The sequence below is a fragment of the Herbaspirillum hiltneri N3 genome (assembly GCF_001267925.1).
Taxonomy (GTDB): domain Bacteria; phylum Pseudomonadota; class Gammaproteobacteria; order Burkholderiales; family Burkholderiaceae_D; genus Herbaspirillum; species Herbaspirillum hiltneri.
In genome coordinates this window covers 1,147,340-1,205,010 of sequence record NZ_CP011409.1, presented here as the reverse complement: position 1 = coordinate 1,205,010, position 57,671 = coordinate 1,147,340, and the positions used below count along the sequence as shown (strand labels likewise).

Annotated in this window: 49 protein-coding genes, 1 other RNA gene and 2 pseudogenes (2 of these 52 running past the window's edge); 24 read left to right on the top strand and 28 right to left on the bottom strand. The window is 61.9% G+C overall.

All coding sequences use genetic code 11. The features are described from left to right. On the top strand, positions 1 to 54 hold the 3' portion of the coding sequence (gene ribD, locus F506_RS05415; RefSeq protein WP_053195684.1) for a bifunctional diaminohydroxyphosphoribosylaminopyrimidine deaminase/5-amino-6-(5-phosphoribosylamino)uracil reductase RibD. Its footprint begins 1,053 nt before the window's first position; the window shows 54 of its 1,107 coding nt (coding positions 1,054-1,107); its start codon lies beyond the left edge, outside the window; it ends in the stop codon at positions 52 to 54. A 33-nt stretch (positions 55 to 87) separates the two neighbouring features. Then, positions 88 to 705 (top strand): riboflavin synthase, encoded by a 618-nt coding sequence (locus F506_RS05410; RefSeq protein WP_053201281.1) that lies wholly within the window; start codon positions 88 to 90, stop codon positions 703 to 705. Positions 706 to 761: 56 nt separating this feature from the next. On the opposite strand, the gene F506_RS05405 is transcribed toward F506_RS05410, so the two are convergent. Together F506_RS05405 and F506_RS05400 are read right to left on the bottom strand one after the other, a co-directional pair. Further along, positions 762 to 1,826: an aldose epimerase family protein gene (locus F506_RS05405; protein ID WP_053195683.1), complete on the bottom strand. Its 1,065-nt coding sequence runs from the start codon at positions 1,824 to 1,826 to the stop codon at positions 762 to 764. A 22-nt stretch (positions 1,827 to 1,848) separates the two neighbouring features. Beyond that, the gene (locus tag F506_RS05400; RefSeq protein ID WP_053195682.1) at positions 1,849 to 3,093 is read right to left on the bottom strand and encodes a XylR family transcriptional regulator; all 1,245 of its coding nucleotides are present in this window, start codon (positions 3,091 to 3,093) and stop codon (positions 1,849 to 1,851) included. Positions 3,094 to 3,470: 377 nt separating this feature from the next. Between F506_RS05400 and xylF the strand changes: the two genes are divergently transcribed. From xylF to F506_RS05365, 7 genes are all read left to right on the top strand, one after another. After that, entirely contained in the window at positions 3,471 to 4,487 is a 1,017-nt protein-coding gene (gene xylF, locus F506_RS05395; RefSeq protein WP_053195681.1) for a D-xylose ABC transporter substrate-binding protein, read from the top strand. Positions 4,488 to 4,596: 109 nt separating this feature from the next. After that, a complete protein-coding gene (gene xylG, locus F506_RS05390; protein ID WP_053195680.1) occupies positions 4,597 to 6,147 on the top strand; it encodes a D-xylose ABC transporter ATP-binding protein in 1,551 nt (516 codons plus the stop codon). A 19-nt stretch (positions 6,148 to 6,166) separates the two neighbouring features. After that, the gene (locus F506_RS05385) at positions 6,167 to 7,339 is read left to right on the top strand and encodes a sugar ABC transporter permease (RefSeq protein ID WP_053195679.1); all 1,173 of its coding nucleotides are present in this window, start codon (positions 6,167 to 6,169) and stop codon (positions 7,337 to 7,339) included. Positions 7,340 to 7,377: 38 nt separating this feature from the next. Then, a complete protein-coding gene (locus F506_RS05380; RefSeq protein ID WP_407638222.1) occupies positions 7,378 to 8,598 on the top strand; it encodes a fumarylacetoacetate hydrolase family protein in 1,221 nt (406 codons plus the stop codon). Beyond that, positions 8,595 to 9,425 carry an SDR family NAD(P)-dependent oxidoreductase gene (locus F506_RS05375; protein WP_083457610.1) on the top strand — a complete coding sequence of 277 codons (831 nt, stop codon included), beginning with the start codon at positions 8,595 to 8,597 and terminating at the stop codon, positions 9,423 to 9,425. Before F506_RS05380 ends, F506_RS05375 begins: the two co-directional genes overlap by 4 nt. Beyond that, complete coding sequence (locus F506_RS05370; protein ID WP_053195678.1) at positions 9,422 to 10,297, top strand: SMP-30/gluconolactonase/LRE family protein; 876 nt, start codon at positions 9,422 to 9,424, stop codon at positions 10,295 to 10,297. The genes F506_RS05375 and F506_RS05370 overlap by 4 nt, the downstream gene beginning before the upstream one ends. A 2-nt stretch (positions 10,298 to 10,299) precedes the next feature. Then, a complete protein-coding gene (locus F506_RS05365) occupies positions 10,300 to 12,084 on the top strand; it encodes an IlvD/Edd family dehydratase (protein WP_053195677.1) in 1,785 nt (594 codons plus the stop codon). A gap of 61 nt (positions 12,085 to 12,145) precedes the next feature. Here the strand turns inward: F506_RS05365 and F506_RS23020 are convergent, their stop codons facing one another. Then, positions 12,146 to 12,370, bottom strand: a complete 225-nt coding sequence (locus tag F506_RS23020; protein WP_144424002.1) for a hypothetical protein — start codon at positions 12,368 to 12,370, stop codon at positions 12,146 to 12,148. A gap of 12 nt (positions 12,371 to 12,382) precedes the next feature. Between F506_RS23020 and F506_RS05360 the strand changes: the two genes are divergently transcribed. After that, complete coding sequence (locus F506_RS05360) at positions 12,383 to 13,474, top strand: alkene reductase (protein WP_053195676.1); 1,092 nt, start codon at positions 12,383 to 12,385, stop codon at positions 13,472 to 13,474. Between the two features lie 72 nt (positions 13,475 to 13,546). On the opposite strand, the gene F506_RS05355 is transcribed toward F506_RS05360, so the two are convergent. Then, positions 13,547 to 14,461 (bottom strand): LysR family transcriptional regulator, encoded by a 915-nt coding sequence (locus tag F506_RS05355; protein WP_053195675.1) that lies wholly within the window; start codon positions 14,459 to 14,461, stop codon positions 13,547 to 13,549. A gap of 309 nt (positions 14,462 to 14,770) precedes the next feature. On the opposite strand from F506_RS05355, the gene F506_RS05350 reads away from it, so the two are divergent. From F506_RS05350 to F506_RS05340, 3 genes are read left to right on the top strand one after another with little or no spacing between them, the layout of a single operon-like run. After that, positions 14,771 to 15,100 carry a DUF485 domain-containing protein gene (locus F506_RS05350; protein ID WP_053195674.1) on the top strand — a complete coding sequence of 110 codons (330 nt, stop codon included), beginning with the start codon at positions 14,771 to 14,773 and terminating at the stop codon, positions 15,098 to 15,100. Next, a complete protein-coding gene (locus F506_RS05345; protein ID WP_053195673.1) occupies positions 15,097 to 16,995 on the top strand; it encodes a solute symporter family protein in 1,899 nt (632 codons plus the stop codon). The genes F506_RS05350 and F506_RS05345 overlap by 4 nt, the downstream gene beginning before the upstream one ends. A gap of 33 nt (positions 16,996 to 17,028) precedes the next feature. After that, positions 17,029 to 18,075 carry a carbon-nitrogen hydrolase family protein gene (locus tag F506_RS05340; protein ID WP_053195672.1) on the top strand — a complete coding sequence of 349 codons (1,047 nt, stop codon included), beginning with the start codon at positions 17,029 to 17,031 and terminating at the stop codon, positions 18,073 to 18,075. A 219-nt stretch (positions 18,076 to 18,294) separates the two neighbouring features. On the opposite strand, the gene F506_RS05335 is transcribed toward F506_RS05340, so the two are convergent. The 5 genes from F506_RS05335 to F506_RS05320 form a co-directional block, all read right to left on the bottom strand. Further along, positions 18,295 to 19,332, bottom strand: a complete 1,038-nt coding sequence (locus F506_RS05335) for an L-idonate 5-dehydrogenase (protein WP_053195671.1) — start codon at positions 19,330 to 19,332, stop codon at positions 18,295 to 18,297. Positions 19,333 to 19,350: 18 nt separating this feature from the next. After that, positions 19,351 to 20,136, bottom strand: a complete 786-nt coding sequence (locus F506_RS05330; protein ID WP_053195670.1) for an SDR family NAD(P)-dependent oxidoreductase — start codon at positions 20,134 to 20,136, stop codon at positions 19,351 to 19,353. Between the two features lie 48 nt (positions 20,137 to 20,184). Continuing rightward, a complete protein-coding gene (gntK, locus tag F506_RS05325) occupies positions 20,185 to 21,723 on the bottom strand; it encodes a gluconokinase (protein ID WP_053195669.1) in 1,539 nt (512 codons plus the stop codon). Between the two features lie 31 nt (positions 21,724 to 21,754). Beyond that, positions 21,755 to 21,829: non-coding RNA, sX9 sRNA (locus F506_RS22580), on the bottom strand. A 59-nt stretch (positions 21,830 to 21,888) separates the two neighbouring features. Continuing rightward, positions 21,889 to 23,241 (bottom strand): GntP family permease, encoded by a 1,353-nt coding sequence (locus F506_RS05320; RefSeq protein WP_053195668.1) that lies wholly within the window; start codon positions 23,239 to 23,241, stop codon positions 21,889 to 21,891. 422 nt (positions 23,242 to 23,663) lie between these two features. Here F506_RS05320 and gntR point away from each other — a divergent pair, with 422 nt between their 5' ends. Both gntR and ggt read left to right on the top strand, forming a co-directional pair. Then, positions 23,664 to 24,731, top strand: coding sequence for an HTH-type transcriptional regulator GntR (gene gntR / locus F506_RS05315; protein WP_053195667.1), 1,068 nt, complete (start codon positions 23,664 to 23,666; stop codon positions 24,729 to 24,731). A gap of 202 nt (positions 24,732 to 24,933) precedes the next feature. Continuing rightward, positions 24,934 to 26,697 (top strand): gamma-glutamyltransferase, encoded by a 1,764-nt coding sequence (gene ggt, locus F506_RS05310; protein WP_053195666.1) that lies wholly within the window; start codon positions 24,934 to 24,936, stop codon positions 26,695 to 26,697. 780 nt (positions 26,698 to 27,477) lie between these two features. Here the strand turns inward: ggt and kdpC are convergent. From kdpC to F506_RS05265, 9 genes are all read right to left on the bottom strand, one after another. Continuing rightward, entirely contained in the window at positions 27,478 to 28,056 is a 579-nt protein-coding gene (kdpC, locus tag F506_RS05305; protein ID WP_053195665.1) for a potassium-transporting ATPase subunit KdpC, read from the bottom strand. A 20-nt stretch (positions 28,057 to 28,076) separates the two neighbouring features. After that, the gene (kdpB, locus tag F506_RS05300; protein ID WP_053195664.1) at positions 28,077 to 30,140 is read right to left on the bottom strand and encodes a potassium-transporting ATPase subunit KdpB; all 2,064 of its coding nucleotides are present in this window, start codon (positions 30,138 to 30,140) and stop codon (positions 28,077 to 28,079) included. Between the two features lie 140 nt (positions 30,141 to 30,280). Next, positions 30,281 to 32,065 (bottom strand): potassium-transporting ATPase subunit KdpA, encoded by a 1,785-nt coding sequence (kdpA, locus tag F506_RS05295; protein ID WP_053195663.1) that lies wholly within the window; start codon positions 32,063 to 32,065, stop codon positions 30,281 to 30,283. A 1-nt stretch (position 32,066) separates the two neighbouring features. Beyond that, entirely contained in the window at positions 32,067 to 32,156 is a 90-nt protein-coding gene (gene kdpF / locus F506_RS05290) for a K(+)-transporting ATPase subunit F (protein WP_053195662.1), read from the bottom strand. 291 nt (positions 32,157 to 32,447) lie between these two features. Continuing rightward, positions 32,448 to 34,595, bottom strand: a complete 2,148-nt coding sequence (locus F506_RS05285) for a diguanylate cyclase domain-containing protein (RefSeq protein WP_235471391.1) — start codon at positions 34,593 to 34,595, stop codon at positions 32,448 to 32,450. 307 nt (positions 34,596 to 34,902) lie between these two features. After that, positions 34,903 to 36,492, bottom strand: a complete 1,590-nt coding sequence (locus tag F506_RS05280) for a gamma-glutamyltransferase family protein (protein WP_053195660.1) — start codon at positions 36,490 to 36,492, stop codon at positions 34,903 to 34,905. 279 nt (positions 36,493 to 36,771) lie between these two features. Further along, on the bottom strand, positions 36,772 to 37,788 hold the full coding sequence (locus tag F506_RS05275) for an LLM class flavin-dependent oxidoreductase (RefSeq protein ID WP_053195659.1): 1,017 nt from the start codon (positions 37,786 to 37,788) through the stop codon (positions 36,772 to 36,774). Positions 37,789 to 37,842: 54 nt separating this feature from the next. Further along, on the bottom strand, positions 37,843 to 38,871 hold the full coding sequence (locus F506_RS05270) for an NADP-dependent oxidoreductase (protein WP_053195658.1): 1,029 nt from the start codon (positions 38,869 to 38,871) through the stop codon (positions 37,843 to 37,845). An 81-nt stretch (positions 38,872 to 38,952) separates the two neighbouring features. After that, positions 38,953 to 39,552, bottom strand: a complete 600-nt coding sequence (locus tag F506_RS05265) for a TetR/AcrR family transcriptional regulator (protein WP_053195657.1) — start codon at positions 39,550 to 39,552, stop codon at positions 38,953 to 38,955. Between the two features lie 168 nt (positions 39,553 to 39,720). On the opposite strand from F506_RS05265, the gene F506_RS05260 reads away from it, so the two are divergent. Together F506_RS05260 and F506_RS05255 are read left to right on the top strand one after the other, a co-directional pair. Further along, positions 39,721 to 40,284: an ester cyclase gene (locus F506_RS05260; RefSeq protein ID WP_053195656.1), complete on the top strand. Its 564-nt coding sequence runs from the start codon at positions 39,721 to 39,723 to the stop codon at positions 40,282 to 40,284. Between the two features lie 27 nt (positions 40,285 to 40,311). Further along, complete coding sequence (locus F506_RS05255; RefSeq protein WP_053195655.1) at positions 40,312 to 41,016, top strand: SDR family oxidoreductase; 705 nt, start codon at positions 40,312 to 40,314, stop codon at positions 41,014 to 41,016. Positions 41,017 to 41,064: 48 nt separating this feature from the next. Here F506_RS05255 and F506_RS05250 read toward each other — a convergent pair whose 3' ends face one another. Both F506_RS05250 and F506_RS05245 read right to left on the bottom strand, forming a co-directional pair. Beyond that, positions 41,065 to 41,970 carry a LysR family transcriptional regulator gene (locus tag F506_RS05250; protein ID WP_327063295.1) on the bottom strand — a complete coding sequence of 302 codons (906 nt, stop codon included), beginning with the start codon at positions 41,968 to 41,970 and terminating at the stop codon, positions 41,065 to 41,067. A gap of 57 nt (positions 41,971 to 42,027) precedes the next feature. After that, the gene (locus F506_RS05245) at positions 42,028 to 43,293 is read right to left on the bottom strand and encodes an MFS transporter (RefSeq protein WP_053195653.1); all 1,266 of its coding nucleotides are present in this window, start codon (positions 43,291 to 43,293) and stop codon (positions 42,028 to 42,030) included. A gap of 111 nt (positions 43,294 to 43,404) precedes the next feature. Between F506_RS05245 and F506_RS05240 the strand changes: the two genes are divergently transcribed. The 7 genes from F506_RS05240 to F506_RS05205 all read left to right on the top strand — a co-directional run bounded on the left by F506_RS05240 (position 43,405) and on the right by F506_RS05205 (position 51,168). After that, positions 43,405 to 44,376, top strand: coding sequence for a GlxA family transcriptional regulator (locus tag F506_RS05240; protein ID WP_053195652.1), 972 nt, complete (start codon positions 43,405 to 43,407; stop codon positions 44,374 to 44,376). A 452-nt stretch (positions 44,377 to 44,828) separates the two neighbouring features. After that, a complete protein-coding gene (locus tag F506_RS05230; RefSeq protein WP_053195650.1) occupies positions 44,829 to 46,187 on the top strand; it encodes an 8-oxoguanine deaminase in 1,359 nt (452 codons plus the stop codon). A gap of 237 nt (positions 46,188 to 46,424) precedes the next feature. Continuing rightward, on the top strand, positions 46,425 to 48,152 hold the full coding sequence (locus F506_RS05225) for a methyl-accepting chemotaxis protein (protein WP_053195649.1): 1,728 nt from the start codon (positions 46,425 to 46,427) through the stop codon (positions 48,150 to 48,152). 125 nt (positions 48,153 to 48,277) lie between these two features. Further along, on the top strand, positions 48,278 to 48,652 hold the full coding sequence (locus tag F506_RS05220) for an MmcQ/YjbR family DNA-binding protein (protein WP_053195648.1): 375 nt from the start codon (positions 48,278 to 48,280) through the stop codon (positions 48,650 to 48,652). A gap of 351 nt (positions 48,653 to 49,003) precedes the next feature. Further along, complete coding sequence (locus F506_RS05215; protein ID WP_053195647.1) at positions 49,004 to 49,534, top strand: hypothetical protein; 531 nt, start codon at positions 49,004 to 49,006, stop codon at positions 49,532 to 49,534. An 83-nt stretch (positions 49,535 to 49,617) separates the two neighbouring features. Next, positions 49,618 to 50,142 carry a hypothetical protein gene (locus F506_RS05210; RefSeq protein ID WP_144424001.1) on the top strand — a complete coding sequence of 175 codons (525 nt, stop codon included), beginning with the start codon at positions 49,618 to 49,620 and terminating at the stop codon, positions 50,140 to 50,142. A gap of 141 nt (positions 50,143 to 50,283) precedes the next feature. Continuing rightward, complete coding sequence (locus tag F506_RS05205; protein WP_053195645.1) at positions 50,284 to 51,168, top strand: hypothetical protein; 885 nt, start codon at positions 50,284 to 50,286, stop codon at positions 51,166 to 51,168. 15 nt (positions 51,169 to 51,183) lie between these two features. Here F506_RS05205 and F506_RS05200 read toward each other — a convergent pair. From F506_RS05200 to F506_RS05165, 8 genes and pseudogenes are all read right to left on the bottom strand, one after another. Continuing rightward, positions 51,184 to 51,804, bottom strand: a pseudogene (locus tag F506_RS05200) (pyruvate kinase); the annotation flags it as partial. A gap of 81 nt (positions 51,805 to 51,885) precedes the next feature. Further along, complete coding sequence (locus F506_RS05195) at positions 51,886 to 52,200, bottom strand: (2Fe-2S)-binding protein (protein ID WP_053195644.1); 315 nt, start codon at positions 52,198 to 52,200, stop codon at positions 51,886 to 51,888. After that, complete coding sequence (locus F506_RS05190) at positions 52,197 to 52,994, bottom strand: ABC transporter permease (protein WP_053195643.1); 798 nt, start codon at positions 52,992 to 52,994, stop codon at positions 52,197 to 52,199. The genes F506_RS05195 and F506_RS05190 overlap by 4 nt, the downstream gene beginning before the upstream one ends. 15 nt (positions 52,995 to 53,009) lie before the next feature. After that, positions 53,010 to 53,885: an ABC transporter permease gene (locus F506_RS05185; protein ID WP_053195642.1), complete on the bottom strand. Its 876-nt coding sequence runs from the start codon at positions 53,883 to 53,885 to the stop codon at positions 53,010 to 53,012. Next, a complete protein-coding gene (locus F506_RS05180; protein WP_053195641.1) occupies positions 53,878 to 54,966 on the bottom strand; it encodes an ABC transporter ATP-binding protein in 1,089 nt (362 codons plus the stop codon). The genes F506_RS05185 and F506_RS05180 overlap by 8 nt, the downstream gene beginning before the upstream one ends. Before the next feature lie 82 nt (positions 54,967 to 55,048). Next, on the bottom strand, positions 55,049 to 56,560 hold the full coding sequence (gene amaB / locus F506_RS05175; RefSeq protein ID WP_053195640.1) for an L-piperidine-6-carboxylate dehydrogenase: 1,512 nt from the start codon (positions 56,558 to 56,560) through the stop codon (positions 55,049 to 55,051). Positions 56,561 to 56,932: 372 nt separating this feature from the next. After that, positions 56,933 to 57,478, bottom strand: coding sequence for a LysR substrate-binding domain-containing protein (locus F506_RS05170; RefSeq protein ID WP_235471512.1), 546 nt, complete (start codon positions 57,476 to 57,478; stop codon positions 56,933 to 56,935). Further along, positions 57,459 to 57,671 (bottom strand): annotated as a pseudogene (locus tag F506_RS05165) (patatin-like phospholipase family protein) (its annotated part continues 633 nt past the right edge of the window); the annotation flags it as partial. The pseudogene F506_RS05165 and the gene F506_RS05170, both read right to left, overlap by 20 nt.

Sequence of the window (57,671 nt, the reverse complement as noted above, 5' to 3'; positions counted from 1 at the left end):
CATGAGATCAAGCAGATCGGCGAGGATTTGCGTATCCTTGCGCGGTTCAGCTAGTCTCCCTGTTCAGTCACTTATTTGGATCCCATCATGTTCACAGGTATCGTAGCCGCCGTCGGCAACATCACTTCCGTTCAACCGCTGGGCAACTCCGCCGACGCCGGCGTGCGCCTCGACATCGACGCCGGTGCGCTGGCGATGGACGACGTCGCGCTGGGCGACTCGATCGCGCTCAACGGCGCCTGCATGACGGTGGTGGAAAAAACCGCCCGCGGATTCACCGTCGACGTATCGCGCGAGAGTCTCAACCTCACTGCCGGCCTCGATGCACCGGGCGAAGTGAACCTGGAAAAAGCCCTGACCCTGGCCGAACGCCTCGGCGGCCACCTGGTCTCCGGCCACGTCGACGGCCTCGGCGTGGTCAACAAGTTCGAACCGGTGGGCGAATCGTGGGAGCTGATCGTCGAAGCACCCAAGTCGCTCGCCAAATATCTCGCCTACAAAGGCTCGATCGTCGTCAATGGCGTCTCGCTGACCGTCAACCGCGTGGAAGATGTCGCCAACGGCTGCCGCTTCTCGATCAACCTGATCCCGCACACGATCCAGGTCACCACGCTCAAGCACCTGAAAGTCGGGGGCAAGGTCAATCTGGAGATCGACCTGATTGCGCGCTACGTCGAGCGCATGCTTTCGACCACGAATAAATAAACACTCGCGCGTACCGCTGGTGCAAGCGTGAAGCGCGCTGACCGGAACTCATTCCATCAGGCGCGCACGCTCAGCCGGTAAGCCGTAGTCTGGCGATAGACCTGGCCCGGACGCAGGATCACGTCTTCGCGGTCGGGGCCGTTGACCTGGTCCGGATATGCCTGCGCTTCGAGACAGAAGCCGTCATGCGCGGCATAGGCCTGTGCGCCGCGCCCAGCGATTCCTTCCAGAAAATTACCGCTGTAAAACTGCAGGCCGTTCTCGGTGGTGGCGACCGTCAGTTCACGCCCCGAACCGGGATCGTAGACCGTCGCCACATCGCGCAACGCCTGCACGTTGCGGCTGCGTGACGTGGTTGCGGGATCTCCCGGACGCAGGCAATAGCAGTGATCGAAACCGCCGGCGATGCCGAGCTGAGCGTCGGGCCAGGCGAGGCGCGCACCGATCGGCGCCGGCTGGCGAAAATCGAAAGCACTGCCGGCCACCTCCGCCGCCTTGTTGGGGATCAACGCGCGGTCGACCTGCAGATAGCGATCCGCATCGATGGACAGAATGTGATCGCAGATATCGTCGACACCGCCGTTCAGGTTGAAGTAGCCATGCGAAGTCAGGTTGAGCGGCGTCGGGGCGTCGCTGGTGGCGGTGTAATCGATGCTCAGCCACCCTTCGTCGTCAAGCCGGTACAGTACCGACGCCAGTACATTGCCGGGGAAGCCGGCGGCGCCGTGCGGCGAGGCCAGCGTCATGCGCAAGCCTTCCGGATCGGCTTGCACCTGCCACGGCAGCAAGTGGAATCCGCCGGAGCCGCCGTGCAGATGATTGTCGCCTTCATTGCGGTCGAGCTGGTAGTCGACGCCGTCGAGCACAAAACGGCCGGCGGCGATGCGATTGCCCCAGCGTCCGATCACGCCGCCGAAGTATGGCGTGTTGGCGAGATAGCCCTGCTGGTCCGGATAGCCGAGCAGAACGTCGGCTTCGCGACCGTAGCGGTCCTGCGCCCACCAAGAAATCAGCGTGGCGCCGCGATTGCTGATGACGACGCGCATGTCGTGTGCATTGCGCAGGGTGTACAAGGTAACGCCATGGCCGGCGGACGTGCTGGAGAGGGTGAAATGTGTCATGTCGTCAAAATGCAGCGGCGGATCAATCGCCGTGGATGGGTTCTTGCTGTAAAGGGAGAGAGGACGACTGACTTGACGCCGCGCCCTGCATCAGCTGTTCCTGATATTCGCGCGGCGTGCAGCCGAGCTCGCGCTTGAACACCGCGTGCATGTATTGCACCGAAGTGAAACCGCAGCTGACGGCGATCTCGGCGACGTTGCCATGCGCCTGTTGCAACAGGCGTTTGGCGGCGTCGAGCTTGAAGCGCAGGATTTCGTCATGCACGCTGCGGCCGAGTTCGCGCCGGAAATACCAGTCCAGCGATGAGCGCGACACGCCGACGTAATCGGCGACCTGTTCGGTCTTGATACCCTGGCAGGCATACTGGCGGATGAAGTGCATCGCCTGCATCACGTGCGGATGGTTGCGCGCCTCGTGCCGGCTCGACGCCAGCACATTGATGCCGGCCGGTGGCACCAGGATGCGCTTGTCGGAAAACTGCGCGCCGTGGCCGTGCAGCATCTGATGCAGCAAATGCGCCGCCGTGCGGCCCATTTCCAGCGTGCCCTGAATCACGGAACTGAGCGGCACGCGCGTCAGGATGCGCGCCAGCGGATCATTGTCGATGCCGATCAGTGCGACCTGCTCCGGCACCGCGATGCCGGCGAACAGGCAGGCTTGCAACAATTGCCGCGCACGCGCATCGGTGACGGCGATGATGCCGATCGGCTTGGGCAGGCTGCGCACCCAGGCAATCTGCTGCTCCACGGCGGTGTCCCAGGACTGTGCGCTGGTGCCGACGCCACGGTAGACATGGCCTTGAATGCCGTCGCGCTGCATCAGCGATTCGAACGCCTTTTCGCGCTCTTGCGCCCAACGGTTGACGTCGGCTTGCGGCAGGCTGAAGCAGGCGAAATTCTGCAATCCGGCTTCGATCAGATGGTCGTAGGCCAGCTTGACCAGCTTGAAATTGTCGGTCGCGACATACGGCAGGTCTTTGGGATAGTCGGCCTCGTCGGCATAGGAGCCGCCGACGGCGACCACCGGTAATTGCACACGCGACAAGGCTTCCTGCATGGTCGGATCGTCGAAGTCGGCGATGATGCCGTGGCCCTGCCAGCGCTCGATGCCCTGGGGCCGGCAACGGAAATCTTCCTCCAGATACAAGTCCCACGACGCACGCGTGCTGCTCAGGTATTCACCGATGCCGGCAATGATGTCGCGGTCGAATATCTTGTTGCCGTTGAATAGCAGCGCAATGCGATGCACGGTCGGTACTTTTGTCACGCTGAATTCTCCGATGCCCGGCCGGCTGCAACCGTGATTGCGCCGGTGGGCGGTCTCCTGACGTCGTGGAACATCTCGCCGATGATGTCAGATCATCATCTTTTTGTTCCGTTCTTTTCTGATTTTTCGATTGTACCGAGACGCCGTCGCCGCGTCAGTCCAAATAGCCGTTTGTGCAAGTGCAATAGAAAGAATCGCACTGCCGGTTGGCGGATTTCGTAATTGTGGTGGCCGGTGCCCGGTTGCTAGTATGGCCGCACATCCAGCCTCGGCAAGGCGGCGATGGGCAGGAGCGGACTGGAGTCAGTATAAAAATGTCCGCCGACGCAGGAGCAGACCCCCTTAAAAATCATAATGAACACACTGGAGACAAGGCAATGAACGCAATCCTGAAAAAGAGTGTATTGGCCCTGATGGCGGCGACCACGATGTCGCTGGTCGCAGGCGGCGCGATGGCCGACGCCAAGAATCCCAAGATCGGTTTTTCCATCGATGACCTGCGCGTCGAACGCTGGGCGCGCGACCGCGACTTCTTCACCGCGGCGGCGGAAAAACTCGGCGCCAAGGTGTTCGTGCAATCCGCCGACGCCAGCGAAGCACGCCAGATTTCGCAAATTGAAAATCTCATCTCGCGCGGCGTTGACGTGATCGTGATCGTGCCGTTCAACGCAACGGTGCTGACCAACACCATCAAGGAAGCCAAGAAGGCCGGCATCAAAGTGCTGTCCTACGACCGCCTGATCCTCAACGCCGACGTCGATGCCTACATCTCGTTCGACAATGAAAAGGTTGGTGAAATGCAAGCCGAAGGCGTGGTCAAGGCGCAATCGAAAGGCAATTTCTACCTGCTCGGAGGATCCCCTACCGACAACAACGCCAAGATGCTGCGCGAAGGCCAGATGAAGGTGCTCAAGCCGCTGATCGACAAGGGCGACATCAAGATCGTCGGCCAGCAATGGGTGAAGGACTGGAATCCGACTGAAGCGCTTTCCATCGTCGAGAACGCTCTGACTGCCAACAACAACAAGATCGACGCCATCGTCGCCTCGAATGACGGAACGGCAGGCGGCGCCATCCAGGCGCTGGCAGCACAAAAACTGGCAGGCAAGGTGCCGGTCTCGGGCCAGGATGCCGACCTCGCAGCGATCAAGCGCGTGGTCGCCGGCACCCAGACCATGACGGTCTACAAGCCGCTCAAGCTGATCGCCACCGAGGCAGCCAACCTGTCGGTGCACCTGGCGCGCAATGAGAAGCCGAGCTACAACTCGCAGTACGACAACGGCTTCAAGAAGGTCGACACGGTGCTGCTCAAGCCGATTCCGCTGACCAAGGCCAACGTCAACATCCTGGTTGACGACGGCTTCTACACGCAGGCGCAGATCGGCGGCAAGTAAGCCCTCCCGCCACCCTGCCACCCGGCAGACAGGTACGGCGCCCGGTGGGCGTCGTACTTGCGTCGAACTCCGCATTTTTACATCCCCCACATCATTCCGCGAGCGCAGCATGTCAGAGTATCTGTTGGAAATGAAGGGCATCGTCAAACAGTTTGACGGTGTCCGCGCCCTCGACGGCATCGACCTGAAAATCAAGGCCGGCGAATGTGTCGGCCTGTGCGGCGAGAACGGCGCCGGCAAGTCCACGCTGATGAAAATCCTCTCCGGCGTCTATCCGCACGGCACCTGGGATGGCGATATCCTGTGGGACGGCAAGCCTTTGGTCGCCCATTCCGTGCGCGACACCGAAGCGGCCGGCATCGTCATCATCCACCAGGAACTGATGCTGGTGCCCGAGCTGTCGGTGGCGGAGAACATTTTCATGGGCCACGAGCTGACGCTGCCCGGCGGCCGCATGAATTATCCCGCCATGTACCGGCGCGCCGAAGAACTCATGCGCGAACTGAACATGCCGGACATCAACGTCGCCCTGCCGGTCATGCAATACGGCGGCGGCCACCAGCAACTGGTGGAGATCGCCAAGGCGCTCAACAAGAAGGCGCGCCTGCTGATCCTCGACGAGCCGTCGTCGTCGCTGACCGCCTCTGAAATCGCCGTGCTGCTGAAGATCATCAAGGATCTCAAGGCCAAGGGCGTGGCCTGCGTCTATATTTCACACAAACTCGACGAGGTGGCCGCCGTGTGCGACACCATTTCTGTCATCCGCGACGGCAAGCACATCGCCACCACGCCGATGGAAGAGCTCGACGTCGACCGCATCATCACGCAGATGGTCGGACGCGAAATCACCGCGATGTACCCGAGTCGCGATCATGAGGTCGGCGAGATCGTGTTCGAAGCGCATCACATGACCTGCTTCGATGTCGACAATCCCAAACGCAAGCGCGTCGACGACGTCTCGTTCTCGGTACGGCGCGGCGAGATCCTCGGCATCGCCGGCCTGGTCGGCGCGGGCCGCACCGAGCTGGTGTCGGCGATCTTCGGCGCCTATCCGGGCCGTTGCGAAGGAGAAGTCCGGATGAACGGCGCGCGCGTCGACACCGGCACGCCTCTCAAGTCCATCCGGCTCGGCCTGTGCATGGTGCCGGAAGACCGCAAGCAGCACGGCATCGTGCCCGACCTCAACGTCGGCCAGAACATCACGCTGACGGTATTGAAGAACTTCTCGCGCGGCACCCGCATCGACGGCGAGGCCGAACTGCAAGCCGTACACGGGGAAATCTCCCGCATGCGGCTCAAGACCGCCAGCCCCTTCCTACCCATCACCGGCCTGTCCGGCGGCAACCAGCAGAAGGCGGTGCTGGCCAAGATGCTGCTGGCGCATCCCAAGGTCCTGATCCTCGACGAGCCCACGCGCGGCGTCGACGTCGGCGCCAAGGCGGAAATCTACCGCCTGATCTCCGAACTGGCGAAACAGGGCGTGGCCGTGATCATGGTGTCGTCCGAACTGGCGGAAGTGCTGGGCGTCTCCGACCGCGTACTGGTCATCGGCGAAGGCAAGCTGCGCGGCGACTTCCCCAACCAGAACCTGACGCAGGAAATGGTGCTGGCGGCGGCCATCAACCAGTCGCCGCAACAACGGCTGCACGCAGCTGCATAACAACCATCTGGAATCAAGCATGACTTCGACTATCCGTACAGGCAACGGCGCGGCCAACACCGCCGCCATCAAACAACTCTTCAGCCGCTACAAGATCATGGCGCTGCTCATCGCCATCGCCATCATCTGGGCCTTCTTCAGCTGGAAGACCGAAGGCGGTTTCGTGACGCCGCGCAATCTCTCCAATCTGCTGCGCCAGATGTCGGTCACCGGTATCCTGGCCTGCGGCATGGTGCTGGTCATCATCGCCGGTGAAATCGATCTGTCGGTCGGCTCGCTGCTCGGGCTGCTGGGCGGCGTCGCCGCCATCCTGAACGTCACGCACAACCTGCCGCTGCCGCTCAATCTCTTCCTCGTGCTGACGCTGGGATTGCTGCTCGGGTTGTTCAACGGCTACCTCACGGCGTACATGCGCATCCCCTCCTTCATCGTCGGGCTGGGCGGCATGCTGGCGTTTCGTGGCGTGCTGCTGGGCATCACCGGCGGTCTCACGATTGCGCCGGTGTCGAGCGACCTGGTGTATCTGGGCCAGGGCTACCTGCCGGCCAGCTTCGGCGTCGCGCTGGTGATCGTACTGTTCGTGCTGGCGCTGGCGTTGACCTGGCGCCAGCGCGCCAACCGGGCCCGCCATGCGCTGCCGGTGCCGCCGCTGTGGCGCGACGCGATCAAGGTGGCGCTGATCGGCGCCGTGCTGCTGGCCTTCGTACGCACGCTCAACAGCTATGACGGCATCCCGGTGCCGGTGCTGCTGTTGCTGGCGTTACTCGGCCTGTTCAGCTATGTCACCACGCAAACCGTGTTCGGCCGCCGCATTTATTCGGTGGGCAGCAACATGGAAGCCACGCGCCTGTCCGGCGTCAACGTGCAGTCGGTCAAGCTGTGGGTGTTCGGCATCATGGGCGTGATGTGCGCGCTGGCCGGACTGGTCAACACCGCCCGCCTGGCGGCAGGATCTCCGTCGTCGGGCAGCATGGGCGAACTCGACGCCATCGCGGCCTGCTTCATCGGCGGCACGTCGATGCGCGGCGGCTCGGGCACTATCTACGGTGCCCTGATCGGCGCGCTGGTGATGGCCAGCCTGGACAACGGCATGTCGATGCTCGACGTCGGCACCTACTGGCAAATGATCGTCAAGGGCAGCATCCTGATGCTGGCCGTGTGGGTCGACGTCAGCACCCGCTCGGGCCGTTGAGCGGCCTGTTTCCATCCCATTCTGAAAAGAGGAACGCCATGCAAGCGACCATGCAAGCGATACCGGCCCACGCCGCCTTGCCCACCGATCTGGCCGATGCGCTGCTGATCGGCCGCGTCTGGAGGAACAGCAAGATCAACGGCCCCTGCGTGGTCGCCGTGCGCCATGGCCAGGTATTCGACATTACTGCGGCGGCGCCGACCGTGGCCGACCTGCTCGACGCCGAAGACCTGTTGCACATCGCCCGCCACGCTCCCGGCGAAGCGCTGGGCAGCGTACTCGACCTGGTGCATCACGCCCTCCACAGCCAGGACGACACCAGCAGGCCGCTGCTGCTGGCGCCTTGCGACATCCAGCCGATCAAGGCCTGCGGCGTGACCTTCGCGGTCAGCATGCTGGAGCGCGTGATCGAGGAGAAAGCCGCCGGCGACGCCGCTCGCGCGGAGGCGCTGCGCAAGGAATTGCAGGCCAGCATCGGCGCCGATCTGTCTTCCATCCGGCCCGGTTCGGAAGCCGCTGCAAAGCTCAGGCAGGAACTCGTCAAACGCAACGCCTGGTCGCAATACATGGAAGTCGGCATCGGCCCCGACGCGGAAGTGTTCTCGAAAGCGCAGGCGATGTCGGCGCTGGGACTGGGCGCCGACGTCGGCCTGCATCCGGCTTCGCAATGGAACAACCCCGAGCCCGAAATCGTGCTGGCCGTCAACAGCTGCGGCGAAGCGGTCGGTGCGACGCTGGGCAACGACGTCAATCTGCGCGACATTGAAGGCCGCAGTGCGCTGCTGCTGGGCAAGGCCAAGGACAACAACGGCTCATGCGCCATCGGCCCGTTCATCCGCCTGTTCGACGAGCGTTTCACGATCGACACGGTGCGCCAGGCCGAAGTGTCACTGTGCATCGAAGGCGAGGACGGCTTCCGTCTCGACGGCGTCAGCTTCATGCGCGAGATCAGCCGCGATCCGCTCGACTTGGTGCAGCAGACCTGCGGTGCACATCACCAGTATCCGGACGGCTTCATGCTGTTCCTCGGCACCATGTTCTCGCCGATCAAGGATCGCGATGCAGCCGGCGCCGGCTTCACCCATCATCTGGGCGACCGCGTCACCATCGCCAGCCCGGCGTTGGGCGCGCTGGTCAATCACGTGCAACACAGCGACGCCATCGCCCCCTGGACTTTCGGCATCCGCTCGCTTTATCGCTATCTGGCCGGGCGCGGCCTGACAGATTCAGTGCCATCCTCAAGGAGAACAGCAGCATGACAGCATCACCATCGGCCTCCCTCGCAACCGCGCCGGCAGCACCAACCGCATCGGCGCCTTTCGAGCACGCCGTCTACCGCAGCCTGGCCGGCAAGCGCGTCGTCATCACCGGCGGCGGCACCGGCATCGGCGCGGCGCTGGTGGAAGCCTTCGCGCAGCAAGGCGCACAGGTATTCTTCCTCGATATCGCCGAGCGCGAGTCGCGCGAACTGGAAACCGCACTGCGCGACTCGCCGCTGCCGCCGACCTTCATGCATTGCGATCTGCTCGATCTGGACGCACTGGCGGCAAGTTTCGCCGCCATTGAAAAAACCGCCGGCGCCGTCGACATCCTCATCAACAACGCCGCCAACGACGACCGCCACAAGGTGGCCGAGGTGACGCCGGCCTACTGGGACGAGCGCATGGCGGTCAACCTGCGTCACCAGTTCTTTTGCGCGCAGGCGGTCACGCCGGGGATGCGCAACATGGGACGCGGCGTGATCCTGAATTTCGGCTCGATCTCGTGGCACCTGGCGCTGCCGGGCCTGGCGCTGTACATGACCGCCAAGGCCGCCATCGAAGGGCTGACGCGCGCTCTCGCGCGCGACCTCGGCGTGCACGGCATCCGCGTGAACTGCATCATTCCCGGCGCAGTGCGCACGCCGCGCCAGATGCGCCTGTGGCACAGCCCGGAAGAAGAAGCCAAGATCCTCGCGTCGCAATGCCTGTACGAGCGCGTGGAACCCCATGACGTTGCGGCGCTGGCGTTATTCCTGGCGTCCGACAGCGCATCAAAATGCTCCGGACGCGACTACTTCGTCGACGCCGGCTGGTACGGCGCATGAGTGCGGCTGCTCCGACCTGCGTATGGCCGGTCGGCGCCGAACTGGGCGAAGGCCCGGTCTGGCATGCGGCGCAAGAGACCTTCTACTTCGTCGATATCAAAGGCCGCGCGCTGCATCGCTGCGATGCCGACGGCGGCCGTCGGCAAAGCTGGAGCACGCCGCGGCAACCGGGCTTCGTGCTGCCCTGCGACGATGGAAGTCTGCTGTGCGGCATGCAAGGCGGCCTTTATCGGTTCGACGCGAACACCGGAAGTTTCACGTTGCTGCAAACGGTTGAAGAAGAGCTTCCCGGCAATCGCATCAACGACGGTTTCGCCGACCGGCACGGCCGCCTGTGGTTCGGTACCATGGACGACGCCGAGGAAAATCCGAGCGGTTCGCTGTATCGCCGCGACCGCGAAACCCTGAGCAAACAGGACCGCAATTACGTCATCACCAACGGCCCGGCCATGAGCCCGGATGGAAAAACGCTGTATCACACGGACACATTGCTGCGAACGGTATATGCTTTCGATGTCGACGCGGCGGGAAATTTGTCCGGCAAGCGCCCCTTCATTGCCATTGACGGCTCCGGCTATCCGGACGGCATGGCGGTGGATGCCGAGGGTTGCCTGTGGATCGCCCTGTTCGGCGGGTGGCGCATCGAGCGTTTCCTGCCGTCCGGAGAACTGGCCGGCGTGCTTCCCTTCCCGTGCGCCAACATCACCAAGCTGGCCTTCGGCGGCGCTGACCTGCAGACCGTGCAGGTCACCACTGCGTGGAAAGGCCTGTCGCCGGACGAACGCCTGAAGCAGCCGCTCGCGGGCGGCTTGTTTTCGTTCCGTGCCGACACGCCTGGCCTGGCTCAACATCACCTATTGACAGAGGTATAGAAGTGACAAATCAACATCAGACACCGCGCCGTTTCCGTTCCCAGGACTGGTTCGACAATCCGGACCACATCGACATGACGGCGTTGTATCTGGAACGTTTCATGAACTACGGCATCACCGCCGAAGAACTGCGCTCCGGCCGTCCCATCATCGGCATCGCCCAAAGCGGCAGCGACATCAGCCCCTGCAACCGCATCCATCTTGAACTGGCGCGCCGCGTGCGCGACGGCATCCGCGACGCCGGCGGCATCCCGATGGAATTCCCGCTGCATCCGATCTTTGAAAACTGCCGTCGCCCGACTGCGGCGATCGACCGCAATCTCTCGTATCTCGGGCTGGTGGAAATCCTGCACGGCTATCCGATCGACGCCGTGGTGCTGACGACCGGCTGCGACAAGACCACGCCGGCGCAGATCATGGCCGCCTCCACCGTCGACATCCCGGCCATCGTGCTGTCCGGCGGTCCGATGCTGGACGGCTGGATGGACGGCGAGCTGGTCGGTTCCGGCGCCGCCATATGGAAGGGTCGTCGCCAGTTGTCGGCGGGCCAGATCGACAATGAGAAATTCCTCGAGATCGCCGCCGCATCGGCGCCCTCGTCCGGACACTGCAACACCATGGGTACGGCCTCGACCATGAACGCCATGGCTGAAGCGCTCGGCATGTCGCTGACCGGCTGCTCCGCGATCCCCGCGCCGTATCGCGAGCGCGGACAGATGGCCTACGAAACCGGCCGCCGCATCGTCGGCATGGCGTACGAAGACCTGCGCCCTTCGGCGATCCTGACGCGCGACGCCTTCCTCGACGCCATCGTGGTCAACGCCGCCATCGGCGGCTCCACCAATGCCCAGCCACACATCATGGCGATGGCGCGCCACGCCGGTGTCGAGCTGCATTCGGACGACTGGATGAAGTACGGCTACGACGTGCCGCTGCTGCTCAACATGCAACCGGCCGGCAAATATCTGGGCGAGCGCTTCCACCGCGCCGGCGGCGTGCCGGCCATCATGTGGGAACTGCAACAGGCCGGCAAGCTGCGCGCCGACCGTCTCACCGCCGGTGGCAAGACCATGGCGCAGAATCTCGAAGGCCGCGAAAGCCATGACCGCGAAGTGGTGTTCCGCTTTGATGCGCCACTGCGCGAACGCGCGGGCTTCCTGGTCCTCAAGGGCAACCTGTTCGACTTCGCCATCATGAAGACCAGCGTGATTTCGGACAGCTTCCGCTCGCGCTACCTCAGCACGCCAGGCAGCGAAGGCATCTTCGAATGCAATGCGGCAGTGTTCGACGGCTCCGACGATTACCATGCCCGCATCAACGATCCGGCGCTGGGCATCGACGAGAACACCATCCTGGTGATTCGCGGCGCCGGTCCGGTCGGCTGGCCCGGCTCGGCAGAAGTGGTCAACATGCAACCGCCCGACGCACTGCTGCGGCGTGGCGTCACGACCTTGCCGACGCTCGGCGACGGTCGCCAGTCCGGCACATCGGACAGTCCGTCGATCCTCAACGCCTCGCCCGAAAGCGCGGTCGGCGGCGGTCTCGCCTACCTGCGCACCGGCGACAAGATCCGCATCGACCTCAACACCGGGCGCTGCGACATGCTGATCAGCGACGAAGAGCTGGCTACACGCAAAGCCGAGGGCATCCCTGCGGTACCGGCCAGCCAGACGCCTTGGCAAGAGATTTATCGCGACACCGTGGGCCAGCTCGAAACCGGCGCCGTGATGGAACTCGCCGTCAAATACCAGGGCATCGCCAAGGTGCTGCCGCGTCACAATCACTGACGCGCGGTGCCTGTGGTGACGGACGGCTGCTGCTTTCAGCGCCGTCCGTCACCGGCCCCGATCACCTGCGATCAGCAGCAATCACCAGCGCCCTTCCGGGCGCTTTTTTATTGCCATTTCTCCCATCGAAAATCGTAAATCCGCAGCCCTTAGACGACTGGTCTAATTTTAGGCTATGATTAAGCGTTGGCTTCATTTCGGCTGTTGCATCCATCGGATGAATCGGGCCGCAAAGCTTCGGAGACAGTGATTTCACTGTCTTTTTTATTCCGTCTTTCATTTCCATCAAAGGATATTCATGACTTCCTTGTTCGATCCCATCAAGCTCGGCGACATCTCGCTCGCAAATCGCTTCGTCATGGCCCCGCTCACGCGCAGCCGTGCCGTTGAAGGCCTCAAACCCGGTCCGCTCACGGTTGAGTACTATCGCCAGCGCGCCACGGCCGGCCTGATCATCGCCGAAGCCACCCAGATCAGCCCGATGGGCCAGGGTTACATCAACACCCCCGGCATCTATTCAGCCGAGCAAGTGTCCGCGTGGCGTGAAGTCACCGGCGCCGTACATGCGGCCGGCGGTAAGATCGTGCTGCAGTTGTGGCATGTCGGCCGCATCTCGCACACTTCCTTCCTGCCCGGCGGCGTAGCGCCGGTGTCCTCAACCAACCGTGCCGCCAACGCCAAGACCTTCACCACCGAGGGCTATAGCGACGTGTCGACGCCGCGCGCTTTGCGCGACGCCGAACTGCCGGCGCTGGTCGAGGACTACCGCAAGGCGGCGCGCAATGCCATCGACGCCGGTTTTGACGGCGTTGAAGTGCATGCCGCCAACACTTACCTGCTGGAACAGTTCCTGCGCGACAGCGTCAATGATCGCAGCGGCCCTTATGGCGGCAGCATCCAGAATCGCGCGCGCCTGTTGCTTGAAGTCATGCAGGCAGTCACCAAGGAAATCGGCGCAGCCCGCACCGGCATTCGTCTGAGCCCGATGACGACTTTCAATGACACGGCGGTCGACAGCGATCCGCAAGCACTCTACAACTACGTGGTAGAGCAGATCGCACCGTTGGGCCTGGCCTATCTACATGTGATCGAAGGCGAAACCGGCGGCTCCCGCCTGCCTGAAGGCGCGCCGGTGAAGTTCGACTACGCGGCGTTACGCAGCCGTTTCCCCGGTGCCTTCATCGTCAACAACGGCTTCGACGGCGCAGAAGGACAAGCTGTGCTGGAAGCCGGCAAGGCGGATGCCATCGCGTTCGGCCGGCCGTTCATCGCCAATCCGGACCTGGTGCGTCGCGTGCGCGAAGCCAAGCCGCTCAACCCGCTGCGCGCGGACGGTTTGTATGGCGGCGGCGCGGAAGGCTATACCGACTATCCTGCGCTGACGGCATAGTCATTCGCGTCCACAAAGATTAGCGATGCAGCCAAGCGCCCCTCCCTGCGAGGGGCGCTTTTTTTTGCGCGTTCAGTTGCTCCGGATCCCCGGCGGCAGAGGAAAATCGCGCGCCAGGATGTCTTTGATGAATTGCTGAACCGCTTTGATACGCGGCATGAAACAGCGCTCGCGATGCACCGTCATCCAGATGGTGCGTTTCACGTCGATCTGGTCTACCAGCAGCGCGCGCAAACCGAATCGCTCCGCATTGGAAAACGCCGGCAGCATGACGATGCCGCCGCCCTCGGCTGCGGCAAACAATTGGGCAATCATGCTCGATGAATGAAACACCACCGGCGGATTCTTGATGGCTTCTTCCAGCCAGCGCACCGTATTGAGTTGAATCAGGTCGTCGACATACGACACGAACTGATGATCCCGAAGTTCGCCGACCGAGCCCGGCACGCCGTGGCGGGCCAGGTAACTTTCGGAGGCATACAAATGGAGTGGAAATGCCCCCACCGGCTCCACCTCCAGCCCCTTGCCTTCGGAGGGAAAGAAACTCAGGAAAACATCCGCTTCGCGCTGGCTCACATGGACCAGTTGGGTGGAAGTGACGAGTTCAATCTGAATCAGCGGATAGCGCTCCTTGAAGCTGACGAATTGCCGCGACAAATAAAGTGAGGCGATGCCCTCCATGGTCGCGATGCGCACCGGCCCGGAAGGGATGCGCGAGGTGCCGGACAAGGATTCGGCGATTGCCAGCGCGCCGGATTCCATGGCTTCGACATGCTCCAGCAGCTCACGTCCCTTCACCGTGATGTGGAAGCCCTGGTGGTCGCGTTCAAATACCGGCGCATTGAGAATCGCCTCCAGCTGAGCAATACGCCGGCTGATGGTGGAGTGATCCACGCGCAGTTTGGCGGCGGCGCCGGACAGCGTCCCGGCGCGCGCCACCTCGAGGAAGATACGCAAGTCATTCCAATTGGGGATTCTGGTGGTCATCTGCAATTTCGCAATGGGTTATCCGGCAACACGCCGGATAACCAGTATATCGCAGCAGAAATCTCCCACATCAATCCCCATATCAAGCACGATAAATGTGCATTCGCAGCAATTTACGCACCGAAATAGTAAAAAATACCCATTGCAAAATTGCAATGACGATTGCGCAATCGCCAGTTTTCTTCCCCAAAACGGCCTGCTAACCTTCGTTCGCCAAGTGAGTCCTCCGATGTCGCCGCAACAACCCGACGACGTGCAGGCACACACCGGTTTGGCTTCTTCCATTTGCACAAGCTTTCAGGAGGCTACATGCAGAGCGACAATCTGTCCGACACATGGTCGACCATGTATCGCAATCCGCAATTTCATGCGGTTTCTCGCCGGCGCAGAAGAGTGGTGCTGACGCTCTTCATCGTCGGCACGCTGTTCTATTTTTCCATCCCCGCCATCACGACCTTTTATCCGTCGATCTTCCACGCCCGGCTGTTCGGCGCGGTCAACATCGGCCTGGCTTACGGCCTGCTGCAATATCCCATCGGCGGCCTGATCGCCTACATCTACGCCGTCAACATGCGGAAGCTGGACCTGGAAGTGGCCCGGATGGGAGCGTTACCTCAACCCCGAAAGGAATTGGCATGACGTCCTTGCTGAACATCAAACGCGTGCTGGCGCTCGCGCCGGCCATGGCGCTGCTTCTGGTCTCCGGGGCCGCCTGCGCTCAGAGCAAGGTCCTGGTCGGCGAGGATTTCCAGGGAATGACCATGACGATCTTCGCGATCTTCTTCGGCGCGACTCTGTTCATCACTTACCTGGCTGCCAAACGCAACCGCACCGCGACCGATTACTACACGGCCGGCGGCGGTATCGGCCCCATCCGCAATGGCCTCGCAATTGCCGGCGACTATCTTTCCGCAGCCGCCTTCCTCGGCGTTTCGGGATTGATCGCGCTGTATGGCTACGATGGCATTGCTTACCTCATCGGTTTCTTCGTGGCGTTCATCCCGGTGCTCCTGCTGGTGGCGGAGCCCTGCCGCAATCTCGGCCGCTACACGCTCGGCGACGTACTTGCCTACCGCAACAGTTTTCGCAGCACCAAGGTGGCGGCCGCGGTGTCCAGCATCATCGTGGCGGTTTTTTACATGGTGCCGCAGATCGTCGGCGGCGCCGTCATCCTGCGCGCCCTCATCGGCATCCCCTACGAAATTTCGGTATTGGCGGTCGGCGTCCTGATGCTGACCTATGTCGTGTTCGGCGGCATGCGCGCAACCACCTCGGTGCAAGTCATCAAGGCGATCCTGCTGATCTCCTCGTGCTTCGTGCTGGTGATCCTCTCGTGGGCGCCCTTCGGATTCAATGTATCCGAGTTCTTTGTGTCCCTGACCCGCAATCAGTTGCTGCAATCGTATGTCAGCGAGACGCTGCTCAAGGGCTCCCAGGCGCTGGGCATGCAGGAAGCCGGACAACGCTTCCTGGAGTCGGGCCTGTATCTGAAAAACCCGCTGGAACAACTGTCGCTGGGACTGGCACTGGTGCTCGGCACTGCCGCCATGCCGCACATCCTGATGCGCTTTTTCACCGTCCCCGACGCCAAGACGGCGCGCAGTTCGGTGCTGTGGGCCATGCTGGCCATCGGCGTATGCCATCTGCTGATCGTGTTCATCGGTTTTGCCGCGGCCCACTATATTGGAGCCAAGGCCATCGTCGTTCTCGACAAAGGCGGCAACCTTGCCGCGCCGATGCTGGCTCAATTCCTGGGCGGCGGCGCCGACAGTCTGGCGGGCAACTTCATGCTGGCGTTTGTCGCCGCCGTGGCGTTCGCCACTATCGTGGCAGTGGTGGCGGGACTGACCCTCGCGGCGGCCTCCGCACTGGCGCACGATGTCTACGTCGGCGCCATTCGCAATGGCCGCGCAACCGAGCAGGAACAGGTTCGTGCCGCCCGTGTGGCGACGCTGATGATGGCGGTGATCTGTGTCGTCTGCGGGATACTCGCCAAGGGACAGAACGTCGCCCACCTGGTCGGGCTCGGCTATGCGGTGGCGGCGTCCGCCAACTTGCCGGCGCTGCTGATGACCCTGTACTGGAAACGCTGCAGCACTGCCGGCGTGCTGGCAGGCGTGATCGGCGGCACTGCGCTGGCCATCGTGCTGGTGCTGGTGTCGCCCAACATGACCTACCCGCTGCAACAAAAAGCGACCGCCCTTGCCACCGTTGCCGCATTGGATCTGCGCATTGCCGAGGCAGAGGCAAGTTCTTCCGGCGTGACGGCGGAAGCACGCGACAAACTGCGCAGTGACAGAGCCGGCGCTGCCGCACAGGCAGCAGCCATTGCCGACGACGCCACCAGTCTGGTGGGACTGAAGGCCCCGCTGATCTTGTTGCGCAATCCCGGCATCATTTCCATTCCGGTCGGATTTTTGCTGGTCTTCATTTTCTCGCTGCTGATCACCGACAAACGTGCGATAGCGCGCTGGGAAGAACTCGCGGTGCGCCGCGAAACCGGCATCGGCGTGGAACAGGCCGTTGCCCACTAGATCATTGTTCTTTGCTCAACAAAAGGATCCATCATGAATCTCCCTATCGTCAAAGTCGCCGCGATGCACGTCGCACCGGTGTATATGGACAGCGCAGCGACACTGCAAAAAGCCTTGTCCCTGATCGGCGAAGCCGCCGCTCACGGCGCCGAACTGATCGTCTTTCCCGAATCCTTTATTCCCGGCTTTCCGGTCTGGGCCGCGCTGTGGGCACCCATCTACAACCACGAGTGGTTCAAGAAGATGGTCGCCAACAGCCTGCTCATTGACGGCCCCGAGATGACGGAATTGCGCGCCACCGCCGCGCGCCACAAAGTTTTTGTCTCGATGGGATTTAGCGAAGCGACGCCCGTCAGCGTCGGCTGCATCTGGAACTCCAACGTCCTGATCGGCGATGACGGCAGCCTGCTCAATCATCACCGCAAGCTGGTGCCGACGTTCTATGAAAAGATGGTCTGGGCTCCCGGCGACGGCGCCGGGCTGCAAGTCGCCGCGACGCGCATCGGCAAGATCGGCGGACTAATTTGCGGCGAAAACACCAATCCGCTGGCGCGTTACTCGCTCATCGCCCAGGGTGAACAGATCCATATCTCCAGCTGGCCGCCAATCTGGCCGACCAAGAAACCGGCCAGCGGAGAGAACTTCGACAACGTGGCGGCAAACCGCATCCGCGCCAGCGCCCATTCCTTTGAAGCCAAGGCCTACGGCATCCTGTGCGGAAGCACCCTGGACCGGCACGCGTTCGACATGCTGACGGCGGAGGACAAGTCAGTGGCTGACCTGCTGGAACGTACGCCGAAAGCCGTGACTCAGTTCGTCACGCCGACCGGCACGCAAATCGGAGATTCACTGCAAGCCGACGAAGGCATCGCCTATGCCAGCTTCGATTTGTCGGCATGCATCGAACCCAAGCAGTTCCACGACGTGGTCGGCTATTACAACCGCTTCGACATATTCGACCTGGCCGTCAATCGCAAACGTATCCAGCCGATTACCTGGGAAGGAGCGGAAGATCTCGTGGCCGACGAGCCCGCAGCAAGAGTGCATTCAACCTTTGCTGCGCCGCTGGTCAGCGACTGACCACCTTGCCGGGATGAAGCATCCGCAACAGCATCGCCGAATGGCGGCGCATTGCGGCGACTGCGGAAAGCTACGGCAAGCGGACCAGCATCGGCAAACAGGCACGTAAAAAATGGCAGGAACCGGACTATCCGGCGCCTGCCATTCTGCGCTGTTGCCACCGTCCTTGCCTGAGTGCCTCGGGCCACGCGTCCTGTCCCGGGAATCCGCGACGCCGCTTCAGTCGAAGCTCAACTGCACCTTCATCATCTTCGAGCGATCGCCTGCTACCTCGAATGCCTCTATCGACTTCTCGAACGGATACGTCGCCGAAATCAGCGGCTTCACGTCGACCAGCTTCCGGTTCATCAACTCCACCGCCAGCGCGAACTCTTCATGGAAGCGGAATGCGCCGCGCCACTCAAGCTCTTTGCCGACCAGCAGGTTGGCCGGGAAATTGATGTCGCCGCCCAGGCCGACCTGCACGATGACCGCGCCCGGACGGAGCGTGTCGAGCGCACCGCGCAAAGCTTGCTCGTTGCCGCTGGCTTCGAACAGCACGTCGAACGTTCCCTTGTCCGGCGTGAATGCTTTGAGCGCCTCGGCATCCTGCGCAACGTTGATGGCCTGGTCGGCGCCGACTTTCAACGCGCTTTCCAATGGCATTTTTGCGACATCGGTGACGACGATCTGCAAGGCGCCGGCACGGCGTGCCGCGATCACGGTGAGCGCGCCGATCGGACCGCAGCCGGTAACCAGCACGCGCTTGCCGAACAGCGGGCCGGCGCGGCGCACTGCATGCAGCGCCACCGACAAGGGCTCGGCCATCGCCGCTTCACCGTCGCTGACGTGATCGGCAACGATATGCGCCTGCGCGCGCTCGATGATGATTTCCTGCCGGAAGGCGCCCTGCACGTGCGGCATGCGCATGGCGCTGCCATAGAAGCGCATGTCGAGACAGTGGTTGTGCTTGCCTTCCTGGCAGTACTTGCACAGGCCGCAAGGATTGCTCGGACTGATGGAAATACGCGTACCGGCCTTGATGTCGCTGATGGCGGCGCCGGTCTCGGCGATCACGCCGGAGACTTCATGGCCGAGCACCATCGGCTCCTTGATGCGCACAGTGCCGAAGCCGCCGTTGTGATAATAGTGCAGGTCGGATCCGCAGATGCCGCCGGCTTTCACCTTGACTTTGAGTTGATGCGGCTGCAGTTCTGCGGTTTGCAATTCCTGCACGCGCAGATCGTGCGGCGCGTGGATGACGATACCTTGTTGCATGGTGTGTGCTCTGCTTTCTTATAAGGTTGCCGTGACGCCGCCGTCGACGTACAGGATATGGCCGTTGACGAATTTCGATGCATCGCTGGACAGGAATACCGCCGCGCCGACCAGGTCCTCGACGTCGCCCCAGCGACGCGAAGGTGTACGGCCGATCAGCCATTCGGAGAATTTTTCATCGGCGACCAGCGCCATGTTCATCTCGGTCTTGAAGTAGCCCGGCCCGAGGCCGTTGACTTGCAGGCCGTACTTGCCCCAGTCGATCGCCATGCCCTTGGTGAACATCTTCACTGCGCCCTTGGTCGCGGTGTACGGGGCGATGTTGGGACGACCGAGCTCGCTCTGCACCGAACAGACGTTGATGATCTTGCCTCGGCCGCGCTTGATCATGCCTTGCGCGACTGCCTTGGCGGTGAAGAAGACGCTGTTGAGGTTGGTGCTGATCAGGTCGTTCCAGTCGGACTCCTTGAAGTCCTCCAGCGGAGCCCGGCGCTGGATGCCGGCGTTGTTGAACAGGATGTCGATGGGACCGATGCCGGCTTCGATCTTCGCGACGGCGGCTTCCACCGAAGCCGATGAAGTCGCGTCGAAAGAAGACTCGTGAATCGTGTAACCCTCTTCGCGCAGCTTTGCCGCCACGACGGCCAGCTTGGCGGCGTCACGGCCGTTGAGCACGATGGAAGCGCCGGCAGCAGCGAGACCGCGCGCCAGCGCCAGACCGATGCCGCCGCTGGAACCGGTGATCAGGGCGAGCCGGCCGCTCAGCGAAAAACTCTGCAGGCCTGCGGGTAGTGTTGCGGTCATTCTGTCTCCTTGCTGGTTATATATGGTCGGATGAGCGATGCGGGCAGACTACCTGACGTCGCGCCGCTGGAACGCGGACAGCGCACGGTATTCGTCGGCCAGCTTGTGCGGGATCGCCATGAAGATCGGCCGCAGGCGATCGTAGATGGCGACGTTTTCGGGGATCGGCAGATGACGGTTGGTTGAGCCGACCATGTCGGAAATGACGTCGAGCGACTTGACCTTGCCGAGTGCAAACAAGCCGAGCACAGCGGCGCCGAGGCAGGACGATTCGACGCTTTGCGGCACCACCACTTCGCGGTTGAAGATATCGGCCATCATCTGGCGCCACAAGGCCGAGCGTGCAAAGCCGCCGGTCGCCATCATGCGCCTGGTCGGGCCGATCAGGTCCTCGACCGCAGGCAGGATGGAGTAGAGATTGAAGATCACGCCTTCGAGCGCGGCGCGGATCATGTGTTCCTTGCGATGATGCAGCGCCAGGCCGAAGAAGGAGCCGCGCAGGTCGGCATTCCACAGCGGCGCGCGCTCACCCGACAGATACGGATGGAATAGCAGGCCTTCGGCGCCCGGCGCAATGTGTTCGGCGATGCGGGTCAGGGCGTCGTAGGGATCAACGCCATCCTTGCGTGCCTGCTCCGCTTCTGCCGTGGCGAGTTCATCGCGCACCCAGCGGAACACATTGCCGCCGTTGTTGACCGGACCGCCGACAACCCAATGCCGCTCCGTCAGCGCATAGCAAAAGGTGCGTCCGGACGCGTCCGTGACCGGACGCTCGACCACCGTACGCATGGCGCCGGAAGTGCCGATGGTGACTGCGACCTGGCCCGGATGAATCGCGTTGACGCCGAGGTTGGACAGCACGCCGTCATTGGCGCCGATCACGAACGGCGTATCTGCGCGCAGGCCGAGGCGTTCGGCAATCGCCGCGTCGAGTCCCTGCAATTGATGCGTAGTCGGCACCGGCTTGGGCAACTGATGCTTGCCGACATGCAGCAGGGCCAGCGCACCTTCGTCCCATTCCAGCTGTTCGAGATTGAACATGCCGGTCGCGGAGGCGATCGAGTAATCCACCAGCCATTCGCCGAACAGCCGGAACAACACGTATTCCTTGATGCCGACAAAGCGCGCTGCCTGATTGAACACGGCGGCTTTCTCGTGGCGCATCCACATCAGCTTGCACAGCGGCGACATCGGATGGATGGGCGTGCCGGTGCGACGATAGATGGCCTGGCCGTCGAACTCGTTCTTGATGCGTTCTGCCCAGACGCTGGCGCGGATGTCGCCCCAGGTGATGCTGTTGCTGAGCAGGCGGTCATCGCCGTCGAGCGCGATCAGGCTGTGCATGGCGGCGCTGAAGGAAACCAGTTCAATGTCGCCCGGCGCAGCCTTGGCGGCCGCGACGGCGCCGGCGATCGAGCCCAGCACCGCGTCGAACATCTGCAGCGGATCCTGCTCGGACATGCCCGGCTCGGTGCACAGCACCGGATATTCGACGGCATGCTGGGCCACCACCCGGCCGTCCAGCGTGAACACCACGGTCTTGGTGCTGGTGGTGCCGATATCGACGCCGAGCATGAAATGCGACATGAGTATTTCCTTTATTTCTTTCGCTTTAACCTGTTCACGATCTGTAGCGAGAGGCCATCAGCCGGTGGCGGCCGGAGCGCAGGAACCGGAATGTACTTGAGTACATGAGGATTCCGAGCACCGCCCGACGCCGGATCATGGCCTCGCAGTAAGATCGTGGACAGGTTACACGACCAGATTGAGCAACATGATGAACACGAGCGCCACCACCGAGATGATGGTTTCCATCGCCGTCCAGGTCTTGAATGTTTCACCGACGCTCATGTTGAAGTATTCCTTGACCAGCCAGAAGCCGGCATCATTGACGTGCGACAGGATCAGCGATCCGGCGCCGGTCGCCAGCACCAGCAGCTCGCGGTTGGTGCCCGGGATCAGCGTGACCAGCGGCGCCACGATACCGGCGCCGGTGATCGTCGCCACCGTGGCCGAACCGGTCGCCACGCGGATCACGCCCGCCACGAACCAGGCCAGCAGCAACGGCGAAATCTGCGCATGCACGGCCAGTTGGCCGATGGCGGTGCCGACGCCGCTATTGACCAGCATCTGCTTGAAGCCGCCGCCGGCGCCGATGATCAGCACGATCGCCGCAGTCGGCGCCAGGCTTTGATCAACGAACTTCAACACTTGCTGGCGCGTGAAACCGCGCGCCACGCCAAAAGTGTACAGCGACAGCAGCAGCGCCGCCAGCAAAGCCACGATCGGGTTGCCGATGAAGTCCATCACATCGCGCACGGCATTGCCTTCCGGCAGGGCGACGTCGACGAAGGTTTTCAGCAGCATCAGGAACACCGGCGACAGCACCGTGATCAGCGTGATGGCAAAACCCGGCAAATCCTTGGTTTGCGGCTCGCGCGCCAGTTGCTCCATCAGCTCGTCCGATGGCTTGATGTCAACATACTTGGCGATGAAGGCGCCGAACATCGGGCCGGCGATGATCACCGTCGGCAGGCCGACGACAAGGCCGTAGAAAATGGTCTTGCCGATATCGGCGCCGAAGATGCCGATGGCCAGCAGCGGGCCCGGATGCGGCGGCACCAGGCCGTGCATCACGGACAGGCTGGCCAGCATTGGCATGCCGATCTTGAACAGCGGCACGCCCGAGCGGCGCGCAACGATGAACACCAGCGGAATCAGCAGCACGAAGCCGATTTCAAAAAACAGCGGGATGCCGACCAGGAACGCGCCGATCATCATGGCCCAGTGCACGCGCTGCTTGCCGAAGGCGCGCACCAGCGTCTGCGCGATCTGGTCGGCGCCGCCGGATTCGGCCATCATCTTGCCGAGCATGGTGCCCAGGCCCAATACGATACCGACGAAACCAAGCACGCCGCCGAAGCCGTCCTGGAAGGATTTGACGATCTTGGCCAGCGGCATGCCGGAGATCAGGCCGAGGAAACCCGACGTGATGATCAGTGCAATGAAGGGGTGGATGCGCAGGCGCGTGATCATGACGATCAGTACCACAATCGCCAGGAAGGCGTTCAACAACAGGCTTGCTTCGTTACTCAATCCGAACATGTGGATGTCTCCAGGTCGATAGCGCGCACGACACGCGGCAGGCGGAAACGCATTGCCGCGCCGTCAACACCATGCCTGCCATCCGTTTGGAGTCTTTACATTGTCTCGACGAGGCGTCCGGGTGCTTGCGCCGCATTGCAAATAAGATTGCCTGCGAGATTGCCCCGGAACTGCCGTGCCCACTATCTGCGTAGTGTTTATGAAAGGGAATTTTTGTTTTACGCCAAAATGTTAGCGTTAACATAGGCAGCGATGATAACGCTACCAAAATTTATGTGTCAAATCATTTGTATGAATATCTGAACGGATAGCACACGGCGCAAAGGCCGATGCGGCGGCGCAGCATGAGCGTCGGGTGTGCGGATGCGCTGTTGTCCGGGCGCTGAGGGTATGATGTCGGCAATCGAAATTTCCGTCCCGTCATGAGTAAAACCGCCGCTGCCGAAAAAACCGCCCAGCCAGTCAAGCCCGCCAAAGCAGCCAAGGGAAGCCGCGCCACCGGCCGCGTCACCATTGTCGACGTCGCCGCCGAAGCACGCGTCAGTCCGATGACCGTGTCGCGCGCACTGAAGTCGCCGGAACTGGTCCAGCAGGAGGCGCGCGACCGCATTGCGGCGGCCATCCGCAAGCTGGGCTACGTACCCAATCAGGCCGCCAGCACATTGGCGTCTGCGCGTTCGCAGGTGATCGGCGTGCTGGTGCCGTCGCTGACCAACGCGGTGTTCATCGAGACCCTGAGCGGCATCCGCGACTACCTGTCGCAGGCCGGCTACCAGTTCCTGATCGGCGAGACCGGTTACTCGAAGGAAAAGGAAAGCCGGCTGATCTCGACTTACCTCGCGCATGCTCCCGACGGCTTCCTGCTATCGAGTTCGGACCAGCACGACATCCTGCGACGGCAACTGGCTGCATCGAATATCCCGGCCGTACGCATGTTCGATCTCGGCAAGAGCAACAGCGACATGTCGGTCGGCTTCTCGCAGACCAAGGCCGGCTACGCGGCGGCGCGGCATCTGATCGAGCGCGGCTATCGCCGCCCCGCTTTCCTGGCTGCGCAGCTCGATCCGCGCATGATGAAGCGGCGCGAAGGCTTCCGCAAGGGACTCAGCGAAGCCGGCCTCGATCCGGATGTGGAAGTGCTGCTGCCGGCGCCGACCACGGTCGACATGGGTGCGCAATTGCTGGCGCGCGTGCTCGAAATTGCGCCCGACTGCGATGCCGTGTTCTGCTGCAACGACGACCTCGCGCTGGGCGCCCTGTTCGAATGCCAGCGGCGCGGCATCAAGGTGCCGCAGCAGATGGCGATCGCCGGCTTCAACGACCTGTCGTGGGCCGCCTGCGCCACGCCGTCGATCACGACCATCGTCACGCCGCGCTACGACATCGGCTACAAGGCGGCGGAGATGTTGATTCGTCAACTCAAGGGGGAACCCGTGGAAAAGGCGCGGCTTGATCTCGGCTTCGAACTCGCGGTGCGCGAGAGCACCTGACGCCTCGCGGTATCGCACATTTCACCAATACACCGAGCGCTCCGGCGATTGATGAAACCGCCGCGACGCCCTGCGCGAAAGCTGAGAGCCGAGGCCCGGATTTCTTGATTTTTCTATGGACATCGAACTTCCAGAGGCTACAATCATCTGATGCGAAAGCATGCGTATCACCATAATTACAGACAACCTCAGGAGAATCCCCATGCGGAAAATCAACGGCTTGCTCAAGCCGGCTTCCATGGCATTGCTGCCGCTCTGCACTTCCCTCGCCTTTCTGCCCGTCCATGCACAAACCGCCGCACCTGCGGCCGCACCGGTAGTCAAATATGACCTGACCTACGACATCATCAGCCCGGTGCAGGCCAAGAACGGCATGGTCGCGTCCGAGCAGGAACTGGCGACGCAAGTCGGTCTCGACATCCTGAAACGCGGCGGCAACGCAGTTGACGCCGGCGTCGCCGTCGGCTTCGCGCTGGCTGTGGTGCTGCCGAATGCCGGCAACGTCGGCGGCGGCGGCTTCATGATGATCCACGACGCCAAGACCGGTAAGAACGTCGCGCTGGACTTCCGCGAAATGGCGCCAGCCAAGGCTACCCGCGACATGTACCTGGACAACAAGGGCAACGTCGCACCGGGCCGCTCGCTGTACACCCACCTGGCCGTCGGCGTTCCCGGCACGGTCGCGGGCCTGACCCATGCGCTGCAAAAATACGGCACGATGAAGCTGTCCGACGTCATCGCGCCCGCCGTCAAACTGGCGGAAAAAGGTTATGAAGTCAGCCCGAGCCTGGCGCTGATCCTGGCCGCGGAACGCGACCACCTGGGTCAGTGGGATTCGAGCAAGGCGATCTTCTTCAAGGATGGCCGTCCGCTGCGCGCCGGCGAAAAGCTGGTGCAGAAAGACCTCGCTAAATCGCTCAAGCTGATCGGCAAGAAAGGTCCTTCGGTCTTCTATGAAGGCGAGATCGGCCAGAAGATTGTCGCCGAAATGGACAAGCACAACGGCCTGATCACCGCCGCCGACCTGAAGAACTACAAAGTCGTCGAACGTGAGCCGGTGGTCGGCAATTATCGCGGCTACCAAGTCATGTCGATGCCGCCGCCAAGCTCGGGCGGCGTCCATATCATCCAGATGATGAACATCCTGGAACGCTATCCGCTGAAGCAGTACGGCGCCGACAGCGCACAGACGATTCATCTGATGGCTGAAGCGATGAAGCTGGCGTATGCCGACCGCGCCGAATATCTGGGCGATCCGGATTTCAACAAGGTACCGGTCAAGGGACTGACCTCGCGCGCGTATGCCGACGAACTGGCCAAGAAGATCAATCCTGACCGCGCCACACCATCTGCGGAACTCAAACCGGGCAAGCCGCAGCCTTACGAAAGCGACCAGACCACACACTTCTCGGTCGCCGACAAGCAAGGCAACCTGATCGCCACGACCTATACGCTGAACCTGAACTTCGGCAGCGGCATCGTTGCCACCGGCACCGGTATCACGCTCAACAACGAAATGGACGACTTCTCGGCCAAGCCGGGCGTGCCGAATGCCTTCGGCCTGGTGGGCGGTGAAGCCAATGCCGTCGGTCCGGCAAAACGTCCGCTGAGCTCGATGTCGCCGACCTTCGTGCTGAAGGACGGCAAGCCGTTCCTGGTGACCGGCAGCCCGGGTGGCAGCCGCATCATCACGACCACGATGCAGACCATCCTGAACGTGATCGAGCACGACATGAACGTGGCTGAGGCAACCATCACGCCGCGCATCCATCATCAATGGGCGCCGGACCAGTTGCGCATCGAAAAGGGCATCAGCGCCGATACGATCAAGATCCTGCAGGACAAGGGCCAGAAGATCAGCGTGCAGCCTTCGATGGGACGCACACAGACCATCCAGATCAAGGATGGCATGTTCTACGGATATTCGGATCCGCGTAATCCGGATGGACGTACGTTGGGGTTCTGATGGTTTAGTTGTGCTTAGTTGATTGTTGAAATGAAAATGCCGCCTGGTGGAAGTCAGGCGGCATTTTTTATTGGTGTTTTTTGTTCCAACTGCTTTCTACGTTGCTGATGTACTTATTTCTCCGGACGACCAAGCCGGGGGTAGCCCGGCAGCTACTCACTTTTCTTGCTTCGCCAAGAAAAGTAAGCAAAAGAAGGCGACCGCAAGTTCGTAGCCCCTTCGGGGTTCCCGGCGTCGTCAGGCGCAAATCGGGAGGGGAAACAAACTCGCTGCGCTCAGACAAGTTTCCCCTCTTGATCCGATTTGCACCTGCCGCCACCGGCTACTCGCAAGCGGGAATTCGAGACTGGCTCGCTGCGCATCGCCAGGGTACAGAGATGTAGTGGAAGTCGTCGTTCTTCGCTACCGTCGGAAGAGCGACCTAGTTGACCACGACTAAAGGTGAGAATCACGATGCCGCAGGCGAGCCACCCAAGGCAATGCGAAGCGAGCCGAGAAAGAAGTTCCGCTTATGAGTCGCCGTTGGTGACGTGCCTAAATCGGATAAAGGAGGGAAACTTGTCTGAGCGCAGCGAGTTTGTTTCCCTTCCCGATTTAGGTGCGGCGCCAACGGGAACCCCGCGCAGCGGGGCGGCGAATCGCGGTCGCCTTTCTTTGCTTACTTTCTTTGGCGAAGCAAAGAAAGTGAGCGGCTGCCGGGCCGCCCCCGGCAACCACGGTCGTCCGAAGAAAGAACAGCATCAGCAACAACACACACGAAGTCGGAACAACAGACAACAATCAAACCCCACCCGCAGCATCCAACGCCAGATTCAACTTCAGCACGTTGACCCGAGGCTCCCCAAACAACCCCCACTGCGGCGCCTCAGTCTGCCCCTTGACCAGCGAGCGCACCCGCTCCAACGACAAACCCCGCGCCTTCGCCACCCGCGCCACCTGGTACGCGGCAGCGGCCGGGCTGATATGCGGATCCAGCCCGCTGCCCGACGAGGTCAGCAAATCCACCGGAATCTCCCGCCCGGCGCCAGGATCAGCCGCACGCAACGCCTCCTCGCGCGCCTTGGCGGCATCAACCAGAGCAGGATTCAAAGGACCGAAGTTGCTACCGCCCGAAGCGCCGGCGTTATACGGGAAAGTCCCCGAACTGGACAGGCGGCCCCAGAAGTATTTCGGCTCGGTGAAGTTCTGGCCGATCAGCTCGGAACCGACCGGCACGCCGTCGCGCACGATGACGCTGCCGTTGGCCTGGGTTGGAAAAAAAGCCTGACCGACCAGTGTGATGACCGCCGGGTACAAGCCGCCGAGGATGAGCGACATCAGGATGAACAGCGAGATCGCAGGACGCAGATAAGTTTTCATGACAGATTCCTTCAACAAAATTAAGCCAGGCCAAAGACACCGAGCAACACGTCGATCAGCTTGATGCCGACGAACGGCACGATCAGGCCGCCGAGGCCATAGATCAGCAGGTTGCGACGCAACAGTACAGCCGCGCCCAGCGCCCGGTAACGCACGCCGCGCAAGGCCAGCGGGATCAGCACGACAATCACCAGCGCATTGAAAATCACCGCCGACAAGATCGCCGACGACGGATTGTTCAGGTGCATCACGTCCAGCGCCGCCAGTTGCGGATAGGTGGTCGCGAACATCGCGGGGATGATCGCGAAATACTTGGCGACATCGTTGGCGATGCTGAAAGTCGTCAGACTGCCGCGCGTCATCAGCATCTGTTTGCCGATCTCGACAATCTCGATCAGCTTGGTCGGATTGGAATCCAGGTCGACCATGTTGCCGGCCTCCTTGGCTGCCTGCGTGCCGGTGTTCATGGCCACCGCGACGTCGGCTTGCGCTAATGCCGGCGCATCGTTGGTGCCGTCGCCGGTCATCGCGACCAGCTTGCCTTCGGCCTGATGCTGGCGAATCAACGACAGCTTGTTCTCCGGCGTGGCTTCGGCAAGGAAGTCGTCGACGCCCGCTTCGGCCGCAATCGCCGCCGCCGTCAGACGGTTGTCGCCGGTGATCATGATGGTCTTGATGCCCATGCGGCGCAGCTCGGAGAAGCGCTCCTTGATGCCGCCCTTGACGATGTCCTTCAGCTCGATCACGCCAAGCACGCGGATGGAGCCATTGGCGGCGTCGGTCTCGGCCACCACCAGCGGCGTGCTGCCGCGACGGGCGACGATGTCGACGGCGGCGGCGACTTCACCCGGCACCTGCTGGCCGGCCTGCTCGGCCAGCTTGCGGATGGCGTCGGCAGCGCCTTTGCGGATCTGGCGATGACCGATGTCGACGCCGGACAGGCGCGTCTGCGCGGTGAATGGAATGAACACCGCACCCAGACTGCCCATTTCGCGTTCGCGCAGGTTGAAGCGCTTCTTGGCCAGCACCACGATGCTGCGGCCTTCCGGCGTCTCATCGGCCAGCGAGGCCAGTTGAGCGATGTCGGCGAGTTCCTGCTCGCTCACGCCGTTGGCCGGCAGGAAAGCCGAAGCCTGGCGATTGCCCAGCGTGATGGTGCCGGTCTTGTCCAGCAGCAGCACATCGACGTCGCCGGCGGCTTCCACCGCGCGGCCTGAAGTCGCGATCACGTTGGCCTGCATCATGCGGCTCATGCCGGCCACGCCGATGGCCGACAACAGGCCGCCGATGGTGGTCGGGATCAGGCACACCAGCAAGGCGATCAGCGCGGTCACCGTGACCGGCGCGCCGCTCTGCGCAACATTCACGCTGAACACCGAGAACGGCAGCAAGGTCACGGTCACCAGCAGGAACACGATGGTCAGCGCGACCAGCAGCAAGGTCAGCGCGATTTCGTTGGGCGTCTTCTGGCGCTTGGCGCTTTCGACCATGGCGATCATGCGGTCGAGGAAGGCTTCCCCGGGATTCACCGTAACGCGCACAATGATCCAGTCCGACAGCACGCGGGTGCCGCCGGTGACGGCGGTGAAATCGCCGCCCGATTCGCGGATCACCGGCGCGGACTCGCCGGTGATGGCGCTCTCGTCGACGGTAGCGACACCTTCGACCACTTCGCCATCGGCCGGCACGAAGTCGCCCGCTTCGATCAGGACCAGGTCGCCCTTGCGCAACGAGCTGCCTTCGACCAGTTCACAGCGGTCGGAACGACTGGCGCGCTGCAGCTTCTTGGCGACCACGCTCTTCTTGGCGCTGCGCAGCGATGCCGCCTGCGCCTTGCTGCGGCCTTCCGCCAGTGCTTCGGCGAAGTTGGCGAACAGCACCGTGAACCACAGCCACACCGCCACGGCAAGGACGAAACCGGCCGGCGCTTCGCCGTGGCCGTTCAACGCCTGCAAGTACAGCAGCGTGGTCAGGATGCTGCCCAGATACACCACGAACATCACCGGATTGCGCCACTGGGCGCGTGGCGACAGCTTGCGGAAGGAATCGGTCAGCGCCGGTCTGACGATCGCCGGATCGAACATCCATCGGGTCGCGGATGGGGCACCGGAGGTCGCTGCGGTGCCTGCCACGGTAGGTACGGCAGGCGCGGCAGGTACTGAAGCAGACGGGGTAACAGCTTTTTTGGCAGGACTATTTGCCATGTTTTTCTCCAATTCAGACATTAGTGAATCGCCAGCATCTGCAGATGCTCGATCACCGGACCCAGCGCCAGCGCGGGGACATACGTCAGTGCGCCGACCAGGATCACCGCGCCGATCAGCAGCGCGACGAACAGCGGACCATGCGTCGGCAAGGTGCCGGAAGTTGCCGCCAGGCGCTTCTTGCCGGCCAGCGAACCGGCCATGGCGAGCACCGGCACGATGATGCCGAAGCGGCCCAGCCACATGGCGATGCCGGTCATGACGTTGTAGTAAGGCGTGTTGGCCGACAAACCGGCAAAGGCGCTGCCGTTGTTGTTGGCGGCCGAGCTGAAGGCGTAGAGGATTTCCGAGAAGCCATGTGCGCCGGGGTTGGCGATGCCGGCCAGGCCGTTCTCGACCATCACCGAAATCGCCGTCAGCACCAGTACCAGCGCCGGCGTCATCAGGATGGCGATGGACATCATCTTCATGTCGAACACGCCGATCTTCTTGCCCAGGTATTCCGGCGTGCGGCCGATCATCAGGCCGGCGATGAAAACCGCCAGCACGGCGAAGATCAGCATGCCGTACAGACCTGCGCCGACACCGCCGTAGACCACCTCGCCGAGCTGCATCTGCAGCATCGGCACCAGTCCGCCGAGCGGCGACAGCGAGTCATGCATGGCGTTGACGGCGCCGCAGGATGCTGCGGTGGTGATCGCCGCAAACAGGCTGGATGCAATGATGCCGAAGCGGGTTTCCTTGCCTTCCATCATGCCGCTGCCTTGCGTTGCGTGAGCAACAGCCAGCGCAGGATTGGGTTGCTGTTCGAAGTACATGACGGTCAGCGTCATGACGATGAACAGCAGCGTCATCGCGGCCAGGATCACCCAGCCCTGGCGACAGTCGCCGACCAGCACGCCGAAGCTGGTGCACAGCGCGGCGGGAATGATCAGGATCGCCAGCATCTGTACGAAATTCGACAGCGGCGTCGGGTTTTCGTACGGATGCGCGGAGTTGGCGTTGAAGAAGCCGCCGCCGTTGGTGCCGACCATCTTGATAGCCTCCTGCGAGGCGACCGGACCCATCGGCAAAGTTTGCTTGCCCGTCTTCATTTCATCGACCAGCGGAGCACCCTTCTCATCCTTGAGCGGCTGGCCCTGTGCATCCAGGCGCGGCGTCGTGTAGACGGTGGTCTCCAGGGTCGAGACTTCAACGTAGGACTTGAAATTCTGGATCACGCCCTGGCTCATCAGCACCACCGCGACCAGCACCGACAAGGGCAGTAGCACGTACAGGCCGGAACGCGTCATGTCGACCCAGAAGTTGCCGATGCTCTTGCTGCTGTGGCGCACGAAGCCGCGGATCAGCGCAAAGGCGACAGCGATACCGGTAGCAGCCGAGAGGAAATTCTGCACCGACAGCGCCAGCATCTGGGTCAGGTAGCTCATCGTGCTTTCGCCGGCGTAGCCCTGCCAGTTGGTGTTGGTGACGAAGCTCACTGCGGTGTTGAATGAGGAATCGGCACTGACGCTGGCCATGCCGGCCGGGTTCAGCGGCAGCCACACTTGCAGGCGTTGCAACGCATAGACGGCGAACAGGCCGACGATGTTGAACAGCAGCAGCGCCAGCGCGTATTGCTTCCAGCCCATGTCGGCATCGGCGCGCACGCCGCACAGACGGTAGAGGAAATGCTCGATGCCGCCGAACACGCGGTTGACGGCGGACTTGCCTTCCATCACGCGGGCGATGTACCAGCCCACCGGGACCGACAGCACGAGCAGGACGACCAGATAGATCGCCAGTTGGGTTATCGAGGCAGTCATGTCAGAAAGCCTCCGGCTTGATCAGGGCGTAGATCAGATACGCCAACAGGCCGACCGATACGGCCAGCCCCAGTATTTGCATGACACTCATTGCATGTCCTCCAGCTTTTTGCAGGCAACGACAAACGCCCACATCGCGACGCTGCAAGCCAGCAAGCCGCCGATATACAAGAAATCCATTTTTTAACTCCCTTGTTTGTTGCTTACGAAACGAACAATATTCGCGAGGGCGTTAAATCCGGATAAAACTATCGGAGGGCGGTATAAATTTTGTGTAAACAAGAACGCGCCGCTCGGGGCGGCGCGTGGGGATGGCGTTGACTGCAGCTAGCGTGTGGTCAGCGAGGAAATGAAATGGGGCGGCGGACGGCGCCGGTGCTGGTCAGACCGGGCTTTCTTCGGTATTCCACTCGACCCGATTCTTGCCGGCGCGCTTGGCGGCGTACATGGCCTTGTCGGCCTGCGCCACCAGTGCATCCTGGTCGGTGTGCCGGCTTGGCTCATAGATTGCCACGCCGATGCTGCTGGAGACGCTGACGGTCGCGGCCGTGAGGACGAACGGCCGGCGCATCGACACCAGGATCTTTTCCGCTACGCCCATGGCGTCGGCCGGACTGTGCAGGCGCTCGAGGATGACAGTGAATTCGTCGCCGGCCAGCCGCGCCACGGTGTCGACCTCGCGCACCGCGTCAATCAGGCGTTCTGCGAACTTGACCAGCAACTCGTCCCCGGCCACGTGGCCGTATTTGTCGTTGATGCCCTTGAAACCGTCGATGTCCATGAACAGCAGGCCCATCTGCTGCGGCTCGCGCATGGCGCGCGCCATTGCTTCGGGCAACTTTTCGGTGAAGGCGCGGCGGTTTGGCAGGCCGGTGAGGATGTCGGTCAGCGCCATTTCCTGCAGCGAGTTGCGGAAGGCCTGGCGCTCGGTGATGTCATGCAGGAAGGCGATGAACAGATGGCCGGCGCGGCGGCGTACGTAGCCGACCGTCATTTCAATCGGCAATTCTTTGCCGTCGCGGCGCAGCGCGTTGATCTCGATACGATTGTTGATCACCACGCCTTCCCCGGTATTGAGAAAATGCGTCATGCCGCGCCGGTGCAACTCGCGCTGTTCGAACGGGATGATCAGTTCGGCCAGTTCCTTGCCGACGGCCTCCTTATGGGCCCAGCCCAGCAGTTGCTCGGCCTGGCGATTCCATTCCAGCACCATGCCGTCTTCGTCGATGGCGATGAAGGCGTCGTGGGCGTTTTGCAGGATCGCGCGCAGCTCGGTTTCGCTTTCCTCCAGGCGGATCTGGTTTTCGCGCTGGTTGTCGAGCGCCTGCTGCAGGGCGATGGCGGTTTCATGAAGACGCCGGGTTCGGTCTTCGACTCGCTGCTCCAGGCCCTCATTGAGGGAACGCACTTCGCGCAGGTAATTTTCTTCGCGCTGGACCATGGTGGACAGCGTGGTCGACAGCAACTGGATTTCGTAATAGGTGCTGACGATGGGAATCTCGGCGCTGTGATCGCCGGTGGCGCGGCGCTCCAGCGCGGCACTCAGGGCATTCATCGGCGCCACCAGCCGGCGCGTCATGAAAAACGCCAGCGCCATCAGCAGCAAGCCGACAATGCAGCCGACGAACAATACCTGCCGCTCAAGATCCTTGAAACCGGACATGGCGATCTGCTCGCGCTGGCGCACCAGCACGCTCCATTTCATTTCGGTGTATTCGCTGTTGAGGCCGGTGCGCGCAAAACCGGTCAGGTAATGCTGGCCGTCTTCGCCGAGTTCCCGCATCGACCCCGATGGCAGACGCAGCGACGCCTTGAAACTGTCGATGGAGATTTTCTTTTCCTCGAGCTCGCGCGGGCCGAGCAGCACGGTGCCGTCGTCGCGCACGATCATGATCTCGACGTCGTAACGGTCATTGGCCGGATTGAGCAGTTTCTTGGCCAGGTCGCGCGCCCAGGTCCAGCTCAGGTGCACGCCCAGCACACCTTGGAACTGGCCGTCCGGTCCCATGATCGGCGTGGCGATGTCGACGAAGCGCCACGGATCGCTCATGACCGGCAGCTTCTTTTCGAGCAGCACGGCCGGATGGTAGTCGCCGACGAAGAAGTCCTTCTGCCCCTTCTGGAACCACGGTCGCTGCTCCACGCTCTGGCCTTCCAGCAAACCATTGGCGGCAGCCAGCACGTTGCCGTCCGGCGTGGCGAAACCGATCCAGGCGTAGTTGGGAACATTCCTTTGCAATTCGTTGAAGACCGCACGCATGCGCTCCGGATCCTTGGCTTGGCGAATCGACGGACGTTGCGACAGGAGCTTCACATCGCTGTAGCGCTCGCCCATGCTGCGGTCGAGCGCATCCTGCATTTGCCAGGCCAGCTGATTGAGACGCGCCTCCGCTTCATGACGCGCATAGCTGCGCGTAAACTGGTCCACCAGCGCCAGCACCGACGCCGTCGTGATCAGTACCGACAGCACAACTCCTATCGTGACCCATGAGGACAGACTCAATGTCGATGAGAGTTTTTTGATGCTCAAGATGGCTCCGGCTGCTGTTCGACGTGACACCGAAAGAACGGAAATGGCATCGCTGGCCTTCCTCCCGGACGTTCCTTTTAGTTCTTTTATCAGGAATACCGAAATATTAGCTGGTCAATTGCATCGGGAGCAATACTTGGGGTGGGAATAAGGAGGGAACTTGTCTTTCAAACAAGTTTTTCATGCACATTAACGGTGAATCTGTTGCAAAAACTGCCGGGCCCGACGCAGCGGTGGTCCCGGCAGTCTTCCGGCAGTCTTCCGGAGGGAGTCAGGTGGCCGCGTCAGTTGGCCGTCAGGGTGGCCGTCATACCCCGGCGCAAATGCCGTCGGCGCGCGGATCGGTGGCGCCTTCGATCAGCCCGTTCGGATGTACGCACACGGCGCCGGCGTGACCCATCATGTCGGTGTAGTCGGCCACCACCTCGACGTCGTGGCCGGCACGCCGCAGCGCCTCCACCACGTCGGACGGAATGCGTCCTTCCAGCTTGAGGTTGGTCGACACCGTGCCCCAGGTGCGTCCCAGCAGCCAGCGCGGTGCGCTGACGGCGGCCTGCATGTTCTGGCCGAACAGGATGTGACGGCTGAACACCGCTGCCTGCGTCTGCGGCTGGCCTTCCCCGCCCATGGTGCCGTAGGCCAGCGTGCGGCCGTCGTTGAGGCGCGCCAGCGAAGGATTGAGCGTATGAAATGGCAGCTTGCCAGGTTGCAATTGGTTGGCGCCGTCGTCGAGCGTGAAGCTGGCGCCGCGGTTTTGCCACACCACGCCCGTATCGCCGGCGATCACGCCGCTGCCGAACTCCCAGAAAATGCTCTGGATATAACTGACCACGCGGCCTTGTGCATCGGCCGCGCCCATCCAGATGGTGTCGCCCGGCTTGGGCGCATGCGGCCACGGCGCTGCGCGCTGCATGTCGATCTGCGCCGCTTCGCGGTCGAGCGCCTCGGGCGACAGCCAGTCGGCGGCGTCGACCGACATGTGGGCGCGGTCGGTGACGTGCCGGTTGCGCAGGATGAAGGCGCGCTTGGTGGCTTCCACCAGGCCGTGGATATGTTCAAAACCGTCCGCCTGTTTGACGCCGAGGCGATCGAACAGGCCCAGAATCATCAGCGCCGACACGCCCTGCGTCGGCGGCGGCAGATTGTAGATGCGGCCGGACTGCATCTGCACCACCAGCGGCTTGACGACCTGCGCGCGATAGGCGGCGAGGTCGGATGCACGCAACGGGCTACCGGCCTGTTCGAGACCGGCAGCGAATTGCTGCGCCAGTTCGCCGCGATAGAAATCGTCGAGGCCGGCCGTGGCAAGACGCGACAAGCTTGTCGCCAGTGCCGGCTGTTTCAGGATGTCGCCCAGCGACGGTGCACCCTGCGCTGCATAGGTCGCGGCGAAGCCCGGCTGATCTTTCAGCTCCGTCCATTTGTCGTGCGTGAGCTCCACCTGCGAACGTGTGACCGGCACGCCGGCGCGGGCATGGTGAATTGCATCGGCCAGCAGGCGCGCCAACGGCATTTTCTTGCCGCCGTCCCAGTCCTTGACGGCGTCCAGCGCCGCCGCCCAGCCACCGACGGCGCCGGCTACCGTCAACGCCGCGCGCGGTCCGCGCGTGGGGATGGCCGCATCGCCATGACTTGCATAAAAATCCTTGGTCGCGAGGACGGCCGACTGGCCGCAAGCCTGGATCGCCACCGGCTCGCGGCCCGGTTCGCTGATGACCCAGAAGCCGTCGCCGCCGATACCGTTCATGTGGGGATACACCACGGCGATAGCAGCGGCGGCGGCGACCATCGCCTCCACCGCGTTGCCGCCTTCGCGCAAAATGGCCGCGCCGGCTTGCGCCGCCAGATGATGCGGTGCGGTCACCATGCCGCCGATACATGTCTTGCTGTACAACATAAATGAGCTCCTGAGACTGTCTTCGATTAGTTATCCATCCACGACAGATGCGCCGCCGGATATGGTGTTCATGGCCGCATGCAATTCGCGCGCCAGGTTCTTCAAGCCGCGGTCGCAAAAGCCCCCCGGTATCGTAACCGATCAGGTTTTCTCCCGCTCCATAGGGCAAAGCGCGCGGACTGCTTCGGATTGGCCGACAAATAAAAAGACCGGGGCATTTTCATGTCCCGGCCTTTTTTCTTCTTCCGTCTCCTGCGTTTTTCCAACTTTCCTGCTATATCAAAACTCCAGCGTCGGCACCTTGGGCGTCAAGGCCTCGCGCGCTTCGGCCACGATTTCAAACGACCGCAGACGCGCCGCATGATCGTAGATCTGCGCGGTGATCATCAACTCATCGGCGCCGGTATCGTCGATGAAATTCTGCAGGCCGGCGCGCACGGTCTCGGGCGAACCGACGATGGCGCAGGACAGCGATCGCTCGACATGGGATTTTTCTTCCGGGCGCCAATAGTCTTCCATGCTCTCGCGCGGTGGATTCAACTGGCCCGGCACGCCGCGCACCAGATTGACGAACTGCTGCTGCAAGGATGTAAACAGGCGCTCGCCTTCGCGGTCGGTTTCGGCGGCGAACACGTTCAGGCCGAGCATCACGTGCGGACGCTGCAACGCTTCCGACGGCTTGAAACGCGAGCGGTAGATCTCTACTGCCGACTTCATGAAGCCTGGCGCGAAGTGCGAGGCGAAGGCGAACGGCAAGCCCATTTCCGCCGCCAACTGGGCGCTGAACATGCTGGAGCCGAGCAGCCATAGCGGCACGTTCAGGCCGTAGCCGGGCACGGCGCGCACCGACTGGTACGGCGAGGCTTCCTTGAAATATTCCTGCAGCTCGACCACATCCTGCGGGAAGGTGTCGGCGCTGTCGCCGAGGTGGCGACGCAGGGCGCGCGCAGTACGCTGGTCGGAACCGGGCGCGCGGCCGAGACCCAGGTCGATGCGTCCCGGATAAAGCGACTCCAGCGTGCCGAACTGCTCGGCGATCACCAGCGGCGAATGGTTCGGCAGCATGATGCCGCCGGCGCCGACGCGGATGGTCCTGGTATTGGCGGCGATGTGCGAAATCACCACCGAAGTCGCAGCGCTGGCAATGCCGGTCATGTTGTGATGTTCGGCCAGCCAGTAGCGGTTATAGCCGAGCGCCTCAGCCTTCTGCGCCAGCTCCTTGCTGTTGTTGAAGGCCTGTGCGGCGGTGCTGCCCTGGTTGATCGGCGACAGGTCGAGTACGGAAAACGGAATCATGGTGTGTCCTTGTTGAAGCCACAATAGAGAGCAGAGAGCGGGCGCCGGAAATGGTCAGGCGATCTGCACGACGAGCTTGCCGAAGTTCTTGCCTTCAAGCAGGCCCATGAATGCTTGCGGCGCGTTCTCCAGGCCCTGCACCACGTCTTCGCGATACTTGATCTTGCCGGCCGCGACCCAGGCGCTCATTTCCTTGAAGAACTCGGCGAAATAGCCGGCGCGCTGGTAGTAATCGAAGATGATGAAGCCCTGCATGCGGATGCGTTTGGTCAGCAGGTTGCGCGGCAGCGTGCTCAGCAGCGCTGCGTTCGGCGCAACGCCGCTGTATTGCGCGATCAGGCCGCACAGCGGCACGCGTGCATGCACGTTGAGCAGCGGCAGTACGGCTTCGAAGACCTTGCCGCCGACGTTTTCAAAGTACACGTCAATACCCTTGGGACAAGCGTCCCTGAGTTGTTGCGGCAAGTCGTCGCCACGGTGATCGATGCAGGCGTCGAAGCCGAGTTCCTCCACGGCGTAGCGGCATTTCTCGGCGCCGCCGGCAATACCGACCACGCGGCAACCTTTGAGTCTGGCAATCTGCCCGACCACCGAACCGACCGCGCCGGTGGCGGCGGCAACTACCACGGTCTCGCCCTCCTTCGGCTGGCCGATGTCGAGCAGGCCGGCGTAGGCGGTGAAGCCCGGCATTCCGAACAGGCCCAGCGCATACGAAGGACGCGGCATGTTCTTGTCCAGTTTGGTGGCGCCGGTTCCGTCCGACAATGCATAGTCTTGCCAGCCGGTGTAGGCCATGACCAGATCGCCTTCCCGGTAATCCGGATGCTGCGACGCCACCACGCGCGACACGGTGCCGCCGGTCATGACGGCATCGATCTCCACGTGCGCGGCATAGGACGGCGCATCGCTCATGCGGCCGCGCATGTAGGGGTCCAGCGAGAGATAGTCGGCACGCAGCAGGAACTGGCCCGGACCCGGTACCGGCACTGCGGTTTCTTCCAGGCGGAAATGTTCAGGCGCGGGGGCGCCGGTCGGACGCGACGCCAGCACGATGCGGCGATTGACGGTGGCGGATTGGGGCATGATTTTCCTTTGAACTTTGAAGACGGCGCCGCATGCCGTCCGGCATGGCGGCGAGAAAATTGCGCTTTCAGCGCAGCGAAATCAGGGTGCAACCAGCACGCGCCGGCTGACATCCATGGCGCTTTCCAGCGCCTCGCGGTCACGGCTCAGTTTGCTGAGCAGGCTGGCGCCCAGCCACATCTGATACAGCATCTGCGCGGTGCGGTAAGGTTCCAGCACGGTGTGCAGAGAACCTTCGGCGACGCCCGTGCGGATGGCCTCGGCGATGCGCGCGATGACAGCCTCGGTGCCGGTGTGCAAGGCCATGCGCATGTCGTCGGACAGGTCGGCCACTTCGGCGCTGAGCTTGACCACCAGGCATTTGTGCTCGGCGATTTCGCAGCACTGCGTCTCCAGCCAGTAACCCCAATAGGTCAGCAGGCGCTCGCGCGCCGTGGTATTGGCATGCGCCTCAGCGCTGAAGCTCTGGTCCAGCGTCTGCAGGTATTCGGCGACGTATTGCTCGATCAACTCGCGTCCGTAGCGCTCCTTCGACCCGAAGTAGTGATAGAACGAGCCCTTGGGAATGTCAGCGGCGGCCAGCAGCTCGTTGAGGCCCACGCCGGTGAAGCCCTTCTGGGCAATCAGACGGCGGCCTGCCTGCAGGATGCTGAGTTTGGTTTCGGCGTAGGTATCTCTCATGCCGGCTATTCTACCGAAAAATTAGACCAGTCGTCTAAAGCCCTTCAAAATCGTCGCCCTCGTCCATTTTCAAAAATATCAAGAAGATGATTCAAGCCCGGGACGCATTCTCCAAAATGCCCGGCCGGCCGACAATGCAATCACTTTATCGACACCGGGAGAACCCACATGCACAACAAGAATTGGCAACGCGCACTGACCCTGGCGCTCGCCGCCGCCGGCTACGGCGGCGTCAGCGCCGGCGCATCGGCCGGCGCATCGGTCGAACTATCGCTGCCCGCACCGCAACACATCGCCATCGATACGGCGCCGGCAAGAGCCGACACCGACGTGCGCGTACTGGCGGCACGTCGCTACGCAGCGTTCTGGAATACTGGCGACGCGCAATTTGCACGCCAGGCGCTGAGCCCGTCCTTCATCGACCGCACCCTGCCGGCCGGACGTCCGCAAGGCGTGGACGGTCCGCTGCAGGCCTCGGAGGGATTCCGCAAAGCCGTGCCCGACCTCAACGCGGAAGTGCAGGACATGACAGTGGCCGGCGACCGCGTCGCGGTGCATTTGCGTTTTCGCGGCCACTTCACGGGCGTGTTCGGCCAGCTGCAAGGCAAGGGCCAGGCCGTCGATTTCCAGGCGCATGACCTGTACCGGATCCAGGACGGCCGCATCGCCGAGAACTGGCATCTGGAAGACAACCTGACGCTGATGCAGCAACTCGGCGCCATCCCGCAGTAATTTCATTCAACCATCCGAAAGAACATCATGTCCGGCACCACACTGCAACAACAGCAAGTCGTCGTCATCGGCGGCACCTCCGGCATCGGCCGCGCCGTCGCGCAAGAAGCGGCGGCACGCGGCGCCATCGTCACCGTGATCGGCCGTTCGGCCAAGGCAAGCACCGACGTTCGCGCCGCCGTAGCCGACGTCACCGACAGCGCCGCACTGGCGCAAGCCTTCGCCGCCATCGGCAAGATCGATCATCTGGTACTGACCGCCGGTGCGCGCGTGGGTTCGCCCACGCTGGCCGGGCTCACCCGCGATGAACTGGAACTGGCTTTCAACGTCAAGCTGTTCGGTTCGCTGTTCGCGATCCAGGCGGCGCTACCGTATCTGTCGCCGAACGCCTCCGTCACACTGACTTCTGGCCTGCTGTCGCGCAAGTTCGGCCCCGGCAGCCTGCTCAAGAGCGGCCTCAATGCGGCGGTCGACGCGACCGCAAAAAGCCTCGCCAGGGAATTGGCGCCGCGCCGCGTCAACGTGGTCAGTCCCGGCGTGGTCGATACCGAATTGTGGGGCGAAGCCGGCGCCGAGTCGCGCGTGGCGGCGATGGCGCGTATCGGCCAGGGCTTGCCGGTCGGCCGCACAGGCACACCGCAGGACGTGGCGCAGGCTTACATGCTGGTCATGGAAAACGGCTTCGTCAGCGGCGCCGTGATCGATGTCGACGGTGGAGGATTGCTGTCATGAGCAACCGCGCCGTTGCAGCCGTTCGTACTCGCAGATTGAATGTGAACACTAGAACGCCATCTCCAGCTCCTCGAGCTGGGAAGCCTGGGCGGCAAACCGCTCCTGCAGGAAATCCAGCAGCAGCTTGACGCGCGGCGGCTGGTGCTGGTTGCGGTGATACAAGGCATGCAGCGGCGCCGGCGCCGACAGCTTGTCGCGCAAGACGATGCGCAGGCGATCTGCACGCACGTCGGCGACGATGTCGAGCGCCGACTTGTACGCGTAGCCGCGTCCCTGCACCGCCCACTTGCGCAGGATCTCGCCATCATTGGTTTCGTGAAAACGATCGAGCTGAATGGATTCGACGCGCTTGCCGCTCTGGAACTGCCATACGTTCATCGGCCCGGCCGAGGTTGTCAGCACCAGCGTCGGCCGCTGCGCGAGTTGCGACAATTCCTTCAAGGGACCGAAATGGTCATCGCAGCCCGGCGCCACGCAGATCACGCGACGGTTCGGCACCAGCGTGCGCGCCACCATGCTGCTGTCGGCCAGCTTGCCGTAACGGATGGCGACGTCGACGTCATCGAGCACAAGGTTGGCGTGCGAATCGGTCAGCGCCAGCACGAAGCGCACGTCGGGATACTGCCGTGAAAATTCCAGCAGGTAGTCCTGCAGCAGATTGCGCCCAAGATCGGACGGCGCCGAGATGCGCACCGTGCCTTGCACCAATTGCTTGCCGGCCTGCAGTTGATGCTCCGCTTCGGTAATGGCGTCGATGGCTTGCCGGCAGTAATACTGATATAGCCGCCCTTCTTCCGTGAGCCGCAACTGGCGCGTGGTGCGTTCGAACAGCTTGACCCCGAGCGATTGCTCAAGCCTTTGCATGGCGGCGCTGGAGGCCGCGGGCGACAATCCCGCCTTGCGCCCGGCGGCGGAAAAGCTGCCAGCGGAAGCGGCGCTCAAAAACAGACGCATGTCGCTCAGACGATCCATGGCGGAAAAAAGTAGTGGCTGAAGCCGGAGATTATTGCATCAACCTGCACGATTCCGATGCTGCGGCTTCAGGAAAACCGGCCAGGCGATCAAGGCTCCGGCCGCGCCCGCCAGCCAAACAGCCGGCCAGGATTGCCACGCCAACAGGGCCGGCACCGCTTGCGCCGCCAGGAAGAACACCAGGAACACGCAAGTATTGCCCAGTCCCAGTGCGGTGCCGACCTGATGCTGCCCGGCCAGCGTCGCCAGTTCGGTATAGGCCACGCCATGCCAGGCCGATGCGCACACGCCACCCGCCACCAGCAACAGCGCCATTGCGGCGAGCACCCACTGCGGCCATACAGCGGGCGCCAGCGCGGCGACCGTGCCGAGCGCGACATACAACACCACGCTGAGCGCGCTGCAGGCGCGCAGGTAATGACGACGATTGCCGTGACGGTCGGTCCAGCGTCCGCTCCACACACGCATCACCGCCGCGCCGATCTGGATTGCCGCCATGGTTGCGCTGATCAGTCCCAGTCCGGCATGGCCGACGTCGTGCAGGAAGATGGTGGCGAAGGTCAGCACCGATACTTGCGGAAAACACAGGATGCCGATCGCCATCGCCACGCGCCAGACCTCAATGTTGCGCAGGGCGCTGCGGTCCGGCGACACACCGGACGTCGCTGGCGACGCAGCCGGCGGTTCATGCAGCCACAGCCACGCCATCCCCGCGCTGAGCAGGCAAAACAGCGCCAGCAAGCCATACACGGCGGCGAAACCATGCGCCGCCGCCAGCGACGGCAACACCAGCGCACCGATGCCGCCGCCGACCGGCACCGCGGTCTGGCGAATGCTCATCGCCAGGCCGCGTTCGCCTTCCCGAAACCAGCCCATCACCGCGCGACCGCTGGAACCGTTGACGCTGCCACCAAGCAGGCCGACCGTCAGCAAACCGAGCGCCAGCAGCCACAGCGACGGAACACCGGCGGCATCAGGCGCAACGCAGGCCGCCATCGCCGCTAACGCGAGCGCGGTGGAAATCAGTCCGCACAACAGCACGCGCCGGTCGCCCCAGCGATCGGTCAAGACGCCCCACGGCAATTCGCTCACGGCCACACCGAGGCCGAGCGAGCCGAGCGCCAGGCCGAGCTGGGTGTTGTCGAGCCGGTAATCGGCGCGCATGAAAATCGCCGTCACCGGAATGCCCGCGAAGGCCGCAGAAAAGCTGGCGTTGGCGAGCACGCCGATGCCGAGGATTTTCCAGCGGTGGCTGTCTTTGCGCAGGACAGGTGCACGCGCGTCCGGTTGTGCGGCTGGGTTCATGATGCGGCTCCAAGGTAATTTGACAGCCTTAGTGTGCCGTGCCACCATGCGTCCAAAATGACATAAAAACCTCCTTTTTGGACAACCTGCTTTTTTGGACGCTGCTCCCCCATGCGCAAGATCGGATTCCTGCTTTTCCTCGATTGCAGTCTGCTCGACTTCACCGGTCCGCTGACCGCGTTCGACGTCGCCAACCGCCTCACGGAGGCCGAGGGCAAGAGCAGACCGTATCAGCTGCGCGTGATGTCGGAGCAAGGCGGCATGCTGGAAAGCGCGTCCGGCACGGCGGTCATCACTCATCCGTTGGAGCGGACGGCCTTCGACACGCTGATCGTAGCCGGCGGCGCCGGGCCGCGCGAGGGCGTGCTGTCGGAGACTCTGCTCGCATACACGCGCCATGCAGCAAGCAAAGCGCGTCGCGTGGCGAGCGTCTGCACCGGCGCCTTCGTACTGGCGGCAGCCGGCCTGCTCGAGGGCAAGCGCGCCACCACGCACTGGCGCATGGCGGCGCGTTTGCAACGCATGCATCCGTCGGTGCAGGTCGACAGCGACAAGATATTCATCAAGGACGGCGACGTCTGGACCTCTGCCGGCATCTCGGCCGGCATCGACCTGGCGCTGGCGCTGATCGAAGAGGATCTGGGAGTGGAACTTGCACGCGCGGTGGCGAGAGAACTAGTGGTGTATCACCGGCGTCCGGGTGGCCAGTCGCAGTTTTCAAACCTGCTGGAAATGGACCCGCCGTCGGGAAGAATCCGCGAGGCCCTGAGCTATGCACGCAACCACCTGCACGAATCGCTGACGGCGGAACGCCTGGCCGAAATAGCCTGCCTGAGCCGCCGCCAGTTCGACCGCGCGTTCAGCGCCGAGACCGGCCAGACACCGGCCAAGGCCATCGAAAAACTGCGCGCCGAAGCCGCACGACCGCGCGTGGAAGCAGGAGAAGAGTCATTGGAAAACATCGCGCGCGCAGTAGGCTTCGACGACCCCGAACGCATGCGCCGCGCGTTCCTGCGCGTGTTCGGCTATCCGCCGCAGGCGATCAGGCGTGCACAGAGAAGGCAGGAAGCGTTGTACCTTTGAAGTAGAAAGAAAGACGAAAAAAGAAAGAAGCAATGCCGAAGGCGAGCCAACAAGGCAATGCGAAGCGAGCCGAAAAAGAAGTTCCGCTTATGAGTCGCCGTTGGTGACGTGCTCAAATCGGAAAAAGAGGGGAAACTTGTCTGAGCGCAGCGAGTTTGTTTCCCCTCCCGATTTGAGTGCGGCACCAACGGGAACCCCGAAGGGGCGGCGAATCGCGGTCGCCTTCTTTTGCTTACTTTTCTTGGCGAAGCAAGAAAAGTGAGCGGCTGCCGGGCCGCCCCCGGCAACCCCGGTCGTCCGAAGAAAGAAAAGTATCAGCAACAGCAGAACGCAACAATAAAAAGCACCAATCAACAAAACCAGGCAAAGCGTTAATAGGGTTTAAAAGGGACTCCACTATCACCGGCGCCGCACCACCAACCAAGCAGAAACCAACACCCAGTGAGTCCCCAATGACCAAAACCCTCTTGATCAAAAACGCCACCGTCGTAGTAACAATGAACGACACAAGAGAAGAAATCAAAAACGGCGCCGTCTTCATCCGCAACAACATCATCGAACAAGTCGGCAATACCGCCGACCTGCCCCAGGCCGCCGACGAAATCATCGATGCAACCAACCACGTGGTGCTGCCCGGACTGATCAATACCCACCATCACATGTACCAGAGCCTGACGCGCGCGATCCCCGCCGCGCAAGACGGCGAACTGTTCAACTGGCTCACCAATCTCTACCCCATCTGGGCCGGCCTCACGCCCGAAATGATCAAGGTCTCCACGCTCACCGCAATGGCCGAGCTGATCCTCTCCGGCTGCACCACCAGCAGCGACCATCTTTATATCTATCCAAACAAAACCCGCCTCGACGACAGCCTGGAAGCCGCACAGCAAATCGGCATGCGCTTCCACGGCGCGCGCGGCGCGATGAGCGTCGGCCAGTCAAAGGGTGGCCTGCCGCCGGACCGCGTGGTCGAGGATGAACAGGACATCCTGCGCGACACCCAGCGCCTGATCGAGACCTACCACGACCATAGCCGCCACGCCATGCAACGCATCGTGGTCGCACCCTGTTCGCCGTTCTCGGTCTCGCGCGACCTCATGCGCGAGGCAGCCAGCATGGCGCGCAGCTACAAGGTCTCGCTGCACACCCACCTCGCCGAAAACGTCAACGACATCGCCTACAGCCGCGAGAAATTCAACATGACGCCGGCCGAATATGCCGAAGACTGCGGCTGGGTCGGCCACGATGTCTGGCACGCGCACTGCGTCCAGCTCGACGACCACGGCATCGACTTGTTCGCACGCACCGGCACCGGCGTGGCGCACTGCCCCTGTTCCAACATGCGACTGGCCTCCGGCATTGCACCGATCCGCAAAATGATCGATGCCGGCGTGCCGGTCGGCCTCGGCGTCGACGGCAGCGCCTCCAACGACGGCGCCCACATGCTGGGCGAAGTGCGCCAGGCCATGCTGCTGCAGCGCGTCGGTTTCGGCCCCGACGCCATGACCGCAAGGCAGGCGCTGGAAATCGCCACGCTGGGCGGCGCCAGGGTATTGAACCGCGACGACATCGGCGCGCTGAAGCCAGGCATGTCGGCCGACGTGGCAATGTTCAGGCTGGACCAGATCGGCTTCGCCGGCGCGCTGCACGACCCGGTCGCCGCGCTGGTGTTCTGTACGCCGGCCAACGTGTCTTACAGCGTGATCAACGGCCGCGTCGTCGTGCGCGACGGCCAGTTCACGACCATCGATCTGGGATCCGTCATCGAGCGCCACAACGCGCTGGCATTTGAGCTGGCCAACGCAAGCTGACATGCAATAAACAATAAGCAAAAAGAAATAGAAATAAGCAGCAAGCACCAATCATTAAAAACAAAAAGAACCGGCATTCCGGCCTGCTCCACCCGAGTAGCCCGGAATGTTTCGCCATGCGCCGTCGACACAATTGCACGGTGGAAATGCACGAATCCATGGCATGAGAATTACCTTTCAGGTAACACCACGAATGTTGCAACGTTTTGCAGTCCACTGAACAGCAAAGGTATCCCCATGAAAATCGCCAACATGAAAATCGGCCAGCGCCTGGCCATCGGCTTCGGCATCGTGATCGTCCTGCTGGTCGCCATCACGGTGCTCAGCAACATTCAGCTGGGTCGCCTCAACGACGGCATCAACCTGATCACCAAGGACCGCTATCCCAAGACCGTGCTGGCCAACACCATCCAGATCCAGGTCAACAAGATCGCTCTCGATATCCGCGACATCATGCTGACCGGCGATGCCGACAAGATCAAATTCCTCGTCGGCGACGCGACCGCCGCCGACAAGAAGATGAACGACAGCCTCGCGCAAATGCAAACGATTGCAAAGACCGATGAAGACAAGCGCTATGTCAGGGATGCCATGGCCGCACGCGACGCCTACCTCCCCGTGCGCGACGGTCTCATGAAACTGGCCCTGGCCGGCCAGATCGACGACGCCAAAGCCTACCTGCCGCAACAGTTCATGCCGCTGCAGATCAAGTATTTCATCGCGCTCGACGCCATGTTCGACTATCAGGGCGGCCTCATGGACGCCGCCGGCGACAAGGCCAGCGCCGAATCCGGCAGCGCCCGCGTCATCATCAATGCGCTCGCCGCCATCACCCTGCTGCTGTCGGCGATGGTCGCCTGGCTGGTCTCGCGCAGTATCACGCGACCGCTGACCGAAGCGGTCGATGTTGCCCGCCGCGTGGCCGACGGCGACCTGACCACCAGGGTCGAAGTCAAGTCCACCGACGAAACCGGCCAGCTCATGTCCGCGCTGCAGACCATGAACAGCAACCTCTACAACATCGTCAGCCAGGTGCGCCAGGGCACCGACACCATCGCCACCGCATCGGGTGAAATCGCCACCGGCAACATGGACCTGTCCGCACGCACTGAACAGCAAGCCGGCTCGCTGGAAGAAACCGCCTCGGCCATGGAAGAGCTCACCTCCACCGTCCGGCAAAACGCCGACAATGCGCGCCAGGCCAACCAGCTCGCCGTGTCCGCATCGAGCGTCGCCGTCGACGGCGGCGCGGTGGTCGGCAAGGTGGTCGACACCATGAGCTCGATCAACGATTCCTCGCGCAAGATCGTCGACATCATCGGCGTGATTGACGGCATCGCGTTCCAGACCAACATCCTCGCCCTGAACGCCGCCGTCGAAGCAGCCCGCGCCGGCGAACAAGGCCGCGGCTTCGCGGTGGTCGCCAGCGAAGTGCGTAGCCTGGCCCAGCGCAGCGCAGCCGCCGCCAAGGAAATCAAGATCCTCATCGACGACTCCGTCGCCAAGGTCGACACCGGCAGCAAACTGGTCGAACAAGCCGGCACCACCATGACCGAAGTCGTCGCCAGCGTAAAACGGGTAACGGACATCGTCGGCGAAATCAGCGCCGCTAGCCAGGAGCAAAGCCAGGGCATCGACGAAGTCGGCCGCGCCATCACCAGCATCGACGAAACCACGCAGCAGAACGCTGCGCTGGTGGAACAGTCGGCAGCGGCCGCACAGTCGCTGCAGGATCAGGCGGCGAAACTGATGCAACTGGTGAGTGTGTTCAAGCTGGATCAGCAGGTGACGCAGACTGCGGCAAGGTCGGCCACATCCATCCCGAAGAAGGCCGCCATCAACATCACCCCGAAAGCGGTGCAGATCAAACAAGCGCAAAAGCCTGCCTCCGCACCGGCCCTGACCGTATCCGCCCAACCCGTCGCAGTTGCATCCGGCAAGGACGACGATTGGGAACAGTTCTGAAGCACCGGCCGCTCCCGGTGAGCGGAAGACAATAAAAAAAGCGGCGCGCCAATCAGATTGACGCGCCGCTTTTTCCATTCCATGACTACAATACGCCGGTCTCCCACTCCAAGGATCCGGCTGCGATGAACGTCACACAACTAAAAAAATTCTGCGCATCGTTGCCGGGGGCGACATCGCACCTTGCCCTACCGCCCTCCAATATCCTGGTCTACTCCGTGGGTGAAAAGAACTTCGCCTGGTTCAAAACCAGCGATCCCGAGAAATGGCGCTTCAGCTTCCGCGTCAGCCCTGACCGTTTCCTTGAACTGACCGGCATGCCCGGCATCAAGCCGGCGCGTTACATGGCGCGCTTTCATTGGGTAACGATTGTAGATGTGCGGATGATGCCGGAGGAGTATTTGAAGGAGCTGGTGCTGTGGGCATATGAGAAGGCATTATCGGGGCTGAGCGCGAAGCGACGCGAAGCCTGTTTGACGGAACATGAGTTCCTCGCATAAACGTCGCCTTCGGTTGGGAGGCTATTCTTTTTTTCAACTTTGACTTACTATCTTCTCACTAAAAAATGAGCAGGTTGGTTACGTAACCTACACTCGCTCGCAAGCTGCCAATAAAACATACATGCTTACTTCGGGGAAATTAAAGGGAAATGACATTGTCTTGATGTTGCCCCCTGTCTTTTCAACATCCTTCCCGGTATTTTCCAATCGCATTCACTTTCTTCCTCTAGCCATCGGCGTCTTCGCCCTTGTTCGCTGCCTGCTGCGACTTCGGATTTTCTCCTCTCCTATCCCGCTGCAGAATAGCCCGGACTCGCGATCAAAAGTCTTCCCACCACCAGAAAGCTTCACATGAAATTAGTGTCACTGTCCCTGATCGTCGCCACCACACTGCTCACAGGATGCGCATACAACGCATCCCCTTACGGCGCCTCGGTGCAAAACGTGGATGCAATCAAATCAGCAGGCATCAAGCCTGTTGCTGTCGAAAAATTCCAATCGTCAAAACCCGGACTTGCATCGATCACCTGCCGCGCCGCCGGTCCTGTGAGAGTGGTCCCGAGCTTCGAGACATACATCGAAAAAGCACTCATCGACGAGTTGAAGCTTGCGGGTGCCTATGACCCGGCATCCACTCTCAAACTGTCCGGAAAACTGGAAGAAGTGGACTTCAGCTCCGGCATGACTGATGGCAAGTGGTTGTTTACGCTGACACTGTCGAATGGCAAGAACAGTTTCACCACCAAGTCGACGATGAATTTCTCGGGCAGCTTCGTTGCCGACAAGGCTTGCCAAGAAGTCGCCCAAGCCTTCGGCCCTGCCGTCCAGCAGTTGATTCGCGAGGTCATCAAGAATCCGCAATTCAAAAAATTGGCAAACTGAGCCAGCTGAAGCCGATGGTCAGTACGTCGACCATCGGGCGCGACGCGTCCGCCACTTCGTCAGTGAACATTGGAGATATTGAAATGAAGAGACTGCTTTCCCATCTTGTACTGTTGAGCGGCGTCGTCGTGTTGACGGCCTGTGCGCCGTTCAAAACCGCGATTCCGGATGGCTACTCAGGTCCGACTGCGGTATTGAAGGATTCTGCCAACGTCATGAGCACCAGCAAGGCCGACATGTACTACGCGCTCGCCGTGGACGGCAACAACATCGACAACATGCGTTTCAAGACCCGTAGACAGAATGAAGGTCGCGGCATGATGATGACCGTCGTGGAAGCAGAGCGAAAAATTCCGGCTAGAGAAACGAAGGTATCTGTCTCTGCCCGCACCATCTACGCTGCGCCGATTCTCGCCATGGCCGGTACGGTGTATCAGGTGACCGGAGATATCGTCTTCACGCCTGAGCCGAACAAGGTCTACGTCGTGCGCGGCGCTCTTGATGAGTCTTACTCGGCCGTCTGGATTGAAGAAGAAGTGAGCAAGGCGGTCGTTGGGGAAAAGGTTGAAATCAAGGGTTCGGCCAAGCTGGGTTTTTTTGAGAAGTAGCAGGCTGTCGCATTGATGTCAATCACAACCGGCGTAGCGAGATCAATCACGAATCTCACTGCGCCGGTTTCGCATCGCGCACCAAAAATTTTATGTCGGGCGAAAACTAAGAATTACAAATTCTAAAGAGAGGAATGCTCAATGACCGTCTACGAAGTTAATCGTGAAGTTGATCGTTTCGTGCTTTTATTCGAAACCCCCAGGCAAGAAATTAATGCCTATGCACTTGCAAGTGCGTTAGTTGGCTTGACCGATGCTATAAGAGAAGCCAACTCCTCCATCAACCCGGGTTATCGTGTTGAGGTCGTTGTTGAGGCATTGTCAAAGGGCAGTTTTAAGGCAACCGTAAAGACTGTTTTTACTCAAGCTAGAAATTTATTTTCACATCAAGCCGTGCAGGCGGTTTTATGGGGAATTGTGTCCACCCATATTTACGAAAAACTGATTAAAGCCGATGAACCGCCAAAAGTTATAGTCTCTGAAGACTTAGTAGTAATTGAGATTGGGAACGATAAGATCATCGTTCCTCGAGATGTATATGAAGCAAAACGTCAAGTTGCGAACTCTCAACGTTTTAAAAATGCAATAGGAAAAGTTTTTAATGCAGCGACTGAAGATCCCAATGTGACAGGTTTATCTCTAAGTGAAGACAAGCCTAACGTTCCTCCAATTATTATCCCTCGGGAAAAATTCTCACTATTCCAGAGCGATCAAGTTATCGATGAAAATGTCAGAGAAATTGTCGAAATTACTCAAGTTGAAATTTCAAGGGCAGTTCTCGAACGAGGAAAGAGACGCTGGGAGTTCTTCTGGAGGGGCGTCAAGATAGCAGCCCCCATTTCTGATAATAATTTCTTCAACCGCTTCTTTGCTCATGAAATCACAATTGCTCCTGGAGATGCGTTGGAGGTTGCTTTACAAATAGTTCAAGAAAAAAATCCAGACTCTGGAATTTTCGTAAATGTCCGTTATGAAATTATTGAAGTTTTTGACCACATACCTCGTCTCAAACAAGCAAATCTCTGACCTACAAACCTCTCTTCACCCCCACACCTCCGCCAACCGCAACAAATTAGTACTCCCCGGCTGCCCGAACGGCATGCCGGCGGTGATGGCGATCTGATCGCCCTTCTTCGCAAACCCTTCCCTCAATGCCGTTTGGCATGCCGCGCTGACCATCTCGCTTTCGTTGTGGATCTGGTCGCTGATCGTTGAATGCACGCCCCACACCAATGCCAGCTTTCGTGCCGTCGCGATCTTCGGTGTAATGCTCAGGATCGGCGCCATCGGGCGTTCTCGGGCAGCGCGCAGGCTGGTGTGGCCGGAGCTGGTGTAGGTCACGGTGGCGGCGGCACCGACGATGCGCGTGACGTCGCGCAGCGCTGAACAGATGGCGTCGGAACTGTTGGACTGCGGCGTTTCCTGCTGGGCGTCGATCATGTTGCGGTAAAGCGGGTCGCGTTCGACTTCGCCGATGACGCGGTCCATCATGGCGACGGCTTGCAGCGGGTAGCTGCCGTTGGCGGATTCGGCCGACAGCATGACGGCGTCGGATCCGTCGTAGATGGCGCTGGCGACGTCGGAGACTTCGGCGCGGGTCGGCACCGGGCTGGTGATCATGGATTCCAGCATCTGGGTGGCGATGACGATGGGGCGGCCGTGCTTCCACCAGCGTCTGCGCTGCGCGCACCCCAGCCGGTCCGGCGCCGATGATGACAATGTTCGGGGATGTCGGGGCGGCGCTCATGCTGCGTCTCCTGAGGAGTCTCCTGCAACCGCAACCGTGCCGCTGAGCAAGCGCATGCCTTCGGCGATCTCGGTGGTGCAGGCGCGCACGGACTGGCCGTCTTCGCTGCGCATCCAGCAATCCTGGCAGCAACCGATCAGGCAAAATCCTGCGCGCGGCGCGCCGCTGAATTCGGTGCGGCGCAACTGATCGGCCTGGGTCAGCACCGCCGTCAGCACGCTGTCGCCGGCGCGCGCGTAGAGCGTCTTGCCGTCGAGTCGGAACGAGACGCTTGCGCGCTCCTGCCCGGCCACGCGCTTGAGCAGGCTCATACGCGTTCTCCGATGAGGATGCGGTCGAGGCCGTACAGGCGATCAAGAATCAGCATCGCGCCGCCGGTGATCAGGATCATCAGCGCCGACACCGACGCCATCATCGGATCGATCGATTCGGTGGCGTACATGTACATGCGGACCGGCAGCGTCACGGTCGCCGGCGTGGTGACGAAAATCGACATCGTCAGTTCATCGAAGCTGTTGATGAAGGCCAGCATCCAACCGCCGCTCAGGCCCGGCAGAATCGCCGGCAGCGTGATGCGACGGAACACCGTCCACGGCCCCGCCCCGAGCGACTGCGCCGCCTGTTCGCTGCTGCGGTCGATGCCCATCACTGCAGCCAGCACCATGCGCAGCACGTAAGGCGTGATGACGACGGTATGGGCAATGACCAGCCAGAAGAACGAACCGCTGATGCCCATCACCGAAAACATGCGCATGAAAGCCACGCCCAGCACCAGCGAAGGAATGATCAGCGGCGACAGGAACAGGCCGTTGAGCGCATCGCGGCCGGGAAAACGATAACGGCCCAGCGCCAGCCCGGCCGGTAAGGCGATGCAGACCGACAGCGTGGCCGAGAGCAGCGCCAGTTGCAGGCTGTTGTAGAAGGATTGCAAAAAGTCGGGGTGATCGAACACCGCCTTGAACCAGCGCAGGGACGCGCCGGCGAAGGGCAATGACAAGGTGTCTTGCGCCGTGAAGGCGACCAGGCATACCAGCACCAAGGGCGCCAGCACGAAGCTCACCACCAGCGTGTGAAAGAGTAGGGCAATCGGACCGTTGCGTCGCATGTTCTTGTGTCTCCGTCAGCCCAGGGTCTTGGAATACCGGCGTTCCAGGATCCGGTTGTAAGTCATCATGATGATCAGATTGGCGACCAGCAGCACGATGGCGATCGATGCGCCCAGCGGCCAGTTGAGCGAGCCGAGGAATTCGTCGTACACGGTGGTGGCGACCATCTTCAGGCGGCGTCCGCCCAAGAGTCCGGGAATCGCGAACGCGCTGGCGCTCAGGCCGAACACGATCAGGCTTCCCGAGAGCACGCCCGGGGCAACCTGCGGCAGCAGGATGCGGCGCAGCACGGTGGCCTGCGAGGCGTTGAGCGACAAGGCCGCGTGTTCCACGGTCGGATCCAGCCGCTGCAAGGCGGTCCATACCGGAATGACCATGAACGGCAGCATCACGTGCACCAGCGCCACCACGATCGCGCCGGAGGTGTAGAGCATCTTCACCGGCGCCATGCCCAGCGCTTGCAGGGCATGGTTGATGAGGCCGTCGGCGCTGAGCAGCATGCTCCAGCCGAACGCGCGCACCACCACCGACACCAGCAGCGGCGCCAGGATCACGATCAGGAAGAAGGCCCGCCATTTGCGGCCCATACGGCTGAGCACGTAGGCTTCCGGCGCGCCCACGACGATGCAGATCAGCGTGGTTAGTCCGGCGATCCAGAAGGTGCGCCAGAAAATGCGCAGGTAATAGTCGTCGCCGAAGATCGCCAGGTAATTGTGCAGGTCGTAGGTAGATTTGATGCCGACGCTATCGTCGTAGCTGTTGAGCGCAAGCAAGGCGGTCAGCAGAAGCGGCACCAGCACCATCGTGACGAACAGCAGCGTGGCCGGCGCCGTCAGGAGGTAAGGCAGCGACCGCTTCGGCTTGAGATTGGACGAGGCGCGCTCAGACATGCGCGCTCCGCATGCTTGCAGCGTCTGCCGCAGATTCGACCGCACGCATGGCCGATGTCGGCCATCGCAGCGACACGCGCTGGCCCGGCTGGCAGGAGGTCTGGCCGTTGTTCTTCAGGATCACCAGGATATCGCCGCAATCGGTCTCGAAGCGGTACAGCCATTGATTGCCGAGGAAGAAGCTGGACGCCACCACGCCGCCCAGTTGTTCTTCGGCTTCGGTACAGCATTCGATTTTCTCGGGGCGGATGCACAGCGTGGTGCGTTCGCCGACCGTCAGTGCGGTGCCTTGCACTTCCAGCACATGATTGCCGACGCGCACGCCGGCGCTGCCGTCCCTGACCCACTCGACCGTGCCCGGCAGCAGATTGGCCTTGCCGACGAATTGCGAGACGAAGGCATTGACCGGGTTTTCGTAGGTTTCCAGCGGTTTGCCGACCTGCACCGCATGGCCGGCTTCCATCACCACCACGCGGTCGCTCATGGACAGCGCTTCGGACTGGTCGTGCGTGACCATGATGGTGGTGGTGCCGACCTTGCGCTGGATCTCGCGCAATTCAATCTGCATTTCTTCGCGCAGCTTGGCGTCGAGATTGGACATCGGTTCATCCAGCAGCAGGATCGGCGGCTGGATCACGAGGGCGCGCGCCAGCGCCACGCGCTGACGCTGGCCGCCGGACAATTCACGCGGATAGCGATGGCCGAATTTGTCCAGATGCACCAGCGCCAATGCCTGCTTGACGCGCTCGGCGCTTTCCGCCGCGCCGACCTTGCGCATCTCCAGCCCGAACTTGACGTTGTCGGCGACCGTCATGTGCGGGAACAGCGCATAGCTCTGGAACACGATGCCCAGGCCGCGCCGGTTCGGCTTCTCGTCGGTGATGTCGCGGCCATTGAGGAGGATGCGTCCGGCGCTGGCTTCGACGAAGCCGGCGATCATTTGCAACGTAGTGGTCTTGCCGCAACCGGAAGGGCCGAGCAGCGAGACGAACTCGCCTTTCTCGACGGTCAGGTCAAGGTTCTCCACGGCGGTGAAATCGCCGTAGCGCTTGGACAGGTTTTCCAACTTGAGGAACGACATCGATGCATCTCCGGTGGCTATATGGCTAACTGCTTGTTCTGCTTTTTTCTTTTATTTGGCGCGATGACGGTCAGGCGGGTGTTCAGTCGATGTCGAACTTCACTCCTTGCGCCAGCGGCAAGGTCTTGCTGTAGTTGATCGTGTTGGTGGCGCGCCGCATGTAGTTCTTCCAGGCATCGGAGCCGGATTCGCGGCCGCCGCCGGTTTCCTTTTCACCGCCGAAGGCGCCGCCGATTTCAGCGCCGCTGGTGCCGATGTTGACGTTGGCCAGGCCGCAGTCGCTGCCGACGGCGGAGACGAAGGTTTCCGCTTCGCGTACGTCGTTGGTGAAGATCGCCGACGACAAGCCTTGCGGCACGGCGTTGTTGAGCGCGATGGCGTCGGCCAGGTCGTCGTACTTCACGACATACAGGATCGGCGCAAAGGTTTCGTGATGCATGATGGCCGTCTGGCCGGGCATGCAGACCAGCGCCGGCCGGACATACACGCCGTCGCCGAGTACGTCGACGCGTTCGCCGCCGGTGACTTCACCGCCTTGTCCGCGCGCTTGCTGCAGGGCGCTTTGCATGGCGTCGAAAGCGGCCTTGTCGATCAGCGGGCCGACCAGCGTGTCGGCCGCCAGCGGATCGCCGACCTTGACGCTGGCGTAGATGCGCTTGATTTGGGCGACCACCTGGTCATGGATGCTGCTGTGGACGAACAGGCGGCGCAGGCTGGTGCAGCGCTGGCCGGCGGTGCCGACGGCGGAGAAGGTGATGGCGCGCAGCGCCAGGCTCAGGTCGGCCGAAGGTGCGACGATCATGGCATTGTTGCCGCCCAGTTCGAGCAGGCTGCGGCCAAGGCGTTCGGCGACTACGGTGGCGACCTTGCGGCCCATGCGCACGCTGCCGGTGGCGCTCACCAGCGGCACCAGCGGCGAACGCGACATCACTTCGCCGATGTTGGCGTGACCGATCAGGATCTGGCACAGCTTGGCCGGCACCACGTTTGGACGCTGCGCCGAAAAGCGCTCGACCGCCTTGGCGAACAGCGCCTGCACGGCGAGTGCCACGACCGGGGTTTTTTCCGACGGCTTCCACACCACTGAATTACCGCAGATCAGCGCCAGTGCGGCGTTCCATGCCCAGACCGCGACCGGGAAGTTGAAGGCGGTGATGACGCCGCATACGCCCAGCGGATGCCAGGTTTCCATCATGCGGTGGCCGGGACGTTCGGAGGCGATGGTCAGGCCGTGCAGCTGGCGCGACAGGCCGACGGCAAAGTCGCAGATGTCGATCATTTCCTGAACTTCGCCGAGACCTTCGGAGAGGATCTTGCCGGCTTCCTGCGTCACCAGTTCACCCAGCGCCTGGCGATGTTCGCGCAGCACTTCTCCGAGCAGGCGCACCAGTTCTCCGCGCACCGGCGCCGGCACTTCGCGCCAGGCGAGGAACGCGGTCTGCGCATCGGCCAGTGCGGTTTCGGCTTGCGCGGTGGTGTGCGCCTTGAGCGTGGCGAGCAGTTGCCCGTCGCGCGGCGACCGGATAGTCAGATCGCTGCCGGTGTAGGCGGACAGGTCAAAATTCAGGGTGGCGAAAAGACGGGACGATGGCATGAAATTCCTTTGTGGCTGAGTAAGTTGCAAGAGCGGTGCAATGGCAATGCAATAGCGTTCGACGCCCGAGTATAAGGAATAAGGCAGCGTTTTTTAAAATCAAAAAATGTCACGACATCATTACATTTGCTAATGCACGAAAATGTTCTTGGGGGAGCCGGCATGATGCGCTGCGATGGTGCGATGCATCAATTGCAATATCGCGCCAAACGCCAAGCTACATAGCGTTGGGGGGTATTCCAGGAAAGAGGAAAGGCGTGGTGGTTTGCGTTATTGCACCATGATGATGCGTTGTGGAAATAGCATGCCGGGTCGTTTCAACATGACTTTTAGTGTGTTTGAGCGCATTTCCGGAATGACGGGGCGTCAGCTTCAGCCGGCTTGCAGTTCGCTCAGTATCCAGTCGCGGAATTTGATGACGGCGGGTTTGCTGGCGTTCTTCTCGGGGTAGGCCAGGTAATACGATTGCGGGCTCTTCACCGCGAACGGGAAGGGCACGTGCAGCTGGCCCAGGCTGATCTCGGTTTCGACCATGAACTTGGGCATCAGCGCCACGCCCATGCCGGCCACGGCGGCCTGGATCACCATCGCCAGTTGTTCGAAGCGCGGTCCGGCGAGCGCATTGGGACAATCCACGCCGACATGGCGGAACCAGTCCTGCCAGGCCTGCGGGCGCGTGGTGTGTTGCAGCAGGGTGATTTCAGCCAAGTCGCTGATGGAAGAGATGCGGTCGTTCATCGCCTTGCTGCAGACCGGCACGACTTCTTCGCCCATCAGCCGGACCATGACGGTGTCGGGCCAGTCCGGCTCGCCGAAGTGGATCGCGGCGTCGACCTGGCGGGTGTTGAAATCGAACGGTAGGACCTCGGTGCTCAGATTGAGCAGCACGTCGGGATGGGCGGCGGCGAATTTGGTCAGGCGCGGGATCAGCCACTTTACGCCGAAGGTCGGCCAGGATCGCCAGGTTGCGGCCGGCGAAGTCGCTGCCCTTCATCGCGCCCAAACCCGGCTGAATCACGACGTCGGCATCCTTGAGTTCATAGTTGTTGATGCTCTGTCCCATGATCGCGAAGGTCTGCAGCATGACATCGACCGAGCTGGCGGAAGCCTG

What these genes read in the sequence shown, in the direction of transcription:
- F506_RS05410 (WP_053201281.1), top strand. Translation starts at nt 88, where the DNA reads ATGTTCACAGGTATCGTAGCCGCCGTCGGCAACATCACTTCCGTTCAA.
- F506_RS05405 (WP_053195683.1), bottom strand. Translation starts at nt 1,826, where the DNA reads ATGACACATTTCACCCTCTCCAGCACGTCCGCCGGCCATGGCGTTACC.
- xylF (WP_053195681.1), top strand. Translation starts at nt 3,471, where the DNA reads ATGAACGCAATCCTGAAAAAGAGTGTATTGGCCCTGATGGCGGCGACC.
- xylG (WP_053195680.1), top strand. Translation starts at nt 4,597, where the DNA reads ATGTCAGAGTATCTGTTGGAAATGAAGGGCATCGTCAAACAGTTTGAC.
- F506_RS05385 (WP_053195679.1), top strand. Translation starts at nt 6,167, where the DNA reads ATGACTTCGACTATCCGTACAGGCAACGGCGCGGCCAACACCGCCGCC.
- F506_RS05380 (WP_407638222.1), top strand. Translation starts at nt 7,378, where the DNA reads ATGCAAGCGACCATGCAAGCGATACCGGCCCACGCCGCCTTGCCCACC.
- F506_RS05375 (WP_083457610.1), top strand. Translation starts at nt 8,595, where the DNA reads ATGACAGCATCACCATCGGCCTCCCTCGCAACCGCGCCGGCAGCACCA.
- F506_RS05370 (WP_053195678.1), top strand. Translation starts at nt 9,422, where the DNA reads ATGAGTGCGGCTGCTCCGACCTGCGTATGGCCGGTCGGCGCCGAACTG.
- F506_RS23020 (WP_144424002.1), bottom strand. Translation starts at nt 12,370, where the DNA reads ATGGAAATGAAAGACGGAATAAAAAAGACAGTGAAATCACTGTCTCCG.
- F506_RS05360 (WP_053195676.1), top strand. Translation starts at nt 12,383, where the DNA reads ATGACTTCCTTGTTCGATCCCATCAAGCTCGGCGACATCTCGCTCGCA.
- F506_RS05355 (WP_053195675.1), bottom strand. Translation starts at nt 14,461, where the DNA reads ATGACCACCAGAATCCCCAATTGGAATGACTTGCGTATCTTCCTCGAG.
- F506_RS05350 (WP_053195674.1), top strand. Translation starts at nt 14,771, where the DNA reads ATGCAGAGCGACAATCTGTCCGACACATGGTCGACCATGTATCGCAAT.
- F506_RS05345 (WP_053195673.1), top strand. Translation starts at nt 15,097, where the DNA reads ATGACGTCCTTGCTGAACATCAAACGCGTGCTGGCGCTCGCGCCGGCC.
- F506_RS05340 (WP_053195672.1), top strand. Translation starts at nt 17,029, where the DNA reads ATGAATCTCCCTATCGTCAAAGTCGCCGCGATGCACGTCGCACCGGTG.
- F506_RS05335 (WP_053195671.1), bottom strand. Translation starts at nt 19,332, where the DNA reads ATGCAACAAGGTATCGTCATCCACGCGCCGCACGATCTGCGCGTGCAG.
- F506_RS05330 (WP_053195670.1), bottom strand. Translation starts at nt 20,136, where the DNA reads ATGACCGCAACACTACCCGCAGGCCTGCAGAGTTTTTCGCTGAGCGGC.
- gntK (WP_053195669.1), bottom strand. Translation starts at nt 21,723, where the DNA reads ATGTCGCATTTCATGCTCGGCGTCGATATCGGCACCACCAGCACCAAG.
- F506_RS05320 (WP_053195668.1), bottom strand. Translation starts at nt 23,241, where the DNA reads ATGTTCGGATTGAGTAACGAAGCAAGCCTGTTGTTGAACGCCTTCCTG.
- gntR (WP_053195667.1), top strand. Translation starts at nt 23,664, where the DNA reads ATGAGTAAAACCGCCGCTGCCGAAAAAACCGCCCAGCCAGTCAAGCCC.
- ggt (WP_053195666.1), top strand. Translation starts at nt 24,934, where the DNA reads ATGCGGAAAATCAACGGCTTGCTCAAGCCGGCTTCCATGGCATTGCTG.
- kdpC (WP_053195665.1), bottom strand. Translation starts at nt 28,056, where the DNA reads ATGAAAACTTATCTGCGTCCTGCGATCTCGCTGTTCATCCTGATGTCG.
- kdpB (WP_053195664.1), bottom strand. Translation starts at nt 30,140, where the DNA reads ATGTTCGATCCGGCGATCGTCAGACCGGCGCTGACCGATTCCTTCCGC.
- kdpA (WP_053195663.1), bottom strand. Translation starts at nt 32,065, where the DNA reads ATGACTGCCTCGATAACCCAACTGGCGATCTATCTGGTCGTCCTGCTC.
- kdpF (WP_053195662.1), bottom strand. Translation starts at nt 32,156, where the DNA reads ATGAGTGTCATGCAAATACTGGGGCTGGCCGTATCGGTCGGCCTGTTG.
- F506_RS05280 (WP_053195660.1), bottom strand. Translation starts at nt 36,492, where the DNA reads ATGTTGTACAGCAAGACATGTATCGGCGGCATGGTGACCGCACCGCAT.
- F506_RS05275 (WP_053195659.1), bottom strand. Translation starts at nt 37,788, where the DNA reads ATGATTCCGTTTTCCGTACTCGACCTGTCGCCGATCAACCAGGGCAGC.
- F506_RS05270 (WP_053195658.1), bottom strand. Translation starts at nt 38,871, where the DNA reads ATGCCCCAATCCGCCACCGTCAATCGCCGCATCGTGCTGGCGTCGCGT.
- F506_RS05265 (WP_053195657.1), bottom strand. Translation starts at nt 39,552, where the DNA reads ATGAGAGATACCTACGCCGAAACCAAACTCAGCATCCTGCAGGCAGGC.
- F506_RS05260 (WP_053195656.1), top strand. Translation starts at nt 39,721, where the DNA reads ATGCACAACAAGAATTGGCAACGCGCACTGACCCTGGCGCTCGCCGCC.
- F506_RS05255 (WP_053195655.1), top strand. Translation starts at nt 40,312, where the DNA reads ATGTCCGGCACCACACTGCAACAACAGCAAGTCGTCGTCATCGGCGGC.
- F506_RS05250 (WP_327063295.1), bottom strand. Translation starts at nt 41,970, where the DNA reads ATGCGTCTGTTTTTGAGCGCCGCTTCCGCTGGCAGCTTTTCCGCCGCC.
- F506_RS05245 (WP_053195653.1), bottom strand. Translation starts at nt 43,293, where the DNA reads ATGAACCCAGCCGCACAACCGGACGCGCGTGCACCTGTCCTGCGCAAA.
- F506_RS05240 (WP_053195652.1), top strand. Translation starts at nt 43,405, where the DNA reads ATGCGCAAGATCGGATTCCTGCTTTTCCTCGATTGCAGTCTGCTCGAC.
- F506_RS05230 (WP_053195650.1), top strand. Translation starts at nt 44,829, where the DNA reads ATGACCAAAACCCTCTTGATCAAAAACGCCACCGTCGTAGTAACAATG.
- F506_RS05225 (WP_053195649.1), top strand. Translation starts at nt 46,425, where the DNA reads ATGAAAATCGCCAACATGAAAATCGGCCAGCGCCTGGCCATCGGCTTC.
- F506_RS05220 (WP_053195648.1), top strand. Translation starts at nt 48,278, where the DNA reads ATGAACGTCACACAACTAAAAAAATTCTGCGCATCGTTGCCGGGGGCG.
- F506_RS05215 (WP_053195647.1), top strand. Translation starts at nt 49,004, where the DNA reads ATGAAATTAGTGTCACTGTCCCTGATCGTCGCCACCACACTGCTCACA.
- F506_RS05210 (WP_144424001.1), top strand. Translation starts at nt 49,618, where the DNA reads ATGAAGAGACTGCTTTCCCATCTTGTACTGTTGAGCGGCGTCGTCGTG.
- F506_RS05205 (WP_053195645.1), top strand. Translation starts at nt 50,284, where the DNA reads ATGACCGTCTACGAAGTTAATCGTGAAGTTGATCGTTTCGTGCTTTTA.
- F506_RS05195 (WP_053195644.1), bottom strand. Translation starts at nt 52,200, where the DNA reads ATGAGCCTGCTCAAGCGCGTGGCCGGGCAGGAGCGCGCAAGCGTCTCG.
- F506_RS05190 (WP_053195643.1), bottom strand. Translation starts at nt 52,994, where the DNA reads ATGCGACGCAACGGTCCGATTGCCCTACTCTTTCACACGCTGGTGGTG.
- F506_RS05185 (WP_053195642.1), bottom strand. Translation starts at nt 53,885, where the DNA reads ATGTCTGAGCGCGCCTCGTCCAATCTCAAGCCGAAGCGGTCGCTGCCT.
- F506_RS05180 (WP_053195641.1), bottom strand. Translation starts at nt 54,966, where the DNA reads ATGTCGTTCCTCAAGTTGGAAAACCTGTCCAAGCGCTACGGCGATTTC.
- amaB (WP_053195640.1), bottom strand. Translation starts at nt 56,560, where the DNA reads ATGCCATCGTCCCGTCTTTTCGCCACCCTGAATTTTGACCTGTCCGCC.